Source organism: Mesorhizobium sp. Mes31, from assembly GCF_024519675.1.
GTDB lineage: Bacteria > Pseudomonadota > Alphaproteobacteria > Rhizobiales > Rhizobiaceae > Mesorhizobium.
The window spans coordinates 115,344-173,014 of record NZ_JALJRL010000010.1 but is presented as its reverse complement, the minus strand read 5'-3'; the positions used below and the strand labels follow the sequence as shown (position 1 = coordinate 173,014).

The 57,671-nt window shown below is 63.4% G+C and carries 51 protein-coding genes (2 of these 51 cut by a window edge); 22 read left to right on the top strand and 29 right to left on the bottom strand.

From position 1 onward, the window contains the following. Positions 1-693, bottom strand: the 5' portion of a protein-coding gene (locus tag NR193_RS18650) for a gamma-glutamylcyclotransferase (RefSeq protein ID WP_256752246.1). It extends 36 nt beyond the left edge of the window; 693 of the gene's 729 nt are visible here — the first part of the coding sequence; its start codon is at positions 691-693; the stop codon falls past the left edge of the window. Between the two features lie 152 nt (positions 694-845). Next, the gene (locus NR193_RS18645) at positions 846-1,754 is read right to left on the bottom strand and encodes a LysR family transcriptional regulator (protein WP_256752245.1); all 909 of its coding nucleotides are present in this window, start codon (positions 1,752-1,754) and stop codon (positions 846-848) included. Positions 1,755-1,852: 98 nt separating this feature from the next. On the opposite strand from NR193_RS18645, the gene NR193_RS18640 reads away from it, so the two are divergent. The 3 genes from NR193_RS18640 (at position 1,853) to NR193_RS18630 (ending at position 6,244) form a co-directional block, all read left to right on the top strand. Next, the gene (locus tag NR193_RS18640; protein WP_256752244.1) at positions 1,853-3,070 is read left to right on the top strand and encodes an MFS transporter; all 1,218 of its coding nucleotides are present in this window, start codon (positions 1,853-1,855) and stop codon (positions 3,068-3,070) included. 70 nt (positions 3,071-3,140) lie between these two features. Beyond that, positions 3,141-3,833: a DUF2270 domain-containing protein gene (locus NR193_RS18635; RefSeq protein WP_256752243.1), complete on the top strand. Its 693-nt coding sequence runs from the start codon at positions 3,141-3,143 to the stop codon at positions 3,831-3,833. Positions 3,834-4,036: 203 nt separating this feature from the next. Beyond that, a complete protein-coding gene (locus NR193_RS18630; RefSeq protein ID WP_375162715.1) occupies positions 4,037-6,244 on the top strand; it encodes a cation:proton antiporter in 2,208 nt (735 codons plus the stop codon). 34 nt (positions 6,245-6,278) lie between these two features. Here NR193_RS18630 and NR193_RS18625 read toward each other — a convergent pair whose 3' ends face one another. Beyond that, positions 6,279-6,422 carry a hypothetical protein gene (locus NR193_RS18625; RefSeq protein ID WP_256752241.1) on the bottom strand — a complete coding sequence of 48 codons (144 nt, stop codon included), beginning with the start codon at positions 6,420-6,422 and terminating at the stop codon, positions 6,279-6,281. 383 nt (positions 6,423-6,805) lie between these two features. Between NR193_RS18625 and NR193_RS18620 the strand changes: the two genes are divergently transcribed. Then, positions 6,806-9,070, top strand: a complete 2,265-nt coding sequence (locus NR193_RS18620; protein ID WP_256752240.1) for a PAS domain S-box protein — start codon at positions 6,806-6,808, stop codon at positions 9,068-9,070. A gap of 16 nt (positions 9,071-9,086) precedes the next feature. Beyond that, entirely contained in the window at positions 9,087-9,455 is a 369-nt protein-coding gene (locus tag NR193_RS18615) for a response regulator (RefSeq protein WP_256752239.1), read from the top strand. 290 nt (positions 9,456-9,745) lie between these two features. On the opposite strand, the gene NR193_RS18610 is transcribed toward NR193_RS18615, so the two are convergent. Then, positions 9,746-10,159: a DOPA 4,5-dioxygenase family protein gene (locus NR193_RS18610; protein ID WP_256752238.1), complete on the bottom strand. Its 414-nt coding sequence runs from the start codon at positions 10,157-10,159 to the stop codon at positions 9,746-9,748. 234 nt (positions 10,160-10,393) lie between these two features. Between NR193_RS18610 and NR193_RS18605 the strand changes: the two genes are divergently transcribed. The 4 genes from NR193_RS18605 (at position 10,394) to NR193_RS18585 (ending at position 16,272) form a co-directional block, all read left to right on the top strand. Next, positions 10,394-10,624, top strand: a complete 231-nt coding sequence (locus NR193_RS18605) for a hypothetical protein (RefSeq protein ID WP_256752237.1) — start codon at positions 10,394-10,396, stop codon at positions 10,622-10,624. Between the two features lie 617 nt (positions 10,625-11,241). Continuing rightward, positions 11,242-11,625: a hypothetical protein gene (locus NR193_RS18595; protein WP_256752236.1), complete on the top strand. Its 384-nt coding sequence runs from the start codon at positions 11,242-11,244 to the stop codon at positions 11,623-11,625. Then, positions 11,622-14,435 carry a hypothetical protein gene (locus tag NR193_RS18590; protein ID WP_256752235.1) on the top strand — a complete coding sequence of 938 codons (2,814 nt, stop codon included), beginning with the start codon at positions 11,622-11,624 and terminating at the stop codon, positions 14,433-14,435. Before NR193_RS18595 ends, NR193_RS18590 begins: the two co-directional genes overlap by 4 nt. Next, on the top strand, positions 14,419-16,272 hold the full coding sequence (locus NR193_RS18585) for a hypothetical protein (protein ID WP_256752234.1): 1,854 nt from the start codon (positions 14,419-14,421) through the stop codon (positions 16,270-16,272). Before NR193_RS18590 ends, NR193_RS18585 begins: the two co-directional genes overlap by 17 nt. Positions 16,273-16,731: 459 nt before the next feature. Here the strand turns inward: NR193_RS18585 and NR193_RS18580 are convergent, their stop codons facing one another. From NR193_RS18580 to NR193_RS18560, 5 genes are all read right to left on the bottom strand, one after another. After that, complete coding sequence (locus tag NR193_RS18580; RefSeq protein ID WP_256752233.1) at positions 16,732-17,853, bottom strand: ABC transporter permease; 1,122 nt, start codon at positions 17,851-17,853, stop codon at positions 16,732-16,734. 3 nt (positions 17,854-17,856) lie between these two features. Continuing rightward, a complete protein-coding gene (locus NR193_RS18575; protein ID WP_256752232.1) occupies positions 17,857-18,570 on the bottom strand; it encodes an ABC transporter ATP-binding protein in 714 nt (237 codons plus the stop codon). A 16-nt stretch (positions 18,571-18,586) separates the two neighbouring features. After that, the gene (locus NR193_RS18570) at positions 18,587-19,201 is read right to left on the bottom strand and encodes an ABC transporter substrate-binding protein (RefSeq protein WP_256752231.1); all 615 of its coding nucleotides are present in this window, start codon (positions 19,199-19,201) and stop codon (positions 18,587-18,589) included. Between the two features lie 9 nt (positions 19,202-19,210). Continuing rightward, positions 19,211-20,431, bottom strand: coding sequence for a sulfotransferase (locus NR193_RS18565; RefSeq protein WP_256752230.1), 1,221 nt, complete (start codon positions 20,429-20,431; stop codon positions 19,211-19,213). Positions 20,432-20,494: 63 nt separating this feature from the next. Then, complete coding sequence (locus tag NR193_RS18560) at positions 20,495-21,565, bottom strand: type III polyketide synthase (protein ID WP_256752229.1); 1,071 nt, start codon at positions 21,563-21,565, stop codon at positions 20,495-20,497. A 290-nt stretch (positions 21,566-21,855) separates the two neighbouring features. Between NR193_RS18560 and NR193_RS18555 the strand changes: the two genes are divergently transcribed. Beyond that, on the top strand, positions 21,856-22,560 hold the full coding sequence (locus NR193_RS18555) for a class I SAM-dependent methyltransferase (protein WP_256752228.1): 705 nt from the start codon (positions 21,856-21,858) through the stop codon (positions 22,558-22,560). Further along, positions 22,560-23,729: an NAD(P)/FAD-dependent oxidoreductase gene (locus NR193_RS18550; RefSeq protein WP_256752227.1), complete on the top strand. Its 1,170-nt coding sequence runs from the start codon at positions 22,560-22,562 to the stop codon at positions 23,727-23,729. Before NR193_RS18555 ends, NR193_RS18550 begins: the two co-directional genes overlap by 1 nt. 123 nt (positions 23,730-23,852) lie before the next feature. Here the strand turns inward: NR193_RS18550 and greA are convergent, their stop codons facing one another. Next, positions 23,853-24,335 (bottom strand): transcription elongation factor GreA, encoded by a 483-nt coding sequence (gene greA, locus NR193_RS18545; RefSeq protein ID WP_256752226.1) that lies wholly within the window; start codon positions 24,333-24,335, stop codon positions 23,853-23,855. A 366-nt stretch (positions 24,336-24,701) separates the two neighbouring features. On the opposite strand from greA, the gene NR193_RS18540 reads away from it, so the two are divergent. Genes NR193_RS18540 through NR193_RS18530 form a run of 3 tightly spaced genes read left to right on the top strand, consistent with a single transcriptional unit; the run spans position 24,702 to position 29,235 of the window. After that, positions 24,702-27,608 carry a hypothetical protein gene (locus NR193_RS18540; RefSeq protein WP_256752225.1) on the top strand — a complete coding sequence of 969 codons (2,907 nt, stop codon included), beginning with the start codon at positions 24,702-24,704 and terminating at the stop codon, positions 27,606-27,608. Between the two features lie 5 nt (positions 27,609-27,613). Beyond that, on the top strand, positions 27,614-28,063 hold the full coding sequence (locus NR193_RS18535; protein WP_256752224.1) for a hypothetical protein: 450 nt from the start codon (positions 27,614-27,616) through the stop codon (positions 28,061-28,063). After that, complete coding sequence (locus tag NR193_RS18530) at positions 28,060-29,235, top strand: hypothetical protein (protein WP_256752223.1); 1,176 nt, start codon at positions 28,060-28,062, stop codon at positions 29,233-29,235. Before NR193_RS18535 ends, NR193_RS18530 begins: the two co-directional genes overlap by 4 nt. 74 nt (positions 29,236-29,309) lie before the next feature. Here the strand turns inward: NR193_RS18530 and NR193_RS18525 are convergent, their stop codons facing one another. The 4 genes from NR193_RS18525 to NR193_RS18510 form a co-directional block, all read right to left on the bottom strand. Continuing rightward, entirely contained in the window at positions 29,310-29,555 is a 246-nt protein-coding gene (locus NR193_RS18525; RefSeq protein WP_256752222.1) for a MoaD/ThiS family protein, read from the bottom strand. A 131-nt stretch (positions 29,556-29,686) separates the two neighbouring features. Next, the gene (locus tag NR193_RS18520; RefSeq protein ID WP_256752221.1) at positions 29,687-31,951 is read right to left on the bottom strand and encodes a xanthine dehydrogenase family protein molybdopterin-binding subunit; all 2,265 of its coding nucleotides are present in this window, start codon (positions 31,949-31,951) and stop codon (positions 29,687-29,689) included. A 1-nt stretch (position 31,952) separates the two neighbouring features. Continuing rightward, the gene (locus tag NR193_RS18515) at positions 31,953-32,429 is read right to left on the bottom strand and encodes a (2Fe-2S)-binding protein (protein WP_256752220.1); all 477 of its coding nucleotides are present in this window, start codon (positions 32,427-32,429) and stop codon (positions 31,953-31,955) included. Further along, positions 32,429-33,289 (bottom strand): xanthine dehydrogenase family protein subunit M, encoded by an 861-nt coding sequence (locus tag NR193_RS18510; RefSeq protein ID WP_256752219.1) that lies wholly within the window; start codon positions 33,287-33,289, stop codon positions 32,429-32,431. Before NR193_RS18510 ends, NR193_RS18515 begins: the two co-directional genes overlap by 1 nt. Positions 33,290-33,536: 247 nt before the next feature. Here NR193_RS18510 and NR193_RS18505 point away from each other — a divergent pair, with 247 nt between their 5' ends. From NR193_RS18505 to NR193_RS18495, 3 genes are all read left to right on the top strand, one after another. After that, entirely contained in the window at positions 33,537-33,980 is a 444-nt protein-coding gene (locus NR193_RS18505; protein ID WP_256752218.1) for an SRPBCC family protein, read from the top strand. A 99-nt stretch (positions 33,981-34,079) separates the two neighbouring features. Then, complete coding sequence (locus NR193_RS18500; protein ID WP_256752217.1) at positions 34,080-34,262, top strand: hypothetical protein; 183 nt, start codon at positions 34,080-34,082, stop codon at positions 34,260-34,262. Positions 34,263-34,310: 48 nt separating this feature from the next. Beyond that, positions 34,311-35,459 (top strand): amidohydrolase, encoded by a 1,149-nt coding sequence (locus NR193_RS18495; RefSeq protein ID WP_256752216.1) that lies wholly within the window; start codon positions 34,311-34,313, stop codon positions 35,457-35,459. A 160-nt stretch (positions 35,460-35,619) separates the two neighbouring features. On the opposite strand, the gene NR193_RS18490 is transcribed toward NR193_RS18495, so the two are convergent. Next, positions 35,620-35,817 carry a hypothetical protein gene (locus tag NR193_RS18490; protein WP_256752215.1) on the bottom strand — a complete coding sequence of 66 codons (198 nt, stop codon included), beginning with the start codon at positions 35,815-35,817 and terminating at the stop codon, positions 35,620-35,622. 182 nt (positions 35,818-35,999) lie between these two features. Further along, positions 36,000-36,230, bottom strand: a complete 231-nt coding sequence (locus NR193_RS18485; protein WP_256752214.1) for a hypothetical protein — start codon at positions 36,228-36,230, stop codon at positions 36,000-36,002. A gap of 100 nt (positions 36,231-36,330) precedes the next feature. Between NR193_RS18485 and NR193_RS18480 the strand changes: the two genes are divergently transcribed. The 4 genes from NR193_RS18480 to NR193_RS18465 all read left to right on the top strand — a co-directional run bounded on the left by NR193_RS18480 (position 36,331) and on the right by NR193_RS18465 (position 40,244). Beyond that, entirely contained in the window at positions 36,331-37,335 is a 1,005-nt protein-coding gene (locus NR193_RS18480) for a substrate-binding domain-containing protein (protein WP_256752213.1), read from the top strand. Beyond that, positions 37,332-38,333, top strand: coding sequence for an ABC transporter permease (locus NR193_RS18475; protein WP_256752212.1), 1,002 nt, complete (start codon positions 37,332-37,334; stop codon positions 38,331-38,333). Before NR193_RS18480 ends, NR193_RS18475 begins: the two co-directional genes overlap by 4 nt. Then, the gene (locus NR193_RS18470) at positions 38,330-39,082 is read left to right on the top strand and encodes an ATP-binding cassette domain-containing protein (RefSeq protein WP_256752211.1); all 753 of its coding nucleotides are present in this window, start codon (positions 38,330-38,332) and stop codon (positions 39,080-39,082) included. Before NR193_RS18475 ends, NR193_RS18470 begins: the two co-directional genes overlap by 4 nt. 76 nt (positions 39,083-39,158) lie before the next feature. Further along, positions 39,159-40,244 carry a Gfo/Idh/MocA family protein gene (locus NR193_RS18465; RefSeq protein WP_256752210.1) on the top strand — a complete coding sequence of 362 codons (1,086 nt, stop codon included), beginning with the start codon at positions 39,159-39,161 and terminating at the stop codon, positions 40,242-40,244. Between the two features lie 43 nt (positions 40,245-40,287). Here NR193_RS18465 and NR193_RS18460 read toward each other — a convergent pair whose 3' ends face one another. Next, positions 40,288-40,563 carry a hypothetical protein gene (locus NR193_RS18460; protein WP_256752347.1) on the bottom strand — a complete coding sequence of 92 codons (276 nt, stop codon included), beginning with the start codon at positions 40,561-40,563 and terminating at the stop codon, positions 40,288-40,290. 212 nt (positions 40,564-40,775) lie between these two features. Here NR193_RS18460 and NR193_RS18455 point away from each other — a divergent pair, with 212 nt between their 5' ends. Beyond that, on the top strand, positions 40,776-42,800 hold the full coding sequence (locus tag NR193_RS18455) for an amidase (protein ID WP_256752209.1): 2,025 nt from the start codon (positions 40,776-40,778) through the stop codon (positions 42,798-42,800). A 21-nt stretch (positions 42,801-42,821) separates the two neighbouring features. On the opposite strand, the gene NR193_RS18450 is transcribed toward NR193_RS18455, so the two are convergent. The 12 genes from NR193_RS18450 to NR193_RS18395 all read right to left on the bottom strand — a co-directional run. After that, positions 42,822-43,469, bottom strand: a complete 648-nt coding sequence (locus NR193_RS18450; RefSeq protein ID WP_256752208.1) for a ThuA domain-containing protein — start codon at positions 43,467-43,469, stop codon at positions 42,822-42,824. A 47-nt stretch (positions 43,470-43,516) separates the two neighbouring features. Beyond that, a complete protein-coding gene (locus tag NR193_RS18445; protein WP_256752207.1) occupies positions 43,517-44,539 on the bottom strand; it encodes an LLM class flavin-dependent oxidoreductase in 1,023 nt (340 codons plus the stop codon). Positions 44,540-44,669: 130 nt separating this feature from the next. Further along, the gene (locus NR193_RS18440; RefSeq protein WP_256752206.1) at positions 44,670-47,360 is read right to left on the bottom strand and encodes a nitrate reductase; all 2,691 of its coding nucleotides are present in this window, start codon (positions 47,358-47,360) and stop codon (positions 44,670-44,672) included. Between the two features lie 4 nt (positions 47,361-47,364). Further along, positions 47,365-47,694, bottom strand: coding sequence for a nitrite reductase small subunit NirD (nirD, locus tag NR193_RS18435; protein WP_256752205.1), 330 nt, complete (start codon positions 47,692-47,694; stop codon positions 47,365-47,367). Positions 47,695-47,699: 5 nt separating this feature from the next. Beyond that, positions 47,700-50,186: a nitrite reductase large subunit NirB gene (gene nirB, locus NR193_RS18430; protein ID WP_256752204.1), complete on the bottom strand. Its 2,487-nt coding sequence runs from the start codon at positions 50,184-50,186 to the stop codon at positions 47,700-47,702. Positions 50,187-50,195: 9 nt separating this feature from the next. Then, a complete protein-coding gene (locus NR193_RS18425) occupies positions 50,196-51,947 on the bottom strand; it encodes an ABC transporter ATP-binding protein (protein WP_256752203.1) in 1,752 nt (583 codons plus the stop codon). A 6-nt stretch (positions 51,948-51,953) separates the two neighbouring features. Beyond that, positions 51,954-53,039, bottom strand: coding sequence for an ABC transporter permease (locus NR193_RS18420; protein WP_256752202.1), 1,086 nt, complete (start codon positions 53,037-53,039; stop codon positions 51,954-51,956). Positions 53,040-53,111: 72 nt separating this feature from the next. After that, positions 53,112-54,467, bottom strand: a complete 1,356-nt coding sequence (locus NR193_RS18415) for a CmpA/NrtA family ABC transporter substrate-binding protein (protein ID WP_375162714.1) — start codon at positions 54,465-54,467, stop codon at positions 53,112-53,114. 410 nt (positions 54,468-54,877) lie between these two features. After that, entirely contained in the window at positions 54,878-56,116 is a 1,239-nt protein-coding gene (locus NR193_RS18410) for a CmpA/NrtA family ABC transporter substrate-binding protein (protein ID WP_256752345.1), read from the bottom strand. A gap of 2 nt (positions 56,117-56,118) precedes the next feature. Then, positions 56,119-56,721: an ANTAR domain-containing response regulator gene (locus NR193_RS18405; protein ID WP_256752201.1), complete on the bottom strand. Its 603-nt coding sequence runs from the start codon at positions 56,719-56,721 to the stop codon at positions 56,119-56,121. A 108-nt stretch (positions 56,722-56,829) separates the two neighbouring features. Further along, positions 56,830-57,621, bottom strand: a complete 792-nt coding sequence (locus NR193_RS18400) for an ABC transporter ATP-binding protein (RefSeq protein ID WP_256752200.1) — start codon at positions 57,619-57,621, stop codon at positions 56,830-56,832. Positions 57,622-57,631: 10 nt separating this feature from the next. Then, positions 57,632-57,671 carry the final stretch of an ABC transporter permease gene (locus NR193_RS18395; RefSeq protein WP_256752199.1) on the bottom strand. 824 nt of this gene lie beyond the right edge of the window, so the window shows 40 of its 864 coding nt (coding positions 825-864); its start codon lies beyond the right edge, outside the window; it ends in the stop codon at positions 57,632-57,634.

Genomic DNA, 57,671 nt, shown 5'->3' with positions numbered 1-57,671 from the left:
TTGCTGCAAGTGCCACAGATTGCGGTCGCGGATGCCGCAGGCGTCGAGGTGGCGGATCGTCTCGAACAGATATTCCGCGCCCGAACCCCAATGGCCGGCCGCCCTGGCCAGCGTCGCCGCGATCGCCCGCTTGTCGAGCTTGCCGGCATAGCGTGGATTGCCGGGATCGACGACGAAGCCGAGCGCCCGCGAAGCACTGTCGCCTGTCTTGACTTGCAGCCAGCGCGGTACGTTGACGGCGGGCAGGACGGTCATCTCGCGGCGCAGCAGCGCTTCGAGATTGGCCGCCACCGGCTCGGCGATCTCGAACACCATGCCGTGGCATTGGCCGCCACGGTCGAGCGCCATCATCAGGCCCGGCTGTTCGATGGTGCCCCTGAAGCGCTGCACGGTGAAGCAGAACGACCGATGCCAGCCGGTCGCCACCGCCCGCTCGCCGCCCCTAACCTCGCCGGCCGGCTTCCACAGCAGCGAGCCATAGGCGAACAGTTTCAGCGGCCCGGCCGGAGCCGTTGCCAGCACCTCGTCGCGGAAACGCGCATAATCCGCGTCGGTCATGGTGACCATGCCCGGCACCGGCCCGGCATCCTCGACCGCGCGCAGCGTGCGCGCGACCAAGTCCTCGGTCAGCGCCATCGGCGTCTTGCGAGTGGTGGGTTTTCGGGCCGGCTTGCCGGACATGGCTTTGTTCATTCTCGCGTCCTCAGCCTTACCGTCATCTTGCTGAAAGCAGTTCAGATCTCAAGTGTCAGGGTCGTCCAGACATGGAATCAGAATCTGAGCAACCAAGCCCAACAGCTTGGCCGGATTCAACAAATGCTCGCGACGGCCGGCTGGTCGCCAACTCAAGACACCAGCGGCATCGGCACCTGAAGCCCTTCGATCAGCGCGTCGCGGAACAACGCGATCGGGCGGCTGAGCCGGCCGGCGGGCGGGCGGTGCAGCAGCCAGGCGCGCACCTGCGGCTTGAAGTCCGGGCAGTCGATGACTTCGACGGCATCGCGCCACCGGCTGTCGGCGAAGGCGCCCGGCGTGACGATGCCGATGCCGTGGCCGCGCGCCACCAGCGACATTCTGAGATCGACGCTGAGCGCCTCCACCCCGACCTGGAACGGCAGCCGCGCGGCCTCGAAACTCTGACGGATGAAGGCGCGAAAGCCGCAGCCATTCTCGTTCATCACCCAGGGGAAGCGCGACAGCGAGGCAAGGTCGGCCGGCTTGGGCACGCCAAGGCCGGGGGACCCGACCAGCAGCACCGACTGCAGACCGAGATCGTCGCGCACCAGTTCGTCCGGCGGAGTGACGCCCTCGGCGAGGCACACCGCCACGGCGTCGAGTTCGCTGCGCGCCACCTGCTCGACCAGCCTTGGCGACCAGCCGGAAGAGATGCGCAGCGTCAATTGCGGAAACGCGGCGCGCAAAGTGTCGAGCGGCAGCGCCAGCGCGGCATCCGAGAGATAGGGCATGATACCCAGCCGGAACTCGCCCTTGACCTCGCCTTGTGGCGACACGCCGGCCTTCAAATCCTCGAGCGAGCGCAGCACGCGGCGGCCATGCTCATAGGCCTCGCGCCCCGTGGCGGTCGGCTTCAGCGGCTTCGACTGGCGGTCGAGCAGCGCCGTCGCCAGCCCATCCTCGAGGTTCTGGATGCGGCGCGTCACGCCCGGCTGGGTGAGGTTGAGCCTGGCCGAGGCGCCGACGATGGAGCCGGTTTCCACAACGGCGATGAAGGCTTCGAGGTCATGAATATTCATGCGTATCTCGCATAATCATTATCGAATTGATTGAATTGTAGCATGATAACACCTCGGCATAAAGTCCTCGCACGATATGCAGTTTCATTGAGGACCACATGCTCGACACCAATGACGGCCAACTGGCCGCGCCGGCCGTGACCATCACCGGCCCGCAGACGCTGCTGTTTGCCACCGCCGTCGGCATCATCGTCACCAACCTGTTCGCGCCGCAGACGCTGGTTGGCCTGATCGGGCCATCGCTGGGGGCGAATGCGGCGAGCGTCGGCCTCGTCGCCATGGCGACCTTGCTTGGCTATGCCGCCGGCCTGTTCTTCCTGGTGCCGCTTGCCGATCTTGCCGAGAACCGCGTCCTGATCCTGCGCATGCTGATCGCGGCGGCCCTTGCGGCCGGCAGCGCCGCACTGGCGCCCACCGCCGCCGCGCTGCTGATTGTCCTGTTCATCCTTGGAGCGGCCTGCTCGGCGATCCAGATCCTGGTGCCGATCGCCGCCTCGATGGCGCCGCCCGGACAGGATGGCCGCGTCATCGGCGATGTCATGAGCGGGCTGATGGTCGGCATCCTGCTGGCGCGCCCGCTGGCCAGCCTCATCGCCGATGCCTGGGGCTGGCGCGCCTTTTACGGCCTCAGCGCCGCCGCCCTCGTCCTGCTCGCCTGCGTGCTTGCCTTGGCCTTGCCGCGACGGCGGCCGGCGGCGAGATCGTCCTATGGCGCGCTGATCGCCTCGCTGTTCGACCTGCTGCGCGACGAGCCGGTGCTGAGGCGCCGCGCGCTGACGGCGGCGCTGGTGATGGCGGCCTTCAGCCTGTTCTGGACGGCGGTGGCGCTGCGCCTGGCGCAGCCGCCCTTCGACCTCGGCCAGCGCGGCATTGCGCTGTTCGCGCTGGTCGGCGCCGGCGGCGCGGTGGTGACGCCGCTGTTCGGCCGCGCCGGCGACCGCGGCTGGACGCGCTCGGCTACCATCGCCTGCCATCTCGTTCTGATCGGCGCGATGGCCCTCGCCGGCTGGGCCGGCTCTACCAATCTCTCGGCCTCGTGGTGGCCGCTGGCGCTGATGGGCGTAAGCGCCGTGCTGCTCGACATCGGCGTCACCGGCGACCAGACGCTCGGCCGCCGCGCCATCAACCTGCTGCAGCCGAAGGCGCGCGGCCGCCTCAATGGCCTGTTTGTCGGCATCTTCTTCATCGGCGGCGCCATCGGCTCGATGCTGGCGGGCATCGCATGGATAGCGGGCGGCTGGCCCGCTGTCTGTGCCATCGGTGCCGCCTTTGGCCTCATCGCACTTCTGGTCGACTGGATCGGCGGGCCGGAGTGAACAGACGCCGCGACCTGCGGCAGGGAACAATGTTGCCGGCAAACTGTTTTAGTCTTGGCCGGAGGATGCCATGAACGATGCGTCGGCAAAGCCCGCGGGCCCCGTACTTTCATCGACGGAGCGCGTCAACACGCTGTCGCATTTCCACCGCGCCGAGATCGCGCGCATGGCCGGATGGCGCGATCGGCTCGACAGGACGACGAACTGGGCGATCACCGTGGTGGCGGCGATGCTTTCGGTGTCGCTGTCCACGGCCAGTGCGCATCATGGCGTGCTGCTGTTCGCCATGCTGCTGATCCTGTTGCTGCTGTGGATCGAGGCGCGCCGCTATCGGTTCTTCGACTTCTACCGGGCCCGCGTGCGCCAGTTCGAGCGTCATTATTTCGCGCAGATCTTCTCCCCGCAACCCGACTTCGCCTCGGATTGGCTGCTCATCGTCGGCGAAGGCCTGCGCGCGCCGAAGTTTCTGCTGTCGCAACGTGCCGCGTTGGCGCGTCGCCTGCGCCGCAACTACATCTACCTCTTCCTGATCCTGCTGCTGGCCTGGGGCCTGAAGATCTCGACACCCAGCCTTCAAGCCGCGGGCGTCCGAACCGGGTTCGCCGGCTCGCTTCGCGAGGCCGTCGAGAGCGCCGCCCTTGGTCCCATTCCCGGTGTTGTGATCGTGGTCATTGTGGTGGCATTCTATGCTAGCCTGCTTGCCATCGTCTTTTTCGCGGCGCGCGATGACGGCGAGCTGTCCTTCGGCGACGTCCATGTCTGAGGCTGGCGCCTGACGAGGGTTGCAACGCAAACGGTGGCCGGCGCGTTGTCACCGTCAGTCCACCGCGGTGTTTGAGGGAACCCATGAACTGTCAGTCGGCAACGACGCCACGCATTGTTGCGGCCACTGTCCTGCTGGCCGTTCTCGCCCTGGCGCCGGCAGGCCATGCCTTTGCCGCGCAGCCGGTCGGTCACGCCTCCGGCATGGGCGGTTCGGCGGAGGGCTTGTTCGTCGCCGAGATCGTGCTTCTGCTTCTGGTCGGCCGCGGCCTGGGCGAGATCTTCCAGCGCCATGGCCAGCCCGCGATCATGGGCCAGCTCATCGGCGGCATACTGCTCGGGCCGTCGCTGTTCGGCTGGCTTTGGCCTGACGCGCAGCACCTGATCTTCTCGACCGACCCGGCGCAGAAAAGCATGATCGACGCCGTCTCGCAGCTCGGCATTCTCCTGCTCCTGCTACTGACCGGCATGGAAACGGACCTGCGCCTCGTGCGCCGGGTGGGGGCTGCCTGTTTCTCGATCTCGATCACCGGCATCATCGTGCCCTTTGCCTGCGGCTTCGCGCTGGCGCAATTCCTGCCCGCCTCGCTGTTGCCCGAGCCGACGCAGCGCATCGTCGCCGGGCTTTTCCTCGGCACGGCGCTGTCGATCTCCTCGGTCAAGATCGTCGCCATGGTCGTGCGCGAAATGAACTTCATGCGCCGCAATCTCGGCCAGGTCATCATCTCCTCCGCGATCATCGAGGACACGATCGGCTGGCTGATCATCGCCATCACCTTCGGCATCGCCACCAATGGCAGCCTGCAGGTGCTGCCGCTGATCACCACCGTGGCCGAGGTGGCGCTGTTCATGGTGTTCTCCTTCACCCTCGGACGCCGCCTGGTGTTCACGCTGATCCGCTGGAGCAACGATTCCTTCCGCAGCGAATACGCCGTCATCACCGTCATCCTCATCATCATGGGCGTGATGGCCCTGATCACCAATCTGATCGGCGTCCACACCGTGCTCGGCGCTTTCGTCGCCGGCATCCTGGTCGGTGAATCGCCGATCCTGTCCGACCACATCGAGGGTCAGCTGCGCGGCGTCATCACCGCTCTGTTCATGCCGATCTTCTTCGGCATGGCCGGCCTTTCGGCCGACCTCACCGTGCTCACCGATCCGACGCTGGCGCTCTTGACGCTGGCGCTGGTGGCCATCGCCAGCATCGGCAAGTTCGGCGGCGCCTTCATCGGCGGCAGGCTGGCCGGCATGTCGCTGAAGGAGGCCATCGCCGTCGGCAGCGCGATGAACGCGCGCGGCTCGACCGAGGTCATCGTCGCCAGCATCGGCCTGTCGATGAACATCCTCTCGCACAACCTGTTCACCATGATCGTCACCATGGCCGTCATCACCACGCTCGCCATGCCGCCAATGCTGCGCTGGGCGCTCGGCCGGCTGCCGGTCGGACATGCGGAGAAGCAGCGCGTCGAACGCGAGCTGCTCGACGAGCGCGGCTTCGTCTCGAAGCTGGAGCGGCTCCTGCTGCTGGTCGATGACAGCCCCGTCGGCAAGTTCACCGCCTATCTGGCGGGGCTGATCGGCGGCGGCAGCGGCATGCCGACCACGCTTCTCCACCTCAAGGACGGCAGGATCGCCGGCCCGGCCGGCGACAAGGGCCCTGAACTGGCGCGCAACGAGGTCAGGAAGGGTGCCGCGAGAAGCGCCAGGGCCGTCAGCAAGGCCGAGGACACATCGGTCGAGAAGGTGCATCTGACCACCCGCACGGAGTCCGAAGCCACCGCCGACACGATCGCCCAGGAAGCCCGCAAGGGATACGGCCTGCTGCTGGTCGGGCTGGAGACCACGGTGACGGCCAAGGGATCTTTCACCGGCGCGCTCAACGACATCACCGGCGGCTTCGACGGTCCGCTATGCCTGGTGCTGAACGGCGCCAGATCCGCGGCCAAGATGCCGGTTCTGAGAGCCGGCACCACCATACTGGTCCCTGTCAACGGCACGGAAGTCTCGCGCCGCGCCGCCGATTTCGCCCTGGCGCTGGCGCGGCCGCACCGGGCGCGGGTCAAGGTTCTCTATGTGTCGCAGGCGGCACGACAAGGGGCCACCTCCGTCTCGCACCGGCGCGAGGAAGCCATGCTGAAGGATATCGCCGATCTGGCCGCTCGCTACGGCGTGCAGGTCGACACCGCGCTGCGCACCCGTGCCACGCCCGACAGGGCGATCGCCAGGGAGGTCGCCAAGGGGGCGGCGATGGTGGTGATGGGCGTCACGCAAAGGCCGGGCGAAGAGCTGTTCTTCGGCGACACCGCCACGGCGGTGCTTGCCGCCGTCGCCTGCCCTGTCGTGCTTCTGGCCAGCGAGCGTATCCGCCCCGCGGAAGCCAGGGCGGAGGTGGGTGGCGGGCTCGAAGCGTAGGCGCGCGACTAGAACGAGCGACCGCGCATGTGGGCTACAGGCCGAAGAACTGCCGGCCGATCACATAGCCCAGCGCCACCACGACCAGTGGAAACAGCGCCGGCGCGGCCTTGCTGAAGAAGGAACCTTTTGTGTCCCTTGGCGCCACATAACGTGCATTGCCGAGATTCTTGGTCATTGCGACCCCCCGCATGACGACTCATTAGTAGTCGCTTAATAAGAACATGCCCGGATTAACGGCTTGCAAAGAAACCGGATTAACGGCTGGCAAAGAAAATAGATCGAATAGCAGACCATCGCGTCGCCAGGCCTGTGGCATTCGAAGGAAAATACCCATCCATCGGGAACCGATCGGGCCTGTCCCGGGTTTTGGCCGTCGGGGGGATGCGCATGATCACGATTTCATCGAATGCGAGAAAGTCCGGCAGCGCGCGCTCGTGGCGCCAGGCTTCATGGGCTGTGACGGCTGAGGTGGGACAATGGTGAGCGGCTTCCGGTACCTGACACGTTAGCGACGACCAATCGAAATTCGAACAAACGCCGACCGATCCGCGAGACGCCATGCCACCAACCAGCAAAACAGCTATAGAAGATCGCGGCCATGCCTTCCTCGCCGGCGGTGGCCAGCTCGGCTGCCTGATCGCCGCGTTCGACTGGGCATCGACCTCGATCGGACCGATCGAGGTCTGGCCGCAGAGCCTGAAGACGGCTGTGTCGCTCATCCTGCGCTCGAACGTGCCGATCGTCATGCTGTGGGGCGAGGATGGCGTCATGATCTACAATGACGCCTATTCGGAATTTGCCGGTGGCCGTCACCCGCGACTGCTCGGCTCCAAGGTGCGTGAAGGCTGGCCCGAAGTGGCCGACTTCAACGACAACATCATGAAGGTGTGCCTGGCCGGCGGCACGCTCGCCTATCGTGAGCAGGAGCTGACGCTCAACCGAACCGGAAACCCGGAACAGGTGTGGCTCGATCTCGATTATTCACCGGTCCTCGACGAAAGCGGCGAACCAGCCGGCGTCATTGCCATCGTCATCGAGGTGACCGGGAAAGTTGCCGCCGAGCGCTGGCGGGCGAGCGAGCGCGACCGGCAGCGCCAGATGTTCGAACAGGCACCGGGCTTCATGGCCATGATGTCAGGCCCCCGACATGTGTTCGAGCTGACCAACGCGGCCTACATGCAGCTGGTCGGGCACCGCGACGTGATCGGCAAGCCGGTTCGCGAGGCCCTGCCCGAGGTCGAGGGCCAGGGGTTTTTCGAACTGCTCGACCAGGTCTTCGCCTCTGGCGAGGCCTTCATCGGCTACGCGCTGAAGGCCGAGCTGCAGCGCACACCTGGTGCCGCGAGCGAAGAGCGCTTCATCGACCTCGTCTATCAGCCGGTGCGCAACCCCGCGGGCGAGGTGTTCGGCATCTTCGTGCAAGGTGTCGACGTCACCGACCGGCTGATCGCCGAACAGGCGCTGCGCCAGAGCGAGACCCAGTTCCGCACTTTCGCCGAGGCGATGCCGAACCACGTCTGGACGGCAACGCCGGAGGGGCTGCTCGACTGGTTCAACCCGCGCGTCTACGATTATTCGGGTGCGAAGGCGGGCGAGCTCGACGGTCATGGCTGGGCCGATATCGTGCATCCCGACGACATCGTCGCGGCCGCGGAAAAGTGGCAACAGGTGCTGGCCGCCGGCACATTCTACGAAACCGAGTTCCGGCTGCGTCGGCATGACGGCATCTATCGCTGGTTCATTGCGCGCGCCGTCCCGATCCGCGATGCCGGCGGCGCCATCCTGCGCTGGATCGGCACCAACACCGATATCGACGATCAGAAGCAGGTGGCACAGGCCCTGCTGCAAAGCGAGCGCCGCCTGCAGCTGTCGCAAAATGCAGCCGGCATAGCGGCACTCGAACTCGACATCGCCACCGGAACCGTGGTCGGCTCCGAGGGCTTCTGGGGTCTCTGGGGGCTGTCGCCGCGCGAAAGCGTACCCATCTCCGTGCTGGAAAACATCGTCATTCCGGAGGACAAGGACGTCCGCTCCAACCGCGAGACACGCGAGCAAGGCACCGCCGTGCCGGCCGTGGAATACCGCATCCGGCGGCCCGACACTGGCGAGTTGCGCTGGCTGTCGCGCCACATCGATTTCGTCCATGACGAGACCGGCAAGCCGGTCAAGATGTTCGGCGTCATGCAGGATATCACCGACCGGCGCGAGGCGCAGGCGCGACAGGAGCTGCTGACCCACGAGCTCGAACACCGCATCAAGAACATCCTGGCGATGGTCGCCGCCATCGCCTCGCAGACCTTGCGGAACACCGATATCGCCACGGCGAGCGCCACCTTCAACGAGCGCCTGCGCGCGCTCGCCAATGCCCATGACATCCTGAACAAGACCCGCTGGACCAGCGCCTCCATCCGCGAGGTGGTGGACAACACCATCGCCGCCTTCCCGCTCGAACAGATCTCGATTTCGGGCCCGGCGCTGCCGATCAACCCGAAGATGGCGCTGACGCTCGCGCTCGCCGTCAACGAACTGGCCACCAACGCGCTGAAATACGGCGCGCTGTCGACACCGGACGGCAAGGTGGCGATCGAATGGTCGCTGCAGCCGTCGCATGACAGGCCCGGCGACATCAGGCTGACCTGGCGCTGGCGCGAAAGCGGCGGCCCGCCGGTGACGCCGCCCAGCCGGCGCGGCTTCGGCCGCTTCCTGATCGAGCGCGTCTTCGGCACCGACTTCGGCGGAGCGGTCCGGATCGACTACCACCCCGACGGCGTCGAATGCGTGCTGGATGCGCCGGCACCCCAGTTGCCGACAGCACCTTACTGACTACATAGGGCATGCCATGACCACTCAAAGCCTCGTCACCGTCCTTGTCGTCGAAGACGAAGCCTTCCTGCTGTTCGCCATCGCCGATGATCTGCGCGAGGCGGGCTTCGACGTGCTGGAGGCGAGCAACGCCGACCAGGCGATCCGCATACTGGAGAGCCGGCAGGACATCGCCATCCTGTTCACCGATATCGACATGCCGGGTTCGATGGACGGCCTGCGCCTGTCGGCCGCCGTGCGCGACCGCTGGCCGCCAGTCAAGATCATCATCACCTCGGGCAAGCAACGGCCGGCCCGGGACGCTATGCCGAGCGGCGGCGTGTTCCTGCCCAAGCCCTATGCGCCGGCGGCTGTTACAGCCACAATTCACGGCCTGCTCGCCTAGCAGAGAGCGAACCGGAAAAGACTGTTGGCGAACAGCAAGTTGACGTCAAAGCTCGATTCAACGGATGAATACCTATCCCCGAGACAGAGCCGGTGCGGTTCGTCCGCCGACTTGAGGAAGAGCTGCTGTCGCCGGCGCGAGCCCCAGCCTTGATCTCGGAAATCGCCGGCGCCTTGCGGGTTCAATTCCAGCGCGAATTTCTCGGGGGCGTTCAAGTAGGATGGCGCGCGCGTTGATGCATCAGGGGCGAAAACGGCGCCCATTGGAGGTCGCGGTCGCGCCGGGAACCGTTATGCCGTGAGCGAAGGCACGGTATTGGGCTCCAGCGCCTCTTCCGCCTCATGATCCTCCGGAAGGATATCGCCGTGCACGGCCAGCGGCCGGCCGATCCAGATCGGGTCGACCAGATGGTCGCGCCGGGGGTTGGTCGTGTTCGGATGGATGAGGATGCTGAGCTCCCCATGGTTCAGCATCAGCCACGGAACGAGCGAGCCGAAAATCTCGTTGGCGAACGAGACCTGGTACATGGCCTGGTCATGCGGACCGACCTTCTGGTCGTGCCAGGCGCCCAGCCGTACGCGGAAGCGTTCCCCGATGCGAAGGCGCAGCCATTCGGCATGTTGCCGCTCGGTTTGCCCGTCGTAGTAGATGTGGGCATGATAGCTGGCAATCTCAGAGAGCGGCCTTGGACCGGCTTCGTTCACCTCGATATCCTCCCTCGATGAGTGTCGCTCCCGGCGCAACTGTATCCGAAGCACGGACGCCTTGTCTGCAGTCGGTGCGGCATCGCGAATTGGCTGACATCTACCCGTGCAAGTTCGAAGCGACACTCTTGTCGCTTACCAAAACCCGGGCGCTGTGCACCGACGTCTCATCGGTATCGGCGGAGCGCCGAATCTGTGCTAAGCCGCCGCCCAACCAACCAAAGGACGACACCTATGAACGAACTGACCGTGGCCGAGGCGACTGAAAATATCTATGCCTCGCTGCGGGCGGACAATGCCGACATCGACGCACATATAGCGACGCTCAAGGCAGCGCTGGCGCGAGAGGGGATAAAACAGGCGGTGTTCGATCCGGCCAAGTTGGCGCAGAGCAACCGCTCGGGCCGCAAGTTGATGCAGGCTTATTTTCGGCAGCGCGGCGTGAGCGTGAGGTTTTCGGACTAGCCGGTAGAACCGCGTGCGGGCGATCCCAAGCGCGCCGTTGCTCGGCCGGCCCGACGGTTTGCCGACAGGAAGTCGGGACTGCGCCGCAAGTTGGACGTCTATAATGATTCCAGCGACCGCCAAAGGCGGCCATCGCTCTGAATCATAGCGCTGCCGAGTGACTCCTTCAGTGACTACAGTCAGACTGCGCGCGTGCGCCAGATGAGCCGAAGCAGCAAGAGATTGAACGGCTGATAGCGAAACTGAAGGCGGAGCGAGATGTCCTAAAAAAGGGTCGCCACATCGCGAAGGAACGACATGTGGTTCGCTTTCGTCGCGACACCAGGGCATCTGGCTGATGGTATGGGCGACGCTCTGCTTATCTCCTGCTCGGGCTTCTATGGCTGCTCAACCGCAACCCCCAGCCCTCGCTCCCCGCCACGACGGCATCGACCACGTGGGGCGAACCTCCGAGAAACATGAAACGGTTCACATTCAGAATCGAACGTTCCAGTTAGGAAGATAAGACAGTACTCTAGTTCGGAAATATTGAGATTTGGACTGGGCAAGCCAGCGCGCTCGGTACGTGCCCGAGCACCTCGGGTTGCTGGTATGATCTCGACTGGTTGGGGGTGCGTATGAAACGTACATACAGCCAGGCCAGCCTGGCGAAGGCCTTGGCAATTTTGCGGCTGTACATCGAAATTGCGGTCACCATCATGATGATGGCGACTGAAGCAACCGCCGGACCGATCGTTTCAGTTTGCCCGGCGTCACTTGCGCCGCGAAGAGCGCTGCCTTCCGACACTGTGTGTGTGGATGACACCAGCCGAAGACGCGTCGCTGCGGAAAACGCTCGGGCACCGCTTCTTTGGGTACCCGGTCCATTTGGCCCAAAGACCTGCGCCAATGGCTACGTCTGGCGTGAGGCGACGCCGCAGGATCTTGTCTGCGTCACGCCCGACATCCGTAGCTTCGTCGCGAGTGAGCAGGCAAACCCGATGCTGGCGGCCGGGCAATGACGCGGTCCCTTGCCGCGATTTTGCTGTTCCTGGCAGCGGCGCTGCCTGCCGCGGCGCAAACCGCGGTTGACCTCGGCCCGGCTGCGACCAACGGCCAGGCGGCGCATGACGGTTTCGCGGAACGTGCGCAGCGCCTCCACCTCGTCATGGCCTGTGGCAACGAGTATGAGTTCGTTCAGGGGTTCGTGCTCGCTAGTCGGTTCGGCAAGAAGGGGTTTCCGGACGATCCGGCGACGGGGGCAAAGGAACCGGACCTCGCCGCGTGGCCGCTGACCCTTGTCTTGGGTAAGGCGGCGGTGCTGGCAGACGCGTCGATCGACCCGACCTCGACTGCCGTAGGCCGGCCGGTCTGCCACGGCGCGCTTGCCGAACCCGCAGCGGTCATCGATGCCTGGCGCCCGCTCGCGCGCTGCCGCTCGCCCGATGATCCGGCGTCCTATCTTGGCCAGCCCGACAGCCGCGGGCGCTGCCCGGAGGCGCGGGCGCTGCCCCGAAACGCCCCGGCGCAGGACGTCGTCAACCGCGTCTATGAAGACTGGTTCGGGTTTCGCGCCGAGGATGATCAGGGGCCATGCTCGAGCGTCGCATATGTGTTCTTTCCGCCGGGCGATAGCCGCGTTCAAGTGAGCTTAACTCGCGCCTGCCTCGCCCGACAGATACGCGCTGTGCTCCTGGATGATCGTCACGGACCATGGACGGAAGAAGGCGGCACCGTAACGCCCGAAGTGGCTGGTACGGATGGTCTGCCCTGTCTTTCCGAGTTTTCCGGCGCAGACGTGAAGGGCGACTGGGACATGGGTGTGCTTGAGTACACTCGAATAGCCCATGTCCTCTACCGCGTCGCCGAACGCGGCCATGGTGTGGGCTTCGACGTCGATAAGGCGCTCGAACGTCTCAACACCCGTTTCTTGTCTTTGCGATCCTCGCCGGGGGATGCGACGGCGCGTGAAACCTTCAATCTCGTCTTCGACTGCGGCAACGAGCAGAACCAATATGGCAGTGCCGTCGATACGGTCGACGGGACCGGCAGCGATCCCGGTGTCGGGCGCTACAACGAGGATGGCTCCGAGGAACTCGACCCATCGTTCTGGGACAGTTTTTGGCGTTTTCTTGCATCGCTGCTCATAGTCGTAGCGGCCGCCGCGGTTGCTTGGGCGATCGGCGCGGCATTGGCGACCATTGCACTGGCGGGAGGCGCGACCGCCGCGGCCGCCGCGGTAGCGGCTGTGGTCGCGATTGTGGTGATCCTGGGCTCGGTGCTCCTGGTGAGCCTGGACGAGACCGAGAACCACCTCCTCATGCAAAACACCTCGCGCTATCTCAAGAACAAGTTGATGATGGCCGAGCTTGCCCGCGCCGGAAACCGCGAGGCTTTCGACACCGTCGCCGACCTCAACGACGACGTGCGCGAGTGGCTGCTGGAACGCATGCAACGGATCGCGGAGGAAGATTTCCTCGAATACAACGCGAAACCCTATGCGCGGCTCAGCCACTTTTCCCTGCTGAACCTCATCGACTACGCCTGCGACGTGCGTTGGAACTACGACCTCGCTGGGCTCCAGCGCGGCGCCGACGCTCCGTGCGACGACAAAGACAAGGCCGTCGTGACGGCCGCGGCGGCGCTGTTCGACCTCTCGGCGGCCAAGGCCGCGGTCGGCTCGCTCGAAGGCCGACGGCTGATCCCGTTTCGACGCCGCAGCGAGGTCAATCAGCAATTCTACGATGGCCGCCCGCTGACTGAGCTCGTCGCCGGCGCCGACACGATGATCGCGGCGCTTCAGATGTGGACAGGAAACGACATTTTTGCACCTGGCGGCAAGGCTCAGCCCGCAACCTTCGGCCAACTGTCATTCTACTCAACTTCGCGCTATCGGCCCGATCCGATGATCCTCGACATCGCGATCGACAAGTCCACACCGCGCGCGCAGCAGTATCGGCATTTCGGGCGCGAAGCCTATGTGAGCGGCAACGGCTGGCTTCTGACTGCGGGCGGCGATGACGAGGGGCGGCCGGCTGGAGCCAATCTACCTCTCGGCATCAAGATCTATATCGGTGCGCCGGCAACCGACTATGGTGTCGGCGTTCCGACCACATTGATGACGCGCGCGCCCATCGTCATCGAGAACGGGCAGCCACGGCCCCGCAACCGCGTCCGGGATTTTTTGCGTTTCGACGGCAAGGACGTCGACTTCGGCTTCGACGATGGCAAGCCGCTCAAATCCTTCTCTAACAACAACTGCATCGCCGGTGCCTTTGTATGCGGCCTGCGCCCTCGCCTGCCAGACGATTTCAGTCCGTCTTGCTGGAAATCGATCGACACACATTTTTACGCTATCGACTCCATCCGCTGCTTCGCCCTCGATAATCCCGACGATCGCGCCGACATTTTCGTGGCGCTTTATGACCACGACGGCATCGATGTCGACGGCTCGAGCTGGGGCTTCCTGGAGGTGGCGCAGCAGGATCGCTTCGGGCGCTCGCTCGACGCTTTCATTGATGCGGTTAGAGCCAAGAATGCCGGGCGCGTTGCCGATTGGGAAAAGGCATCCGCTGACGACGATGTCACCTATACGACCACTGACGATCGCACGCTCGAGTTCGAGCCGGAGGACGAGGATTTCGGCGCGGACCGGCGCGCGTGCGGCGTGGTCAACCATGAAGGCGACTCGCGCTTCACGATCAGTGCCGTGCCGGCGGCGGAGGCTGCGAACTGCCGGTCGGTCGGCCGGCGCATCTACATCGACCTCGACGACGAGGAGAAACCGGTTCGCAAGGCCGAGGAAGGGGGGGCGCTTGATGATCTGTTCTAGACGCCTGGCAGCGCTTGCAATGGGGTTCATGCTCTTCGCCGGCAGCGCGGTTGCGCAGGAACAGGTCGTCACCGTGTGCGGCCGCGATGACGCGGCGGGCGGGCTCAACCTCGCCACCGCGCTCGGCCAACCCGGCTCGATCGTGATCCGGTGCCCGTCCGGCGAGGATCACATCGCGATCACCGCAACGCGCAACATACCGTCGTCACGCACGATCCGCGCCGAACAGACTGTAACGCTGTCCGGCCCCGGTAACGGCCCGATGTTTACGACGGCGTTGTCGCTGTATCTGACTGGGCTAACGCTCACCAACCACGCGGCGGTCGCAGGTTCGATCGTCGCCGGCGACCATGCCACCGTCGTGCTCGACAATGTGACCGTTGAGGAAAGTCCGTCCGCCTTCTTGGTGCGCACGCTGCGCGCCAGCAATAGCCACTTTAACCGCAACGGCGACGTGCAGGCGGAAGCGACTGGCAGCGCCGTGGTCGACGCCGAAACCGTGGCGATCGCGGACTGCGAATTCACCGGCAACGGGGATCACCCGATCGCCGGCGGTGCGTGGCCAACCCCGGATCGGGTAGCGTTGTCGCGGCAGGTCACAATTGACCGATCGACCTTCGCCGGCAACCGTGCGAGCCTCTTGTTCACGGACGCGCGCGTAAGGATACGCTCCAGCCGCTTCGTAGAGAACGGAATGCGTCCTGAAGCGGCGCGCGGCGCGTTCGGATCGACTGGCGGCGCGCTGACCATTGTACGGTCCGATGTCGAAATCACTGACAGCGACTTCGTCGGAAACGGCTCGACCGGCCTTGGGGGCGCGATCCTTGCGATCGGCGCCCGCCTCTCTGTAACTAAGTCAACGTTCGAGGCCAACGCGGCGCGTGTCGGCGGTGCCATTGCGAGCTATGGCCGGCCGCCGCGCGAGAACATCTGGAGTGCCGACGAATGGATCGATCTGCCGCGCCTGATGATTGCGCGCGCGACTTTCGACGGCAATACGGCCGACGACGAAGGCGGCGCCTTGGTATTTGCCGGACAAGTTGCGGCTGACGGCGTGGTGCTCCGCAAGAACACCGCCGGCCACGTCGGCGGCGCCATCGCTGCTTGGAACGCTGCGCCGCTCCCAGAACCCTGGCAGGGCGTCTTTCCGGGTCTTGCAAATGCGACCGAGCCCCGACCTGGCGACCAGCTAAGAATGACGCGGTCGATTGTCGTCGACAATCGCGCTGCAGACGACGGCGGTGCATTGGCGTTGGCAGGCGCCGACTCGGCGGTCGGCAACACAATTCTTGCGCGCAATACCAGTTCGGGCAGCACCGTTTCGGGTTCACGCCTTCGCCTCGTCAACTCCGTCGTGGCAAACAATGCGGCTGCCGGCCTGGCCGGCCCCAGCGGGGCAACTTTGGAGCTCGGAAACGTCGCTATTTTTTCAAACAGCGGCGGTAACTGCGCCGCGGGGAGTACGCCTGCAGCGATCGGCCCCAACCTGCAAAGTCCAGACAGTACATGCGGCGCGGCAGCCCAGGTGAAGGACCCCGGCCTCGACAGCAGCTACGCCCCTGGCGTTTATAGTGCTGTGCGTGGCGCTGGCGGCTGGAAGCTTTGCATCACCGATCCGGTCGTCGGCGGCATCGATTTACTTGGCCACACGCGGGCAGACGGCGGTGGGAGATGTGCGATCGGCGCTATCGAGCGCGATTTCACCGAAATAGTTATCGCCGGGATAAGCTTTGGGGGGATTCACGTGCTGCCTCCGTGCCTGTGGTGGTGCCTCGCGATCTTCTTCATTGTCATATTCCTGTTCAGCTTGTTACGACGGCGCAAGCGCACCTCATGATGTCTGCCTTTATGGCGCGAGCAAAGCAGTGGGAATGGGCCAACTAGCCACGATCTGCTCGGTCGCTTCCGAAAGAACACGCCGAGAGCGCACTGGCGGCTTCTGACACCCAAAAACTGATAGCGGACATTTAACCCAGTCCGGCCCCAAGGCAGCCTTGTCGGTCCAAATCGTGCGGCCTCGCCAGGGGTACTCCAGCAGGATAGGCGCTCCGCCATCCCCGATCCTGCTGTAACGGCTGGCTTCGGTTAACCAAGAGGAGGGGCGTGACTGCGTTGCCTCCTGGATCGAGCACCAAAGGGCGTTGCGCATTACCAATGGCTGTTCGCAATGCGCCGCATGTCGGACGTTGAGAACCGCTTTGCCGTTTCTTGAGGGCAGACATCGCCCGTCACCACGCTCCGGCTCCTCCAAGCCCCGCATGATCCGCTGAGTCAACAGATACTCGACCCGCCGGCGTCAGATCCTGCGGAGCGCCTCGGCGGGGAGAAGGCGCGTGGCGCGCCAGGCCGGATAGAGCGCGCCGAGGGGCCCAGCGATGAAGACGAAGATCAGCGCCTGCGCGATCGACCAGCCCGACAGGTAAGGCACGATCAGACCAGCCGCGAACTTCGTCTTCGCCGCCATTTCCATGGTAAGGGCGCCGAGAATGATCCCGATAACCCCGCCGGCCGCGCTCATGATCACGCCCTCGATGAGAATGAGCCGAAGAATCCGCCGCGGAGACCAGCCCAGCGCTGCGAGGACTCCAATCTCGAACGTCCGTTCGTTCACGGCCATCAGAAGTGTATTGGCAATGGCGACACAGGCCATCGCCATGACAACCAGTGAAATCGTCCGCGCAATCGCCTGAAGCAGATCGAAGACGCGGATGCTGCTGGCGAACTGCTCGGTGTCGCCTACCGCGAACCCCGGCGCGGCTGCGGCGAGCCCGGTTCGGGCAACAGCGATGGCGTTCTTGTCGAGCGGGCGCTTCAACCTCACCTCGAACAAGGTGAACACGTCCTCCCGCGACAGGAGTTGCTGCAGCCCTTCGAGCGGAACGATCGCGCTGTTCTGGTTGAGTATGGACGAGAACGACGCGATGCCGACAATCCGATAGGGCTGGAACTGGAGCTCGACAGTATCACCGACCCGTTTGTCCAACGCGCTGGCGATCGACTCGCCGAGGATCACGGACCACTGGTCCCCCGGTGCGGGGATTTGCCCCGCCAGGAGGTGTATGTCTTTCCACAGGAAGCTGCCGCTCGGCCAGCCGGCCATGACAATGTTTGCAGCGTCGTCGGCAGTGGTGATGTTGAGCAGAACCCCCGATACGGCCTCGACGTTTGGCACCGCGGAAAGCCCGGAGCCCAGGGACTTGGGTACGGTGCTGCTCACCAGGTTGAACGCGCTGCGCTGGCTTACCACCAGGTCCGCGCCGTTCTCGTCGATTCCCGACGCAAACGAGTGCTGCACGCCAGCGGTCAGGCCGGTCAGTGCCACAAACCCCGCCACCGCCAAGGCGATGCCGAGAACCGTGAGGAGGGTGCGAAGCGGACGCGCAATGAGACCGCGCAGGGGAAGGGTCAGCTCTGTCATGGGTCAGCGCATCCGCGACGCCGGCGCGGGCGTCGACATCGCCGCCATTGCGCTGTCCGAACGGATGCGGCCGTCGGAGATCTCGACTCGCCGGGCGCACAGTGCGGCCACGTCCTCGTCATGCGTCACCACGATCACCGCGGTACCGAACTCGCGATGCACGTTGCCAATGATGCTCATCACGGATTGGCTCGTCTGCACGTCGAGGCTTCCTGTCGGCTCGTCCGCAACGAGAAGCTTCGGACGGTTTGCAAGCGCCCGCGCAATGGCAAGCCGCTGGCGTTCGCCGCCCGAAAGCTCGGCCGGCCGAAGTGTAGCGCGCTCGGCAAGACCGAAATGTGCCAGAAGTTCGAGCGCGCGAGCGCGACGCTGCCGCACTCCGCCGAGGTTTCCCAGCAAAGCCACCTCGATGTTCTCGCGCGCCGACAAGGAGTGGAGCAGGGAGAAATTCTGGAACACGATCCCGATCTTGCTGGCCCGGACGGCGGCCCATGCAGCCCTGCCGTTGACAGCCCGACCTTCGAACCGAACTTCGCCGCGCGTCGGCCGGTCAAGCCCACAGACCAGGTTCAGGATCGTGGACTTGCCGCTCCCGCTGCGGCCGACAATGGCGACGGTCTCGTCATTCCCGATCACCAGCGACACGTCGTCAACGGCGACAATGCGGCCGCCGTCGAAGTCGCGGCCCACATTGCTCAATTCGACGAGGGGGGACATGAGCACGAGCGAGACGTCATACCCGGCCTTTCCTGAGATCGACGACGAGCGCGGGGATCGAGCCGCCATTGCCGGCGAGCAACTGGGCGATGCGGTCCCGCTGCTGCACGGTCACGGAGCCGCCGTCGACAAAGACATCGCCGACGCAGAGTTGTCCGCGGCAGTGGCGGACACGCCAGTCCACGGACGTTGGGCGGTGGAGCGGCCGGCGGAATTCGCTGCGCACCAGGATGTCGCCGTTAGCCAGGGCCTTTGTGCCGAGCACGGTGAAGGTCTTGTCCTGTGTCCGCTCCAGCCTGTCGGCCAGCCTGTGTGCAATCGCATAAAGAAGCGCATCGGTCACCGCGGCGCGGTCTTCCGCACTCGCCCGGCGCCAATACGTCCCGAGCACGGCTTGCGCGATCCCCCTACCATCGAACGCCGCGGAGATGGAGCGGAGCTGCCCCTCGGCGGATCCACCGTGCCCAAGCACGATCGCCGCCTGGCGCACGGTCTCAACCAACTTGACCGCGTCACTCTGCTCGTCGGCGGCGGCCGAAAGCGATGGGGCGCAGATCGCGAGTAACACGGGGACAAGCAACAGCCGGGCCAAAGCTGCCCAGCTTGCGTGCGACCATCGGCCTGCTGTCATGATCTTATGTCATCCAATGCGCTGTTGGCTGTCAACATCGAGCGTCTCGGCAACCTGCGCAGGCGCATGCCCAAAAGCGGCAGCCAGCGGTTCGAGGCGAGCCACGTGCGCTCTCTGCCTTTCCGTCAGGTCGGGATGGCGGTTACGCACCTGTTTGACGAACGTCGCGGCGACCTGCAGCATCCGCTCCTCGCTGCCGCGGGGAAATGGCAGGCCCAATTCACGGTAGATGCGTTTCATCTCGCCCACGGGGTCGGCGGTGAGATCCTGCAGCCGCACTTCCGCGAGGTCGGCCGCGGGAATCCGGGCTCTATCCGCCAGATAGTGCATCTCTGTCGCGAGATATTCGCGGGTGATGATCTCCTCCTGCTCGTCATCGGGCAATGGCGGCTGCAGGGCGAATGCACGTTGCAATTCGCGCGCCAGAAGCAGGTTGGACCGGAACACGACTTCCGGCGAACGGGAGATGTGGACAAACTTGGCGCCCGGAAACAGTTCCAGGAGGTAGCGGACGCGCGCCGTATGGCTCGGCGACTTGAGCAGAAGTCGCCGCCCGCCCGCAACGAGAGCAAGCCTCTGGACGAAAGCGAACTGATGTGAGCGCCAGCGGCCAAACTCATCCGCCGAAAGCGCGTCGAGATCGTGAAATCGATTGAAGAAGGCCTGCCGGCGAGGAAGCACGGCGCGTCCCGCCAGGACGGACATCCCACCCATATTGTTCAACGCGAAGTCGTCCTCCGCTGGCAGCCTGGCGCCCACCGGCACGACCGCGTTGAGGCGCGTCAACGGCAGCAGGGGTACGAAAAGATAGCGCAGGACCGACCAACCGACGACGAACGTCTGGGGGGCAAGGACCTGCGGCCAGCTCGGCGATCTCAGGTTCGGATCGGCTGCCAGCAGGTTCTGCAAAAACGTCGTCCCGGACCGGAAGTAGCCGAGGACAAACACAGGGGCGTTGTCCCGCTCCATTCGGGGAGGCCGCAGCCGCAGCCATGCCCCAACGATCACGCGCTCCGGCAGGGAGGCGACCGTGCTGATCCCGGAAAGCAGGAGCAGGAGCACCAGGCGCGGCCAGTAAGCGGGAGGGATCTGGCCTTCCGCGCGCCGCAGGATCCGCAGCACGGCGTCAAGAGGTGCCACGCACATGAAGTGCGGATACGGCAAATAGGGCACCAGCCAACGGGCTGCGAAAGCTCGGATGCGGTGTCGGACATTGTTCGATGGCATCATCAAGGAAACTTATGATCCATAGGTTCAGATGTTCAAACCGGCCAGGTCACCGTGAAGACCTCGTCAGGCAGTCCGGAACATCATGGTCTCGGTGGTCAATCCCGGTCCGAACGCCATGCCGCAGCCGAGCAAGCCCGACGGCTCCTTCAGCATTTCGGCCATCACGAACATCACGGTTACCGATGACATGTTGCCGTATTTCCGCAGCACTTCGCGCGACAGCACGAGCGCGGCCGGCTCCAGTTTGAGGGCGCGCTCGACCGCGTCGAGCACCGAGCGGCCGCCGGGATGCACCGCCCACAAATCGATCTCCCTGGCGGGCCTGCCGCCGAGGATGGCCGGATGCTCGTTGCGCAGCGTCTCACGGACCGCGCCGGGGACCTGGCCGGACAGCACCATGTCAAAGCCGTCGTCGCGGATGCGCCAGCTCATCAGCTCCTTGCGCTCCACTGCCACGATGGCGTGGAAGCTTTCGAGCAGGATGCCGTGCGGCTCGGCCGTTACCAGCGCGGCCGCGCACCCGTCACCCCACAGGCAGAACGAGATCAGCTTCTCGAGCTCGGTGGCTTCCTTGAAATGCAGCGTGCACAATTCGATGTTGACGATCAGCACGCGGGCTTTCGGGTCGGAGCGCACGATGTGGCGTGACAGCTTCAAGGCGTTGATGGCGGCATAGCATCCCATGAAACCGACGATGGTGCGCTCGACCGACGTCGGCAGGCCGCATCGCTGCACCAGCTCGAGGTCGATGCCAGGCGCCGAAAAGCCGGTGCAGCTCGTCACGATCAAATGCGTGATCAGCGAGCGGTCGTCGTCGGCCAGAAGCTTGTCGACCGCCCGCTGCGCAAGCTCCGGCGCGGCGGCTTCGTACATCTGCATACGGATTGCGGTGCTGGCGAACGAGCCCCTGACCGAGGTGCCGTCGCGGTCGATTGCCCCGCCGCGCGGATCGTCGGCGGGCGCAAAGCAGGAATAGCGATGTTCGATGCCGGCGAGAGCGACCATGCGCTCGAAGAGCGTAAGGCGCTGGGCATCGTTTTCAAGCAGCGAAGCTCCGTAACGAAGGTAGAATTCATGTACGTCGTGTTCGGGGACACACGTGGCAATGCGGTTCAGATGCGCTTGAGCGGACAAAATTGCTCCAACAATGAGCCCAATCGGGTCTCACAAGAGGTCTGGGAATTGGGGAAGCGTTTCCTAAGGCAAACGTCGGCATAAGGTATTTTATTGCGCCGTGCCGATATTTCTCATTGGCAAACTGTGATACCAGCCTCCGATCTTGTATGAAAGGGGCCGACCTTCGGCTTCGCCGTGCGGATTGAGTTCACATGCGAGTTCCGCCACGAACAGCGCGCGGCCATAAGGTACGACCGAATTCTATTTGCCGGATTGCCGGCTGAAGCCTTGGACTTCCGATCCAGCGCATGACCGACATAAACATCAGGTATCTGGAGCCAGAGCTCCTCGACGGCCTCCCGGCCGACGATCCTGGTGCGATTGCATCCCGTCGTGATCTCGTTCGCATCAATGCATTGATGTTCCAGGCCAGGATCATGGCATCGCTGTTGCGAACGAACGTGCCGACGCCGCCGCGGCGCATCCTCGAACTGGGCGCCGGTGACGGAAAGTTCATGCTGACAGTGGCGCGGCTGATGGCGCGGCGTTGGCCCAACGTGGAGATCGTCATGGTCGACAGGATCGACCTGATCGGCAAGGATGTGTGCGACGCTTTCGCTGAACTTGGTTGGCGGGCGCAACCCGTAACCGCCGATATATTCGATTGGACAGCGGACAGGCCCTTCGATCTTGTTTGCGCCAACCTCATCCTCCATCACTTCGACGACACGCGCCTCCTGGAGCTGTTTTCCCGCATCATGACGATGGCCCCGATGCTCGTCGCGACGGAGCCGCTCAGGGCCAAGGTGCCACTTGTCGCGACGCGGTTCCTGCGACTGATCGGCGCCTGCGCGGTTACACTGAATGACGCGGCGCAAAGTGTCCGCGCCGGTTTTCGCGGCACGGAACTTTCACAATTGTGGCAACTGGCAGGTGGAACGCCGGTGATGGAGGCCCGCAAAGGCCTGTTCACTCAAGGTTTTGTCGGTGCCACCATGCCCGGCGCCAAGTGATGCACGACGCAATAGTCATCGGTGCTGGCCCCGCCGGCAGTTCCACCGCCATTGCGCTGGCCCAGCATGGTTGGTCGGTGGCAATGGTGGAGAAGGCCGCGTTTCCTCGCCGAAAGGTCTGCGGCGAATTCATGTCGGGCACCAGCCTTGTCTTGCTCGACCGGTTGGGCGTCGGCGAGACCTGGCGCGCGGAAGCCGGCCCCGAAATACGTCGCGTCGGGTTCTTTTCGGGCGATGTCTCGGCCGAGGCGCGAATGCCGCGCGCCAGGACGGGTCTCGGCCGCGCGCTCGGCCGCGATCGTCTGGACTACGTCCTGTTGCAGGCCGCCGAACGTGCGGGTGTCGAGATTCTCCAGCCTTGCAAGGCCGTCGCCATTCGTCGGCGCGATGATTTGCAGTTTGTGACCGTGGAGGCGGGACAGCAAGAAAAGGTTTTGAGCGCACCTGTAATCATTGCCGCGCATGGATCCTGGGAACCTGGAAAACTCCCAAGCCAGATTGAAAGAACAAGCCGACCTTCCGACCTTTTCGGGTTCAAGGCCCATTTTACCGGCGCCGCGCTGGCGCCCGACCTAATGCCGCTGCTGGTATTCCCGGGCGGCTATGGTGGAATGGTAACGGCGGACCATGGCCGGGTTTCAATTTCCTGCTGTATCCGCCGGGATGTTCTGTCCGGGCTGCGCCAGCGCTATGGAAACATCGCGGCGGCGGATGCCGTATGGCGCCACGTCGTGGCCTCGTGCCGGGGCGTGGGAACTGTGCTGGCCGGTGCCGAATTGAATGGCCCATGGCTCGCCGCGGGACCGATCCATCCCGGTATTCGAGCTGGCTATGATCAGGGCATCTTCCGCGTCGGCAACATCGCGGGTGAGTCACATCCCGTAATCGCGGAAGGGATTTCGATGGCGCTGCAATCCGGCTGGCTCCTTGCGCGGGAACTGGTCGCGCTGGGCAAAGGTCACGAGGGCCACGACGAGGCCGGACATCGCTACGAAAGGCAATGGCGTCGGCAATTCTCGACCCGTTTGCGTGCCGCGGCCTTGATTGCCCGAATAGCGCTTGGGCCAGGCGGCGCGGCGGCCATGCGCGCCGTGATCAAGAATTTTCCGGCGGCTTTGACACTCGGCGCTCGACTGAGTGGAAAGACCCAACCCGTTCCGGGCTTTTGACGTCAAGCAGCACTGCTCGCTGGGCGTCAGCCGACGGTGTACCAAACGTCACGATGGCGGTTGACCGTGAAGAGGTCACAGACCATGCCGCAATTCGATCGTACGTTCTACCCCGATCTCCAACTAGGAAATGGACAGGATCTCGAGTTGGCGCTGCCCCAGCTGGACAATTTCGCCAACGGTTTTGCCAATCAGTGCGATGGCAACCGGCGAACCATGCGATATGGAAGCCTGGGACGGGTTGGCCTCATCCTCACCGACGATGCGGAAGGTCTGGGTGCGGCCATCATCACGCGCGAAGGTGACGGTGTGACCGAAGGCGATCACGTCATTGGACGCCGGCACCGGCATAAGCTGAGCCGTGCGGACGCGTTCGGCGTAATAGGTGACATCGCGAACCGGAACCGCCGACTGCCGTCGCCTCTCGTTGACATCTTCCAGCACGCTGGCGGTCTCGAGAGCCAGCTGAGCGCGCGCCAATTCATCCCTTAGCATCTTGAGGCCCGCCTCGGTGACGAGGTTGATCCGATCGGAGATAGGGCGAGCCGGCAGGATGGTTTCCGATGCTGCCTCGGCGCTTTCCTCCTTGGCAAAGGCTACGCTCAATTGGTCGCACTCCGTGTCGAACAGTGTTGGTTAGGGGATAACCCATAGGCGACAACAAAGCTTCAACAATTCGACGGCTGGCTTTGGCGGTCGGGGCTTGTGAGCCTGCAAATTCCGCACTTGAGCCGCACGTGACCTGCAACGTGTATACGATGCAACCAACCGACGGGAATTTGAGCCCTTAGTGAGCAGAAAGTGCTCTTATCGAGCCATCATTCTGAAAGGGTTCATATTCATCGTGGGCTGCGCGGCGATTGAATACAGATCGGCGAAGGTTTCGACGAGCAGGGTCGAATGAGAGGTTTGCCAGCAAAGACGCGCCGTGCGAAAAGTGCCTTTGCGAGAATCGGGTAGGCGTTCCAAGTAATGCAAAAATTGATGGAAATGAGTTCCACCGAGGCGAGAAATCTCGTTCGCGGGATCATAGCATCTCGTGACGAAGCGGTATCAGCAGACGTTATAGATCGCCTATACTCGGTTTGTACCGCAGGTGACTTACAAATAGCGCTGGCTGTGATTGCGGAATCGCAGACCGAAGGCCGCGTTATCGTTTCGCTGCCATTTCCGACAAGACCCCCTCGCATGGGGTATCTGACACCGCTCGACCATCTGAGCCAGTCCGCACTTACTTCGCTACTAGTGCGGCGCATGATTCGGCACACGCAAAAACTCAAGACATATCTGGCAGCCGTAGCTGACCTAAATCGATCCGTTGAGGAGATGGATACAAACTTACTTCAAAGTGTAACAAGTATTTTTGCGAATGAAATTGGTTTTTCATTTCATATAAACAGAAAATACCTATGCCTTTCGAGGCGATTCGCTAATAACAGCACCATAATTTCGGCAATACGGCCTTATACAGAGATCATAAGAGACAGTCGTGACGCTCTTCATCGAGCGGTGGACGAATCATACGCGTTAGACAGAGATTACATTGATTCTCGAAGAATGTTCCTTAGGCTGGCAAATGACAAGAGACTTTCGTTAATTTCAAGACGGATACTTCATTACCACTTCTCTCCATTTGGTGGAGGTGACGAAGGATGGGTTCAGCATCTGAGAGCACTTTCTTCCTATTCCTTACCCGATGCCCTAATGTTTATTCTTGAAAGTCGCATCCTTGGGAGCGCACTTGCTCCGATAAATGAAACCGCAGAAAGGTTCAATCTACCCGTAGAATTGAGTGACTCTTACCTCAAAGCACGAACAAAAGGAGCATTCGACGCCCTCACTCTTGAAACAACTCACGGGCCTCTCGATGGCCAAGGCACTTTCTGCATGGCAAATGCATGGCTTTCGGATGAGCGGTTAGCGAAGTTCTACGCCCCAATCGAAAGGTATGCCGGTCCTCGATTTGACGGCATCTTTGGAATAGAGCGGCCGTTTTTTGAAAGCACTGACCACAACTCCCTAGTGCGCTCCGTAATGACGCTGAGAGATATGCAACCATCGGGCGTAGCTGATCCGACAATAGTCCCTGACGATGAGTTCCAACGGACACTGCGGCTCGCCCATCTCGTTGAACATGGATATTCGTTGGGCGACTGCAATGGCCTTGATCTTGTGGCCCTGATGAACGCCACCCAGAACGTTCCACACCTCTTGAGCGAAGCCGAACTTGACGCAGCATTGCCGCCAAAATCAGAAGACAACCTCTATGAGTTCATCAGAGCAAGCCTCAAATTTGAAGCCTCACCAAAAATAAGTTCCGAATTTAATATGCGAAGCGCAACAGAGAAAATAGTAATTGATGATTTTGACAGATCAATACTTAGTCTTCTAAAATTTATTCACAAGTTGGCACCTGAAGTTGCGAAGTTTTATATGGCAATGTGGAATGAATCTTTTCTTATACAATGCTATAAACTGTACAAGTCTGCCTACGAGGTGAATGAAGCCTCTACGATGATATTAGAATGGTATGGGCATCAAACCGACAATAACGTATTGCTAGAGAGAGCTAGGTCGTTAGCGTTAGAAAATAAACTAGCGCTAATTCGTCATGATATTGACTCGCAACGACTTTATGTCGATTCGGTTCGCTTTAAGCAATGGATGTTTGAAAAGCTGGCTGGCCCCCTTCGACAGATCGACCTTACCGCTGTAGATCAAGGTATTCCTGATCAGGAAATTAAGATTGATGATCAGATAGAGATTCTTATAGACCCGTCACTCCAAGTAGCTAGCTTGGTAGACGCCGCGTACAATGAATTCTGTTGCAATAAGGCATATGGCGTTGATTCATACATAGGGCGGCGCATTAGACACGGAACTTTTCATGGAACTTTGATAAAAAGTGCGTCCGATTTAGTCGAAGAACTATTAAATCAGTGCGGATCTGACAGGGTGAATTACGAATATGGGTTGCGGTCATGGTTGTCTAAGTTCGGCGATGAAGTAAAACTCTTTCCTAGGGAGAGACTTCAAGTCCGGTCTGAAAAGAAACCTAGGGGATTACTTGTGCCACACGTGCGTATTAGTGAGTATAATCTACTTGAATTCGCAGTGCGGCAAGTCTGCGAATCGATGTTGAGCAAAGGCTCGATACCTGAAGCGATTGATATAATTTTCCAATCCTGCTGGTTGCTGTTGCAACCGAACCTAACCGAAATTCAGCGAGAGTTAGAGAGATGGCGCGGTGAAAAGCTTTTGCTAAGGAAGGAGGACCTTCGAAGGACTCCAGAGCCTGGCGCTGACGATGACCAAGCAAGAGCAATTGTGCGAAGAGTGAATGAGAAAGTTGCCGAGACACTTCAGCAAATTAGTGCCTGGTTTGCCGCTCCAAAGGAAACGACGCCCTCTGCCACGCTGCAGGAGCTATTTCAGGTAGTGAGAATGGAAGTGGCCGAGCAGGTTGCAGGATTTGCTCCCGAGGTGTCTGAGCCAGAGGAGTCCGGCACCCGGATAGTTGGCCACCGATATCAATACGTGTACGATGCTCTCTACATTCTGGTGCATAATGCTGCCCGGTATGGGCTGAAGGGCGGATCTCTCGAACTCAGCGTCAGCGAGAAGGTCGATGGAACCGTCACGACTATCTATGTGACTGTGGCGTCGCAATTTGAAGTAGGGCGTGAGAGCTATTCACGAGCGAGAATTGAGCATGAGATGGCCGCCCCTATGGATGACGCGCTTGTGACGGAGGGATCAACCGGTATTCGCAAACTGAGGGCGTTAACATCTGCGAAAACTGACATCTCAGATGTTGCAGTGTCGTTCTCCCAGACGGGCGTTGCCTTTACATTCCGACTAACTCTAACAACGCTTTGAAGCGAATGAACGTTCTATTGGTTGAGGACGACCCTTTCAAAGAAGAGGCAATTGGCATTGCGCTCAACGAAATCGTTGTGGTTGAGCGTATCGTGTGTGCGCGAGCTGTTCAAACGGCTGTTGAGAGCGTCTGCGCCGCCTCGTATGACCTGATCATCCTAGACATTGCGTTACCGAGTCACGATCGTACGTTGGGCGTAGGGAACCCAAAGTCAATGCCGTCGGGTGGCGTTGAGGTGTTGTTAGAGTTGAATCGTTTGGGGCGCAATGATGCTGTTTTGATTGTAACCCAGTACCCGGAGGTTGAGATCTGGGGCGAGTTGGTGAGGTTGCCTGAGGTGATCAGTCGCCTGTCTGAGGAAGTCAGTGTAAATCTGATTGGAATCATTCACTTCGATCAATCGAACACGAACTGGCGAGTCAATTTTGATCGGTTCATCGGAGGAGTTTCATGACGAAAGTACTTTTGCTTGAAGATGAAAATGATAAAGCTAACGCTATCACCGACGTAATAAATAGATATATGAACGGTGAGGTAAAAATAGATCGAGTTATTAGTTACTCAAAGTTTGCAGCCATATTGTCATCTTCGAGATTTGATTTCGTCATACTTGATCTTATGGTACCCATGAGAGATGACGACGATCCATTTGACATCACAGATCAAGTTATAGAGCTTATACGGGCGAGTAGCTTGAATGCGAAGGCAGCCTACGTCGCGATAACGCAACATGACGATTTAGCATTAGCACGTAGTAGAGAGTTTGCCGGGCTCGGAATCGCGACCGTTGAGTACTCTGATGGGGCGCATTGGATTCCGGCTCTCGAAGTGAGTTTGCAGCGCGCCTATCGATTTCAAGAGCATGACTTTGTCATCATTTGCGGGTTGCAGCTCGAACGCCAAGTGCTACAAAGCACGAAAGCGAAGATTGGAAAGCTCTTTTCAAGAAACGGCCTGAATTGCCTCGAAGTCGACATTGATGAACACACAGGGATTGCAGTAGTTTTACCCCGGATGGGACTGGTTGAGGCAAGCATTGCTACAGATAAGGCCATAGAAACTTTCCGCCCCAAACTCGTTTTGATTGTCGGAATCTGTGCAGCGTTTGAGGGGCGCGCGAAACTTGGCGATATTCTCATCGGCAGTCCAGTTTGGGAGCACCAAGCCGGCAAATGGTTCGGTAACGAATTCACATTGGAGATGTACCAAGAGGCGATTCCAGATCGCTTGGATACCATCATCCAGCAAGAAATCGAGAGAAGCAACCACTTTAAAGATCTTAAAGAGGATCTAAAGGCACTCAACGACCCTGAGTTCTTTGAAAGCAAAGCCATTGTTGCCCCAATGGTTAGTGGCTCTGCTGTAATCGCATCAAAGGACATGGCGGCAATGATCGCTGAGGAGCACAAGCGGGTACTTGGACTGGATATGGAAATGTTTGGCGTTTACCGTGCAGCAAAGCGTTCGGTTGATCACGTCGATTTCTTTGGCGTCAAAGTAGCCGTGGATTACGCGAACGAGCACAAAGAGGATAGGTATCAGCGCCATGGAGCCATCGTTGCCGGCCGCGTAGCGGTACAACTTATTCCGCTTATCTTGGCTCAAAACGGTCAACCGCTCAAATAACGCGTTCATGGGCACAGCCCAAAAGCTGCCATTTTAGACGCGAGCGGCTTGTCCGGCCCGATATCGTAGTAACCTCACCCCCCAGCCAACCGCGGCATCAGGAAAATCTCGGCCCCTTTTGGCAATTCCTTCGACCACGTATCGCGATAGATCGTCCCGTCGATCGCCACCGCGATGCCACGGTCGATCAGCGGCTCGAAGGCGGGATACTGTTCAGCCAGCTTCCTGAACAGCTCCCTGATGTCCTTGGCCTCGACCTCGACCTTGCTCTGGCCACCGGCGAGTTGGCCGAGCGCGCCCCAGAGCGTGACTTCGACCATTCGCTCGACCCCTATTCGTGATGGAGCATGATGTTATCCGAAAACCGCTTCGCACTTTTCGGCATCATGCTCTCTCTTTGTTTTACGCAATTCCCGACGGAAAACCGCTGACACTTTTCCTGGAATTGCTCCTAGCCTCCCCGTTCCGCCTCGATGGCCGCCAGGATGCGTGGCGGCGACATCGGGATGTGGGTCATGCGCACGCCGGCGGCGTTCGACACCGCATTGGCGATCGCCGCCAGCGGCGGCACGATCGAGGTCTCGCCGACGCCGCGCACCCCATAGGGGTGGTTGGGGTTGGGGATCTCGAGGATCTGCGTGTCGATCATCGGCAGGTCCGAGCAGACCGGGATGCGGTAGTCGAGGAAGCCGGGGTTCTGCAGCCGCCCGTCCTTGCCGTAGATATACTCCTCGTTGAGCGCCCAGCCGATGCCTTGCGCGGCGCCACCCTGGTACTGGCCCTCGACATAGGTCGGGTGCACGGCCTTGCCGGCATCCTGCACCACCGTGTAGCGGATGACCCGGGTGGAGCCGGTCTCGGGATCGACCTCGATATCGCAGATATGGGTGGCGAAGGAGACGCCAGCGCCGTCGGCGACGAGCTCGCTGTGGCCGGCGATCGGTCCGCCGGTCTTGCCGGAAGCTGCGGCGATCTCCTTCAGCGACAGCTTGCCGAGATTGCCGTGGTTCTCGCCCCTGGCGACCGCGTGGCCTTTTTCCCAGACCACGTCGTCGACGGAGATGTCCCACATCTGCGCGGCGCGTTCGCGCAGGATCTTGATCGCGTTGCGGGCGGCCGAGATCGTCGCCATGGACGACGAGAAGGTGCCCCGGCTGCCGTCGGTCATGTCGTTGTAGCCGAGGCTGGAGGTGTCGGCGACGATCGCCTTGACCTGGCTATAGTCGATGCCGAGTTCCTCCGCCGCCACCAGCGACAGCGAGGCGCGGGAACCACCCACATCGACCGTGCCGACGGCAAGCGACACCGAACCGTCCATGCCGATGTTGAGGTCGGTGCAGGTCTGGCCGCCGAAGTTGAACCAGAAGCCGCAGGCCATGCCCCGGCCCTGGTTCTTGCCGAGCTTGGCCTTCATGTGCGGATGGTTCTTCACCGCCTCCAGCGTCGGGCCGATGCCGATCGGGCCGTAGACCGGGCCGTAGGACGACCTGGTGCCTTCCTGCGCGGCGTTCTTGATGCGGAAGTCGACCGGGTCCATACCGATCTCCTTGGCCAGTTCGTCGACGGCACTTTCGACCGCGAAGGCCGCCATCGGCGCCGACGGCGCGCGATAGGCCGCCGTCTTCGGCCGGTTGACCAGCACTTCGTAGCCGACCGTCTTGACGTTATCGAGCTTGTAGCAGGCAAACGCGGTCATGGCACCGATCTCGGCCCAGGAGCCGGCATAGGGGCCGCAGGAATAGCGCAGCGTCGCCTCGGCCGCGGTGATGGTGCCGTCCTTGCGGGCGCCGATCTTGACGTCGATCGAGGTGGCGCTGGTCGGACCCGAGGCGCGGAACACCTCGTCGCGGGTCATCACCAGCTTGACCGGACGGCCCGCCTTGCGCGACAGCGCCAGCGCAACCGGTTCGGCCCAGACATGGGTCTTGCCGCCGAAACCGCCGCCGATCTCCGACGAGGTGACGCGCAGCTTCGAGGCTTCCATGCCAAGCAGTTGCGCGCAGTGCTGACGGTAGACGAAATGGCCCTGCGTGCAGACCCACAAGTCGGCAGTGCCGTCGGACGAGACGCTCGCCACGCAGGCATGCGGCTCGATGTAGCCCTGGTGCGTCTGCTCGGTCTTGAAGGAGCGCTCGACGATGAAATCGGCGTGCCCGAAACCCTGGTGGACATCGCCATGGCCAAACTGGCTGCGCTTGGTGACGTTGGACGGTTTTACCGGCTTTTCCTCGAGGCCTTCGGTGAAGATGGCATCGTTGATCAGGGGTGCGTGGTGGTTCATCGCCTCGTCGACATCGGTGACATGCGGCAGCACCTCGTAGTCGACCACGATCAGCTTCAGCGCCTGCCTTGCCGTGCGGGCATCGACGGCCGCGACCGCGGCCACCGCATGGCCGTCATAGAGCGCCTTGGTGCGCGCCATGCAATTGTCGAGGATGTCGTACATGGCGGCATCGCCATCGGTGAGGTCGGGCAGATCGGCCGCGGTGATCACCGCTTTCACGCCGGGAAGCTTCTCCGCCTTCGAGGTGTCGATCTTGTGGATTTTCGCATGCGCGTGCGGGCTGCGCAGAACGCGCCCGACCAGCTGGCCGGCCATGTTGAAGTCGGCGCCGTAGCGGGCGCGGCCGGTCACCTTGTCGACGCCGTCGGGACGGATGGGGCGTGTGCCGACGGATGTGAATTTACGCCCCGAAAAACGCGGATCGAAATTCATCTCAGGCTCCCTTCATCACGGTGGCCGCGTCCTGGACGGCGCGCACGATCTTGTCATAGCCGGTGCAGCGGCACAGGTTCCCGGCGAGGCCGAAGCGGATTTCCTCCTCGGTCGGATCGGGGTTCTTGGCCAAGAGGTCCTTGGCCGCGATCAGGAAGCCCGGGGTGCAGATGCCGCATTGCAGTGCCGCGTGCTCGAGGAACTTCTGCTGCAGCGGATGCAGCTGGTCGCCATGCGCCATGCCCTCGATGGTCTCGACGCGCCGGCCTTCAGCCTCGGCGCCAAGCACCAGGCACGAGCACACCAGCCGGTCGTCGAGGATGACGCTGCAGGCGCCGCAGTCGCCGGTGCCGCAGCCTTCCTTGGCGCCCGTCAGCCCGAGCCGATCGCGCAGCACGTCGAGCAGCGTCTCGTCCGGCTGGCAAAGGTATTCGACGCTGTCGCCGTTGATTGTCGTTGAGACTGCTACACCAGCCATCATTTGCCTCCTGCACGTGCGTAGGCGGTCGTGGCGGCCCGCCTGGCCAGCACACCCGCAACCTTGCGTCTGAATTCGATGGTACCGCGCTTGTCGTCGATGGGCCGGCAGGCCCCGAAGCAGACCTTGGCCAGACGCTCGAGCGCTGCTTCGTCGAGCTTCCTGCCGATGAGGGCCTCGGCCGCCTCTTCCACCAGCAGCACCGTCGGCGCCGCGGCGCCCAGCGCCACGCGGGCCGCCTTGATGACGCCGTGTTCGTCGAGCGTCAGGTTCACGCCGGCGCTGACCACCGCGATATCCATCTCGGTGCGGGGAATGAACCGCAGATACGCATCGCCCGAGCGCGGTGCGCGCTTGTCGAGCAGGATCGCCTCGATGATCTCGCCCTTGGCCAGCGACGTCTTGCCGGGCCCGGTCGGCACGCTCACGACAGGAATCGTGCGTTTGCCTGCGGGCCCGACGATCGATGCCCTGGCGCCGGCCGCGACCAGCGCCGGCACGCTGTCGGCCGCCGGCGAGGCGTTGCAGAGATTGCCGACGATGGTGCAGCGTCCCTGCACCTGCTTGGAGCCGATCAGCTTGGCGGCTTCGACGACGCCGGGCCATGCCTTCTTCAGGGCCGCGCTCTCTCCGAGCACCGCGCAGGGCACCGCGGCACCGATGCTGAAGCCGTCGGCCGTCTCCGTGATCGCGCTCAGGCCGGCGATCGCCTTGATGTCGACGATCAGGTCGGGTTCGACAAAACCACCCTTCATTCTCACCAAAAGGTCGCTGCCCCCGGCGAGAATGGCCGCCGTGCCAGCCGATCCGGCCAATTGGCCAACGGCATCTTCGATTGAAAGCGGACGTATGTAGCGCATCGTCTCCCCTTGGATATTGCGATCTCAGCGACCGTTATAAACACTCTCCTCATAATGGCTATCCGGTTCGTCATTTGCGACGATTGGGCCAGCCGTCGCAAAATCGAGTCCCAAAGCAGCCTGAACCGGTGTACGCCAACCAGACAGGCTTGCGGCCGGGCCCTCAAAAAATCTGAGCGCCTCTGTCGGACTGGTCAAGCCTCGTTCGTCCTTGGGGCATCGAACAGGCATCATGAAAGGACAGGATATGCCCGGCACCGTACGTTTGCACCGCGTTCTGACGACCACCCCGCAGAAGGTCTATCGCGCCTTCGTCGAAGCCGACGCGCTGGCGAAGTGGCTTCCGCCGAACGGTTTCACCTGCACGGTCGATCACCTCGAGGCCAAGGTCGGCGGCACGTTCAAGATGTCCTTCCGCAACTTCACGACAGGCGGCAGCCATGCCTTCGGCGGCGAGTATCTCGAACTCGTTCCCAATGAGCGCCTGCGCTACACCGACAGGTTCGACGATCCCAACCTGCCCGGCGAGATCCAGGTGACCGTGATCCTGAAAAAAGTCTCGGTCGGCACCGAAGTCGACATCACCCAGGCCGGCATTCCGGACGTCATCCCGGTCGAGGCCTGTTATCTGGGCTGGCAGGAATCGCTCCGGAACCTGGCAAAGCTGGTCGAGCCCGAGATCAATCAATAAGCAATCCAGACACGGCTCGCAGCGGCGTCGGCCGCTGCGAGCCGCCTTGACCGGGTGATTGCGCACGTGAAATCCTCCCGGCGAAAGGGAGGACTTTCCATGCGACATCTGTTGGTAGTGCTGTCCGCCTTGTTCCAGGGCCGCAACAAGGGCACGGATGTGACCACCGACTACCTGATTTCAGATACGCATGAGAACGTCTTGCTCGATGGCTCCGGTGCCTCGTCATGCGATGTCACGCTGGACCAGTTCAAAGCGCTCTGCCCCAATCGCGTACGCTAGAAGCGTTTGCGACACTGTGCCGATCGGAGCAAACGGAGGCGGAAACGCGTGACTCTCACCAACCGCGATATCGTCGAGCTGACCGAGTGGCGGCGCAAGCTGCACCGGCAGCCGGAAATCTCCAACGAGGAGGAGAAGACGGCGAAAGAGGTCGTCTCCTTCCTCGCCGACACCGGGCCGGACAAGGTCCTGACCGGCCTGGGCGGGCATGGCGTGGCGGCCGTCTACGACAGCGGCAAGGCCGGGCTGACCGTGCTGTTCCGTTCGGAACTCGATGCGTTGCCGATCGAGGAGCTTTCAGGCGTGCCGCATGCCTCGCAAGTGCCGGGCAAATCGCATATGTGCGGCCATGACGGGCACACCGCGATCCTCGCCGCCCTCGGCCGCCAGTTGGGGCGCGAGCGGCCAGCAAGCGGCCGCGTCGTGCTGATGTTCCAGCCGGCGGAAGAAACCGGCAATGGCGCTGCCGGCGTCGTCGCCGATCCCCGCTTCGGCGAAATCGCGCCGGATTTCGCTTTCTCGCTGCACAACCTGCCCGGCGTGCCGTTCGGCGAGGTGCGGCTCAAACCCGGCGTGGTCAACTGCGCCTCGCGCGGCATGCGCATGGTGCTGGAGGGCAAGACCGCGCATTCGTCCATGCCCGAGACCGGCACATCGCCGATGATGGCGATCAGTCAGCTGATGCCGGCCCTGCCCGCTCTCGGGCGCGCAACCTTCGCCGACGACGAGTTCTCCATGGTGACCGTCACCCACGCCGAGATGGGCGAAGCCGTGTTCGGCATCGCGCCCGCTCACGCCGAGGTCTGGGCGACGCTGCGCACCCGTCGCGACGACCGCATGGCGGATTTGTGCGCCGCCGCCGAGGCGCTGGTCACGGAGATCGCCGGCCAGCATCGCCTTTCCGCCCGCTGGGACTACCACGAGATCTTCGTCGCCAGCGTCAACGCGCCGGATGCGGTGGAGCATCTGCGGCAAGCGCTCCACGAAGAGGGCGTCGTGCATGGTGAAGAAGCCCTGCCGATGCGCGCCTCGGAAGATTTCGGCCTGTTCGGCCACGGTGCCAGGTCGGCGATGTTCTTCCTCGGCGCAGGCGAGCGGCACCCCGCGTTGCACAACCCTGACTATGACTTTCCGGACGACCTGATCCCGATCGGGTCGAAGATCTTCATGCGTACGGCGCGCAATTTGCTGGGGTGACTCCCGGCCGAGGCGCGGCGCTTGGGCTGCCCCCGCGACTGCCTAACCGGAGCGCCTCGTGCGAGAGTGCCACCATCGCCCGCGCGCCTCGGCCTCGGAAATAGCCTTCGTCCGCACCTTCTATTCGGGTGCGCATTTCTCACGTGAATGTCGATCGGTCCTAAAGGTCGAGAGCGACCGTCATGCCGCGAACCTCGGCCATTTCCAGCAGCAGGTCTTGCAGGCTTTCGTCCAGCACGGCACCGGTCCGCGCCAGAAGCTCCGTGACAATCTCTCTCATCGATATGACCGCGACGCCGGTTTTCTCGGCAAGCAGCCGTCCGATGGCCGCACGGATCAGGTCGTCATGACCAGACATGTCTCACCTCCCAACGCTCCACGTCCTCCCCTGCTCTCCTCCAGGACATGCAAACCACCCTGAACGCCGATCTTCGCCAGGAGGTTCCCCCGGCGAGGCATTTTTTTCGCGCCGTGGTTGTAGCGCATGGCGCTGCGTCCGTCATAACCGTCGAGCCAGCCATGCCGCGACGAACGACTAAATCACTGCGCACCAGTCCGGATATTGATGCATGTCAAATTTTTCCAAAACATGTGGGAATGCTGGCAGGGGCAGAGGAGATGCCTGATATCCGCTTGGCCGGGTTGGTTCGGCATCGCCAGTAAAATCACTGCGCACCATTTTAAATCTTGACGCATGTCAATTTTTTCTAAAACATGCGCAAACGCTGGCAAGGCATCCGCCAGCGCTCTGGGAGGAGCAATGCCTGACATGAAAAAGCGCCCGGACCGGGAGCTGCGACCCGCACCATCGGCGGCAGGCATTCGCCGGAAAACTGATGCAACACATCAAACAATCAGGAGGAGGAACAACATGCGCGTGTTCAATTGCCTAAAGCTCGGCACAAGTCTGCTTGGCGCAGGCATGCTTGCAGCGATCGTTTCGGTACCGGCCCACGCAGAGGACGCGGCGAAAATCGCGGCCATCGTCAAGGGTCTCGACAACCCGTTCTTCCAGACCATGCAGAAAGGCATCGAGGAACAGGGCAAGGCCAATGGCGTCAATGTCAGCGTCCAGGCCGCCGCCAACATGGGCGATGCCACCGGACAGGCCGACCGGCTGACCGCCATGGCCATGCAGGATTTCGATTGCTACCTGGTCAACCCGATCAGCGTCTCCAACCTCGTCCAGGCGCTGGTGCCGGTCGCCCAGAAGAAGAAGCCGATCGTCAACATCGACTCGACCATCGACGCCGAGCAGGCCAAGGCCGCCGGCTTCGCCGTCTCGACCTATATCGGCACCGACAACGTCGCTGCCGGCGCGCTGGCCGGTGAGGAAATGCTGAAGCTGGTGCCGAAGGGCGCCAAGGTCGCACTGGTCGCCGGCATCGTCGGCGATGTCGGCTCCAACGCCCGCATCAAGGGCTTCAAGCAGGCCGTCGAAGGCAAGCTCGAAGTCGTGGTGATGGTCAGCGCCGACTGGGACCGCGAGAAGGCGTTGACCGCCGCCACCGACATCCTCGCCGCGCATCCTGATCTCGCGGGATTCTTCGCCGCCAACGACATCATGGCGCTCGGCGTCGAACGCGCCGTGCAGACCTCGGGCAAGGACGTCAAGGTGATCGGCCTCGACGGCATCGTCGACGCGCTGAAGTCGATCGCGGCAGGCGAACTCACGGCCACCGTGGCGCAATATCCCTATGTCGTCGGCGCCATGGGCGTCGAAGCCTGTGCGTTGGCCGCCAAGGGCAAGGAACTGCCCGCCAACGTGCCGGCGCCGGTGCTCCTGATCAACAAGGACAATGCCGAAGCCTCGCTGAAGAACTTCCCGCGTCCGGGCGGCGACTATCCCGATCCCTTCCGCGAGATGCTGAAGTGAGCAATTCCGTGAACAACGCGCCCGCCGCCCATTCGGCGGGTGCGGAGGAGAGCCGTCCCTCCCTGGCGGCTCTCCTCCTCGATCCCTCGTTCTGGGCCGACTGGGCATCCGTCGTCGGCCTGGTCGGCCTCGTCATCGTCTTCGGCATCGCCCAGCCGGTCTTTCTCAGCGTCGCCAATCTGCAGGCGCTGTTGCTGGCGGCGGCGATCCTGGTCGTGCTGTCGATCGGCCAGACTTTCGTCGTCGCGACCTCGGGCATCGACCTGTCGCTGGCGGCCGCCGTCATGCTCGGCGCCATAATCCTGGGCCTCGTCAACGCGGCCGGCTATGGCATCTTCATCGCCTGCGTGCTCGCGGTCCTGGCCACCAGCGCCATCGGCTTCCTCAACGGCCTCATCATCACCGCCGGCAAGATCCCCGACTTCGTGGTGACGCTCGGCACACTGTCGGGCATCACCGGCCTCGGCCTCATCCTGTCGGGCGGCGAACCGACCATGGTCGGCTCGACCTTCCTGCTCAGGCTCGCCTCAGGCTCCTTCGGGCCGTTCGGCTATCCGGTCTGGGTGGCGATCGCGGCCGTCATCGTGGCGCATATCGCGCTCTACCACACACGCTTCGGCGTGCATCTGCTGGCGACCGGCGGCCAGGTCGAAAGTGCCGGCGCGCTCGGCATCCGCACCAACCGGGTCAAGATCGCCGCCTACACCATCTCGGGCTTCTGCGCCGGCATCGCGGCAATCCTTCTGGTAGCGCGCATCGGTTCGGCCGAACCGCAGATCAACACCAGCCTGCTGCTCAATTCGGTGGCGGCGGTCGTTCTGGGCGGCGTCAGCCTGTTCGGCGGCCGCGCCAGCATCCTGGGTCCGGCCATCGGCGCCTTGATGCTCACCGCCCTCGTCAACGGCCTGACGCTGCTCAACGTATCGGCCTTCTATCAACCGCTCGCCGTGGGCGCCATCGTGGTGCTGGCGGCGCTGATCATGCGGTACCAGAAATGAGCGCCGCCTCCTCCGACGCGATCATCGCCTGCGAAGGCCTGAGCAAGCATTTCGGCGGGGTCCGCGCCTTCACCGACGTCGCCTTCCAGGCGCGCCGCGGCGAGGTCACCGCCGTCATCGGCGACAACGGCGCCGGCAAGTCGACGCTGATCCGCTGCCTGGTCGGCGTGCATGTGCCGGATACCGGTTCCATCGTCTTCGACGGCCGCCAGCATCCCTTCTCCAACCCCGACGGCGCACGCAAGGCCGGCATCGAGACCGTGCACCAGAACCTGGCGCTGATCGACGAACTGACGGTGGCGCAGAACCTGTTCCTCAACCGCGAGCTCGTGCGCCGCATCGGCCCCTTCGCTTTCCTCGACCGCAAGGCGATGAGACGCGAGGCGCGCGCCATGCTGTCGCGCCTGTCGATCAACGTGCCGTCGATCAACCAGCGGGTGCGGCGCCTGTCGGGCGGCCAGCGGCAGGCGATCTCGATCTGCCGCGCCGTCGGCTCCGGCGCCAAGCTGGTGGTGATGGACGAACCGACCGCCGCGCTCGGCGTGCAGGAGACGGCCAATGTCGAGGCGCTGATCCGGCGCCTGCGCGAACAGTCGGTCTCGGTCATCCTGGTCAGCCACAATTTCGATCAGGTGCGGCGCCTGTCCGACCAGATCTGGGTGATGCGGGCGGGCAAGATGGCGGCGACGGTGCGCGCTTCCGAAACCACGGGCAACGAGCTCGTCGCGCTGGTCACCGGCGCTGCGTGACCGGCCGACCGTGAAATCAGTGCTGGCCGCCATCTCGGCCAGCATCAGGCTTTGAAATCATCAAAGGGAGTTGAGAGTGGCACCACTTCGTGTCGGACTTGTGGGTCTTGGAGAGGTCGCGCAGTCGATCCATCTGCCTGTTCTGGGCGACCAGCGCGACCGCTGGCGGATCGCGGGCGTGTACGACGTCTCGCCAAGCCTGGTGTCGCTCGTCACCTCGGAATATGCGACGGCAAAAGCCTTCGACACGGCCGAGGCTCTGATCAATTCGCCCGACATCGACGTGGTGTTCGTGCTGTCGTCCGACGACACCCACAGCCGCTTCGTGCGCGCGGCCATGAAGGCCAACAAGCATATCCTGCTCGAAAAGCCCGCTTGCCTCACGGTGCGCGAGATCGACGAATTGCTGGCGCTGATGCCGGCCTACGACAAGACCCTTTTCGTCGGCTACATGCGCCGTTATGCCCCGGCCTATCTGGCGGCCAGGGATGAACTGCCTGATCACGCCGACATCACCCATGTCCGCATCTTCGACCTCATCTCGGAAGGCCGGCATTTCCTCAAGAAGAGCCAGAACGTCCTCTATCCCACCGACATCGACCCTGCCCTTTTGGCGCGCGGCGCCAAGGAGCGGGACGCGCTGATCCGCGAGGTGGTTGGCGCCGACGCCCCCGCCGATCTGGTGCGTGCCTATCGCGGGCTGACGGCGCTGTCCTCGCATCATATTTCGGCGATGCGCGGGCTGATCGGCGAGCCAGTGGGTGTGGTCGCCGCGCACCGCACCAATGGCGGCGCCAACACCAGCATCACCTTCGACTACGGCCATTTCGCCTGTCTGTATGACGCGGTGGTCGATGATCTCGGCCTGTTCGACGCCATGATCGAGGTGCGCTCAAACACCAGGCGGGTGCGCATCATCTACGACACGCCTTATATCCGCAGCCTGCCGACCCGCCTGGAGGTGACCGACGCCGGCCCGCTCGGCCCGGTGACGAAAACCTTCGGGCCGCTCTATGGCGACGCCTTCTCCAATGAGCTGGAGACCTTCCACCGCCACATCACCGAAGGCACGAAGCCGGTGACCGACCTTGCCGATTCCCGCCGCGACCTGGCCCTGATGGCTGACATCATCGAGCGCATGAAGGAAAGCGGCCGGCGCTGAGCGCCGGCTTGGAAAGCCGTTGTAGCGAGCCCGAGGCCGCGGTCTACTTCCCGCAATGGTGGTCGTTGATCTTGTTCAACGCATTCGCGTCAGGGCCGACGCGATGATACGAGCACGCGCCAGCCGCGGTCGTGACCAGCTGCTGATCATAGTAGCGCGGGCCGCCGAACAGGAAGTCGATGAGATCGTCATCGGCGGGAACATAGCGTTCGGATTGGACCCGGTGGCCGTGATGCCGCTCGCCGGCGAGCGCCGAGGCGCAAAGGCTTGAGCCCATTGCGAAAGCGAGAGCTAGGATTGCAAAGCGTTTTGTCGTCATCTGGAACCCCTTCTGGCCATCCGGAATCACACCATACATCCAAAATCGCCAGCCCGACAAAGGTTCCCGATGGGGCAGTTTCGTGCGCCGCGCCAGGCGCGGCCGCAAGAACACCAAGTTGCAACGAGACCGCCGACAAATCGCGATTGGCTCTTGCCGCCGGCGGCGGCCTCGCTCATCCATGACGTGCAAACGACAGCCTGGGACCAGCGATGACCAATGCCAGCCTTCACCTCGTCGAAGCGACGATCGAACAATTGCGCCGCGCGCTCGACGGGGGCATCGTCACCAGCGCCGAGCTGGTCGGTGCATATCTGCGGCGCATCGCGCATTTCGACCGCCACGGCATCAGCCTCAACGCTGTCCCCGTGCTCAACCCTGGCATGTTCGAGGAGGCGGCCGCCTCCGACCAGCGGCGCCGCGATGGCGCTGTGCTCGGGCCGCTCGATGGCATTCCCTACACCGCCAAGGACAGCTACAAGGTCGCCGGCCTGACGGTGGCCGCCGGCTCGCCGGCCTTCGAACATCTCGTCGCCAATGAGGACGCCTTCACCATCGCCCGGCTGCGGGCCGGCGGCGCCGTGCTGATCGGCCTCACCAACATGCCGCCGATGGCCAATGGCGGCATGCAGCGCGGTGTCTATGGCCGCGCCGAAAGCCCCTACAATGGCGACTACCTGACCGCCGCCTTCGCGTCGGGCTCCTCCAATGGCTCCGGCACCGCAACAGCCGCCAGCTTCTGCGCCTTCGGGCTCGGCGAGGAAACCTGGTCGTCCGGCCGCGCGCCAGCCACCAACAACGCGCTGGTCGCCTACACGCCGTCGCGCGGCGTCATCTCAGTGCGCGGCAACTGGCCGCTGGTGCCGACCATGGATGTCGTGGTGCCGCATACGCGGACCATGCCCGACATGCTCGAACTGCTCGACGTGATCGTCGCCGACGACCCGGAAACGCGAGGCGATTTCTGGCGCGCGCAGCCCTGGGTCGAGCTGCCGAAAAGTTCTGACATGCGGCCGCCGCGCTACACCGATCTCGCGCTGGCGGGATCGCTCAGAGGTCTGCGGCTCGGCGTGCCCAGGATGTATGTCGGCCGCGACGCCGAGGCCGGTCAGCCGATCGAAACCCGTGCCTCGGTGCTTGCCCTGTGGGAGCGGGCGGCGGCGGACCTCGAGCGGCTTGGCGCCGAGATGGTGGAAGTCGATTTCCCCGTCGTCTCCAACTATGAGCGCGACCGCCCCGGCGCGCGCACCATGGTCGAGCGCGGGCTGGTGCCGCAGGAGTTCGCCGACCACGAAATCTGGGATCTCTGCATCTGGGGCTGGGACGATTTCCTGCGCGCCAATGCCGATCCGGCGCTGCCCGACCTCGCCTCGGTCGACGGCCCAAAGATTTTCCCGCAGCCGCCGGGCACGCTGCCCGACCGCTATGATGGCGGCTTCGACCTGGCCGAGTATGTCGAGCGGGCCAAATCCGCCGTCACCCCCGTCACGGAGATCCCGACCATGGAGGATGGCCTGAAGGGGCTGGAAGCGGCAAGGCGGATCGATTTCGAGGACTGGCTGGATGCGCGGGGCATCGACGCCGTGGTGCTGCCGGCCGCCGCCGATGTCGGGCCGGCCGATGCCGACGTCAACGAGGCGTCGGCCGCACTCGCCTGGCGCAACGGCACCTGGGTCGCCAACGGCAATCTGGTCTGGCGCCATTTCGGCATCCCGACCGTCACCGTGCCGATGGGAACCATGGCCGACATCGGCATGCCGGTCGGCCTGACCTTCGCCGGCAAGGCTTATGACGACGAAAGGCTGCTGCGCATGGCCGGCGACTACGAGCGCGCCACGCAGCGCCGCACGAGCCCGCCACGCACGCCTGAACTGGCTGATGACGTGTTTTCAGGTCGTCCCGGCCAAACCGGCAATGGCAAGGCGCCACCGCTCGCGATCGCGCTTGCCGCCGAGACGCGCACCTTGGGCGACCAGGACGAGATCACCATCGTGCTAGACCTGCCTGTCGAGGCAGAAGCGGAAAACGTCAGCGTCAAGGCGCATGTCAATGGAGAGGCAGTGGCGATGCAGCGGAGCGGTGCACGCTTCAGCGGACGGGCGCTGATTCCGGCCAGTGAGCACAAGCGGCTCCACAGCGTCTGGCGCGATCCTTATGGCTCGATCGTGACGGCGGTGGTGCGGCTGGATGATGGGCGCAGCGCTGGCGCCTATGTGGTTACCGGCGGGATCGGGTGAGGGTTGCGGCCGCCCTCGCTGCTACCCCCGCGCCGCCCACACCAACCCGCGCTCGACGATCAGCGCCATTTCCGGCACCGCGAACTCATCCGCTGTGTGTCCAAGGGAACTGTAAAACACCTTCCCCAAACCATAACGCCGCTTCCAGACCACCGGCATCACCACGCCGCCTATCCCCGGGAAATGCGCGTCGGAGAAGGTGGTCGTCGCGAGCACCTCGTTGCTCGGATCGACATGCATGTAATATTGCTCCGACCGGTAGGCGAAATCACTGACGCCCCTTGTGATCGGGTCGTCCGGTCTGGTGATCACCACCTGATAGTCGATGATGTTACCGGGATGCGCGACCCATTGGCCGCCGGTCATGAACTGATAGTCGGGCTCGTTGCGGAAGCTGTCGCCCATGGTGCCGTGAAAACCGCCGAGCCCGGTTCCCTGGCGAACCGCAAGCGTCAGGTTCTGAAGTTCGGCCTTCTCGATCGTCGACATCGTGATCACGGGTACGATGAGATCGAAGGAAGCAAGCTCCGGGTCGGCGAACATCGCCGTGCCCTGGCCCAGCGTGACGTCGAATCCATTGCGTTCAAGCAGCGTGCGGATGACGTTGGCACTGCGCTCGGGCGTATGGCCTTCCCAGCCGCCCCAGGCGATCAAGGCTTTCTTCGGCATGGTGTCCCTCCCTGGAGCTGTCCGCGGTGATCGATCCGGCGCTTGCCTCAGCGCCAGCCCAGCGCCGGCGCGACATGGGTCAGGATCGCCTCGATGACATGCGCGTTGTAGTCGACGCCGAGCTGGTTGGGCACGGTGAGCAGCAGCGTGTCGGCCTCGGCGATCGCCTCGTCCTGCGCCAATTCCTTGATCAGCACATCCGGTTCGGCGGCATAGCTGCGCCCGAAGATCGCCCGCGTATTCTCCTCGATGAAGCCGATCTGGTCGCGGCTCTCGTTGCCGCGCCCGAAATAGGCACGGTCGCGGTCGTCGACCAGCGCGAAGATGCTGCGGCTGACCGAGACGCGCGGCTCGTGGCTGTGGCCTGCCGCCTTCCAGGCTTCGCGATAGATCCGGATCTGCTCGGCCTGCTGGATGTGGAACGGCTTGCCGCTCTCGTCGAATTTTAGCGTCGAGCTCTGCAGGTTCATACCGAGTTTCGCCGCCCATTCCGAAGTGGCGTTGGTGGCGGCACCCCACCAGATCCGCTCGCGCAGGCCCTCCGAATGCGGCTCGAGCCGCAGCAGGCCTGGCGGATTGGGAAACATCGGCCGTGGATTGGGCTGTGCGAACCCCTCGCCCCGCAGCGTGTCGAGGAAGACCTCGGCGTGATGCCGCGCCATGTCGGCGTCGCTCTGCCCTTCCTGTGGCGCGTAGCCGAAGTAGCGCCACCCGTCGATCACCTGCTCGGGCGAGCCGCGGCTGATGCCAAGCTGCAGGCGACCGCCGGCGATGATGTCGGCCGCGCCCGCGTCCTCGGCCATGTAGAGCGGATTCTCGTAGCGCATATCGATGACGGCGGTGCCGATCTCGATGCGGCTGGTCTTCGCGCCGACGGCCGCCAGCAGCGGGAATGGCGAAGCGAGTTGGCGGGCGAAGTGATGGACGCGGAAATACGCGCCATCCGCACCCAGCTGCTCGGCGGCGACGGCGAGGTCGATGGACTGCAGCAGCGCGTCCGATGCCGACCGCGTCTGCGACTGTGACGAGGGCGTCCAGTGCCCGAATGAGAGGAAGCCGATTTTCTTCATGGAAATGCGATATAAGGATGCGGGCCAGGCTTCAATGCAAAAGCGATGGCGGGACCTGAAGAGACCTCGTCATATCCGCGTTACCAGGCAACGAAATCCGGCCCCCGGATCGGGCTCTTGATCGGGCGCGTCACTCTGCCGCCTGAACTCGACTTGCCTGGATGATTGCCCGGATTTCGGCGCGGCAGGAACCGCAATTGGTGCCGGCCTTCAGCGTACTGCCGATGGCTTCGACGCTCGTGCAGCCTCCCGCCACGGCCGCCGCGATCTGGTTGGCGCCGACGTTGAAGCAGGAGCACACGATCGCGCCGGCATCCGGCCGATCGGCGCCGGCGCGGCCGGCGACGATCCGGAAGCGTTCGCGCTGTCCGGCGTGGATTTCGTCGAGTTGTTCCGCCGCCCAGCCGCGCGACACGGCGACCGGTCCGGGCGCGACGAACAAGGCGCCGGACAATTGGGCGCCGTCGAAAGCGGCGATGCGATGCTGGCCGGCGTCGCGGTCATGATAGGCGAGCATGTCGCCCCCCGGCGGCGCGCCGAACAGGGACCCGGCGAAGCCGGCCCAGTCGATGTCGTCATCGGCAAAGGCGAGTTCGACCCGCCAGCCACCCCTGCATTTCGCCACGGCCCAGTAGGGCGCGGCAATCGACGCCGGCTTCCGGCGCATCACGGCAAAGCCGAAGGCTTTCGCGGCAAACGGCTCGACGCGGGCGGCGACATGTTTCAGCGCCGGCTGGCCCGAAACCGGATCGGTCAGCGGCGCGGTCAGCGTGTCGAGCCGGCCCCTTGCGGCAAACTGATCGGTCCAGTGCATCGGCGCAAACAGGCTGCCCTGGCGCTGGCGAGGCGTGACCAGCGCGCGCACCAGCACCTCGCCGCGCAGGCTGGCAACGCGCACGATGTCGGCGTCGCCGATGCCGTGGTGCTGTGCATCCGCCGGGTGGATTTCGACGAACGGCTCGGCGATATGCTGGGACAGCCGCGGACTTTTGCCGGTCCGCGTCATGGTGTGCCAGTGGTCGCGGACGCGGCCGGTGTTGAGGATCAGCGGGAAGTCCGGACTGGTGCGGATTTCCGTGGCGGGACGGATGGCAATGAAGCGCGCCTTGCGGTCGTGTGTGTAGAAATCGCCGTCGGCGAAGAAGCGTGAGCTGGATGAGCCACCTGCGGCCTGAGCGCCCTCCGCTGGGCTCGATGCCGGCCATTGGAAGGGCGCCAGCGCGTCGTAATCTTCTCCATCGATTCCGGCATAGGCACCGATATCGAAATCCCGCGCGCCATCATTTTCGAATCCGGACAGGGCGGCGTGTTCGGCGAAGACCTCCGCCGGCGTCTCATGCGCGAACGCAGCGCCAAAACCCATCCGCTTGCCGACTTCGGCGATAATCCGCCAGTCCGGCCGCGCCTCGCCGGGCGCGGGCAGAAATGCACGCTGGCGCGAAATGCGGCGCTCGGAATTGGTGACGGTGCCGTCCTTCTCGCCCCAGGCGGCGGCGGGCAGCCGGACATGGGCATGGCGGACGGTGTCGGTGTTGGCCAGCACGTCCGAGACCACGACGAATGGGCAGGCCTTGATCGCCGCTTCGACGGCATCGGCGTCCGGCATCGAATCGACCGGATTGGTGGCCATGATCCACAGCGCCTTGATGCGCCCGTCGGCCACCGCTTGGAACATCTCGACCGCCTTCAGGCCGGGCTTGCGCGCAACGGCTGGCGCATTCCAGAAGCGCCGCACGCGGTCGCGATGGTCGGGATTTTCGATCTCCATATGGCCGGCCAGCATATTGGCCATGCCGCCGACCTCGCGCCCACCCATGGCGTTGGGCTGGCCGGTCACCGAGAACGGCCCTGCCCCCGGTCTGCCGATTCGGCCGGTGGCGAGATGGCAGTTGATGATGGCGTTGACCTTGTCGGTGCCCGACGACGACTGGTTCACGCCCTGGCTGTAGACGGTCACCGTTTTCGCTGTGGCCGCGAACAGGCTGTAGAAGCGGCCAAGTTCGTCTTCGCTCAGCCCCGTGGCGGCGGCAACACCGGCAAGATCGAGCGCCGAGGCAGCGAAAAGCGCTTGCCCGAAGCCGGTCGTGTGCGCCGTGATGTAGGCGCGATCGAGCGCGTTGTGCTGGCCGAGCCAGGCGAAGAGCCCGGTGAACAGAGCGACGTCGCCATCCGGCGCGATCGCCAGATGCATGTCGGCGATATCGGCGGTCATGGTGCGGCGCGGATCGACCAGAACGATCTTCATCTCCGGCCGCTTTTCGCGGGCCGCCGCGATGCGCTGGTAGAGCACGGGATGGCACCAGGCGAGGTTGGAGCCGACCAGCACGATGAGATCGGCGAGCTCGAGATCCTCATAGGTGCCCGGCACCGTGTCGGAGCCGAAGGCGCGGCGGTGGCCAGCCACCGACGAGGCCATGCACAGCCGCGAATTGGTGTCGATGTTGGCCGAGCCGACAAACCCCTTCATCAGCTTGTTGGCGATATAGTAATCCTCGGTCAGCAACTGGCCCGACACATAGAAGGCGACCGCGTCCGGCCCATGCTCGGCGATGGTTTGCGAGAAGGTCGAAGCGACGAGGTTGAGCGTCTCGTCCCAGCCGGCACGGCGCCCGTGGATTTCGGGATAGAGCAGCCTGCCGTCGAGGTCGATGGTCTCGGCCAGCGCCGAACCCTTGGAGCAGAGCCGGCCGAAATTGGCCGGATGGTCGGGGTCGCCGCGGACGGACACTTGCCCGTCCGCGGCGACCTTCGCCAGCACGCCGCAGCCCACCCCGCAATAGGGGCAGGTGGTCCTCACCTCGCGCGCTTCTTCGGTCTCCATGTGTTCAGGCCGCGCGGCTGGCCAGCGCTTCCAGCGCGATGAACAGACGCTCGCCTTCGATCCTGACAGGAATGGTGCGCACCGCGCCCTCGTCGGCGCCGAGCGCCTTGCCCGTCTCCAGCGAGATCACCCAACTGTGCAAGGGACAGGTCACCGCCGTGCCGTGCACGATGCCCTGGCTGAGCGGGCCGCCCTTGTGCGGGCAATGGTCGTCGATGGCATAGACCTGATCGTCCTGGGTGCGGAAGACCGCGACCTTGCCTTCCGGCGTGTCGACGCAGCGCGCGCCGCGGCGCGGAATGTCCGAGAGGGAGCCTATCGATACCCAGTTCATCTCCATCACTCCGCCGCCTGTGCAAACCCGACCGAAGCCATCGGCCGGAATTCGTGCTTGTCCTTGCCGGAAACGCGTTCCGACCACGGGTCGACCTGTGCGAATTTCTGGCTGAAGACGAAGCGGTCGTAATAGGCCTTGCGCTTGCTCGCATCGTCCATGATCTGGCGCTTGATCTCCGGGATGCCGATGCGCTTGGCCCATTTGTAGATGCGCTCGAGATAGCGGCCCTGCTCGCGGTACATCTGCGTCAGCGCCACGATATGCTCCAGCGCCTCGTCTTCCGTCTTCACAAGGCCGAGCACTTCGGTGCCCTTGATGTCGAGGCCGGCGGCGCCGGCGAAGTGGATCTCGTAGCCGCTATCGACGCAGATGACGCCGACATCCTTGCAGGTCGCCTCGGCGCAGTTGCGTGGGCACCCCGACACCGCCATCTTGACCTTGGCCGGCGTCCACGAGCCCCACATGAACTTCTCGATGCGGATGCCCAGGCCCGTCGAATCCTGCGTGCCGAAGCGGCACCAGTCGGAGCCGACGCAGGTCTTTACCGTGCGCAGGCCCTTGGCATAGGCATGGCCGGAGACGAAGCCAGCCTGGCCAAGATCGGCCCACACCGCCGGCAGGTCTTCCTTGCGGATGCCGAGCATGTCGATGCGCTGGCCGCCGGTGACCTTGACCATCGGGATCTCGAACTTGTCGACGACGTCGGCGATGGCGCGCAATTCGGCGGCGTTGGTCACGCCGCCCCACATGCGCGGCACCACCGAATAGGTGCCGTCCTTCTGGATGTTGGCGTGGACGCGCTCATTGATGAAGCGCGACTGGTAATCGTCGGCATAGTCGTCCGGCCAGTCGCAGACGAGATAGTAGTTGAGCGCCGGCCGGCATTTGGCGCAGCCGCAGGAGGTCGTCCACTCCAGTTCCTGCATCACGGCGGGAATGGTCTTCAGGCTTTTGGCGATGATCAGCCGGCGGACTTCGTCATGGCCGAGTGTCGTGCAGCCGCACATCGGCTGCACGGCGGCCGGATTGTATTTGTCGCCGATGGTCAGCACCATCAGCTTCTCGACCAGTCCGGTGCAGGAACCGCAGGAGGCCGAGGCCTTGGTGTGGGCGCGCACGTCGTCGAGCGAAGTCAGGCCCTTGGCCGTGATCGCACCGGTGATCTTTCCCTTGCAAACGCCGTTGCAGCCGCAGATTTCCGCATCATCCGGCAAGGCTGCAACGGCCGCCATAGGGTCCAGCGGGGCACCCCCCTGGTAGGACTGGCCGAAGATGAGCGTGTCGCGCATTTCGGATATGTCGGTCTGCTTCTTCTTGAGGTCATTGAACCAGGCACCATCCGCCGTCTCGCCATAGAGCACGGTGCCGATGATGCGGTCGTCCTTGAGCACCAGGCGCTTGTAGACGCCGGCGGCGGCATCGCGCAGCACGATCTCCTGGCGGTCCTCGCCCTCGGCGAAGTCGCCGAGCGAGAACAGGTCGATGCCGGTGACCTTGAGCTTGGTCGGCGTGTCCATATGGACGAAGGCCGCCGCTTCGTTGCCGGCAAGCTGGCTTGCCGCGACACGCGCCATCTCGTAGAGCGGCGCGACCAGCCCATAGACCTGGCCGTTGACCTCGGCGCATTCGCCCAGCGCGTAGATGTCGGGATCGTTGCTGCGCATGCCGGCATCGACGACGATGCCTCTGTTAACGGCGATGCCCGCTTGCTTGGCCAGCGCTGAATTCGGCCGGATGCCGACCGCCATCACCACCAGCGTCGCCGGGATGATGGTGCCGTCGGCAAGTTCCACCTGGCTGACCTTGCCGTTGCCGGTGATCGCCTGCGTGTTGGCCTTGGTGATGACCTTGATGCCGCGCTGTTCGACGGCGCGCTGCAGGAGATAGCCCGCGGCCGGATCGAGCTGGCGCTCCATCAGCGTCGGCATGACATGCAGCACGGTGACGTCCATGCCCTGCGCGTTCAGTCCCGCCGCCGCCTCGAGCCCGAGCAGGCCGCCGCCGATGACCACGGCCTTGGCGCGCGACTGGGCGGCGAGCATCATCGCCTGCACATCGTCGAGATCGCGATAGGTGAGCACGCCCGGCAGATCATGGCCGGGCACCGGAATGATGAACGGCACCGAGCCGGTGGCGATGACGAGCTTGTCGTAGGGCTCGGTGACGCCGTGATCGGAGGCGACGGTCTTGGCCTCCCGGTCGATGGCGATGATCTTGTGGCCCTTGTAGAGGGTGATGTTGTTGGCGATGTACCAGCCATCGCCGTGGATGATGATCTCCTCATAGGCCTTTTCGCCCGACAGCACCGGCGACAGCATGATGCGGTCGTAATTGACGCGCGGCTCGGCGTTGAAGATGGTGACGGTGTAGCGGCCCGGCGCCTGCTCCAGCAGGTGCTCCAGCATGCGCCCTGGAGCCATGCCGTTGCCGATGATGACGAGTTTCTGTTTGTCCGTCGATTGAACGACCTCGGTCTCGGTGGGGGTCATCCTGGCCTCCTATTCCGCGGCCGCGACGCGGGGCGCGCTGCCGCCCTCGCGCATGCGGTCCGCGCGGTTTTGCTTGATCTGTTCCAACAGCGCCGGATCCGGATTGGCGCCGCCTTCAAAGGCTTCGAGAAACCCGAGCAGTTCTTCCCGGTAGGCGTAGTAGTGCGGATGGGCGAGCAGCGCCTTGCGTGAGCGCGGCCTGGGCAAGTCCACCTCCATGATGTTGCCGATCCGGGCATTGGGACCGTTCGACATCATCACCACGCGGTCCGCCAGCAGGATCGCCTCATCGACGTCATGGGTGACGCAGATGGCCGTCACCTGGGTCCGCTTCCATACGTCCATGAGAACGTCCTGCAGTTCCCAGCGGGTCAGCGAATCCAGCATGCCGAACGGCTCGTCGAGCAGCAGCAGCTTGGGTGACAGCGAAAAGGCGCGGGCGATGCCGACGCGCTGCTTCATGCCGTTGGAGAGCTCGGCGGCAAGCCTGTGCATGGAATCGCCGAGCCCGACGCGGTGCAGGTAATATTCGATGACGTCCTTGCGCTCGGCCGGCGTCGCGTCTGGATAAACCCGGTCGACGCCAAGCGCGACATTCTCGCGCGCGGTGAGCCATGGCATCAGCGACGGCGCCTGGAAGACCACCGCGCGCTCCGGACCGGCGCCCGTCACCTCCTTGCCATCAAGCACGATACCGCCGCTGGAAATACCGTTCAGGCCGGCCGCCATCGACAACACCGTCGACTTGCCGCAGCCGGAATGGCCGATCAGCGTGATGAATTCGCCCTTCTTCATCTTGAGGTCGAACCCGTCGACGACCGTGACCGGGCCTTTCGGCGTCGGATAGACCTTGCACACCTCATAGAACTCGACATAGCGGTCCTCGACCGGCGAGGCCGACGCGTCGCGATAAGCTTTTGGCGGTGCGCTCTTTTGCGTGATCGGCACGACGTTCGGCAGTTGGATGCCGCTTTCGAGGTCGCCGCCTTCGGCGCCGGCGTCGATCAGATACTGGGTCACCGCGGCGCGAAGGCGGATAAACTCCTCGTCATGGTTCATTGCCGCGCGGTTGCGCGGCCGTTCGATGTTGACACGGAACGATGGCCCAAGCGTCGCCTTCGGCCCTGGCTTCAATGGGATAATCCGGTCGGCGAGCAGGATCGCCTCGTCGACGTCGTTGGTGATGAGGATGATGGTCTTCTTCTCCTTGCCGCAGATGTCGGCCAGCTCGTCCTGCAGCTTCGAGCGGGTGAGCGCATCGAGCGCCGACAAGGGCTCGTCGAGAAGGAGGATGTCCGGCCGTGTGGCAAGAGCGCGGGCGACCGACACGCGCTGGCGCATGCCGCCGGAAAGCTCGGCCGGCTTGCGGTCGATGGCGTGCGAGAGGCCGACCAGATCGATGTATCGCCGGGTGATCGCCTGCCGCTCGGCCTTCGGCTCGGCCTTAAGGACGGCATCAACCGCCAGCGCGACATTGCCGTAGACCGAAAGCCACGGCATCAGCGAATAGGACTGGAAGACCACGCCGCGATCGGGTCCGGGCCCGTCGATTTCCTTGCCGCGCACCAGCACGCCGCCGCTGTCTGGCCGAACGAGGCCAGCGATCGCCGAAATCAGCGTCGTCTTGCCGGAGCCGGAAAACCCGACAATGGCTATGAACTCGCCTTCCTCGACCTTGAGGTTGATATCGGACAGGATCTCGGTGCGTCTAGTCCCCTCCCCATAGGCTTTCGACAGGCCGGTCACTTCAAGAATAACCATCGCGCTCTACCTGTTGGCCGAGAAGGTCAGCGCCGACTGCAGCGCGAACATGATGCGGTCCAGCACGAAGCCGATGATGCCGATGGTGAGCACGGCGACCATGATGCGGGCGAGCGACGTGGACGACCCGTTCTGGAATTCGTCCCAGACGAATTTGCCCAGGCCCGGATTCTGGGCCAGCATTTCGGCTGCGATGAGCACCATCCAGCCCACGCCAAGCGACAGCCGCAGCCCGGTGAAGATCAGCGGCAGCGCCGAAGGCAGGACCAGCTTGCGGATCGTGGTGGCTGTCGAAAGCTGCAGCACCTTGCCGACATTGACGAGATCCTTATCGATCGAAGCGACGCCTAGCGCGGTGTTGATCAGCGTCGGCCAGAGCGAGCAGAGGGTCACGGTGACGGCGGAAATGACCAGCGACTTTGGCATCGCTTCGCTCGTATCCACATAGACCGCGGAGACGATCATCGTCACGATTGGCAGCCATGCCAAAGGCGAGACCGGTTTGAAGATCTGAACCAGCGGATTGATGGCGCCGTTGAACGTCTTGGAAAGTCCGGATGCGATACCAAGCGGCACAGCGACGATTGTGGCGATCAAGAATCCCAGACCGACCGTCTCGAGAGATGTGAGTATCTGGTCGAAATAAGTCGGCTTGCCGGTATAGGCCCGCTGCTTGACCTGGTCGGCCTTACCCCCCGCCACGAGTTGCGCATTGCGCGCTTCAAGCCGCTGGTAGAATGCCGCTTCCTTTTCTCGTTCGGCCCAATGGTCGGCCCACAGGACACCGACCTGCTCCCAGACCTGGACCGGCCCTGGAATGGCGCCAAGCGACGTCTGCACGCGCGGTGCAAGCACGCCCCATGCCGTCAGGAAAACGGCGATGCCGAGCAAAGGGATGATGAGGACGCGCTTCAGTTCGCCCAGCTGCTCGGAGACATTGTCGCCGACGGCGATCCTGAGGACCGGCGCCAGCCAGGCGAGGCCAAGCACTTCAAGCCATCTCGCGGCGCTGTTGATGCGCGCGATAAGCCGCCCCTTGCGCATGGCGCGGGCGGTGTCCAGCGCGGCACTTGTTCCCGTTGCGAATGTCATCAGTGAACGGTTCCTGTCTTCATGGTCTAGCTAGGTGGCGGCCGGAGATGGCCGGCCGCCGGTGCGACTTCGTCAGCCAGCAATTTCGGTGCCCTGGACGACCTGGTTGCCCTTCAATCCGATGGGGAGGCTGTCGATGTAGGCGTTGGGCTTCTTGCCGTCGTAGGTCACGCCGTCGATAAACTCGGCCGTCGGCGCCTTGTAGCCGTCGCTGTCCCATGGGAAGTCGGCCTTGTTGGCCTTACCTTCGTCGACCAGCATTTTTGCGGCCTTGAGATAGATGTCGGGCAGGTAGACGGATTTTGCCGTGTTGGCGTACCACTGGTCGTCCTTGCCGACCGGGATCTGGCCCCAGCGCCGCATCTGGGTCAGGTACCAGACGGCATCGGAATAGTAGGGATAGGTTGCGAAATGGCGGAAGAAGACGTTGAAGTCCGGAACGTCCCGCCTATCGCCCTTTTCGTATTCGAACGTGCCGGTCATCGAATTGGCGATGACCGCCTCGTCGGCGCCGACATATTCCGGCTTGGCGAGCATCTTGACCGCCGCGAGCCGGTTGGCATTGTTGTTCTCGTCCAGCCAGATCGCCGCGCGGATCAACGCCTTGGTGATCGCAAGCGTGGTGTTGGGATATTTCTGCGTGAACTCCTTGGTCATGCCGAACACTTTTTCCGGATTGTTCTTCCATATCTCGTAGTCGGTGATGACCGGAACGCCGATGCCCTTGAATACGGCGGCCTGGTTCCACGGTTCGCCGACGCAATAGCCGACGATGGTGCCGGCCTCGAGCGTGGCCGGCATTTGTGGTGGTGGGGTGACCGAAAGCAGCGCGTCCGCCTTGATCTGGCCGGATGTGTCCTCAGGCGAATAGAAGCCAGGATTGATGCCTCCGGAGGCCAGCCAGTAACGCAGCTCGTAATTGTGCGTCGAAACCGGGAAGACCATGCCCATGTTGAACGACTTTCCCTCGGCCTTGAACTGATCGACGACAGGCTTCAGGGCGTCGGCCTTGATCGGATGGACGGGCTTGCCGTTTTCGACCGGAATGTTGGGCTTCATCATCTCCCAGACCGCATTGGAAACGGTGATGCCGTTACCGTTCAGATCCATGGAGAACGGCGTCACCAGTTCGGCCTTGGTGCCATAGCCGATAGTCGCGGCAAGCGGCTGGCCGGCCAGCATGTGGGCCCCGTCGAGCTGACCGGTGATCACCCCATCGAGCAGGACCTTCCAGTTGGCCTGCGGTTCGAGCGTCACATAGAGCCCCTCGTCCTCGAAGTAGCCAAGCTCCTTGGCGACGGCGAGCGGCGCCATGTCGGTGAGCTTGATGAAGCCGAATTTCAGTTCGTCCTTTTCGACTGCAAGCATCTCGGCATGGGCACCGACGGGAAACAGCGTATGCGCCGCCATGAACAGGCCGGCCGTCATCGCACTGCTGACAAGAAAATCGCGACGCGTCACATCTCCAAGCGATGTTCCAGTCCCGATCCATTTCTTCATGGTCTTCTTCATCGTCGTCTCCGGTTGAACGCGATTCCAAAACAAAAAAGCCGCCGGCCAGGTCTTCGCGTCCGGAAATCCGGATCGCGTCTTGACCTGAGCGGCAGCTTTGCCTGTGGCGCCCGCCATTGGACGCCTGTTCCGTGACCCGCGAGGGGCCTGGCTATTTCAAAGCATGAACCGTGCCAGTTTGAGGCGAGAGGAAAAATTCCAATGGAATCAGCAATAGGCGCCGGTCGCGGGCGCGCCGGGCAATATCGCGAACAGGCCAAAGATTGTTCATTGGAGCAATCACGCGCACAATTTTTGTGCAATGCACAAGAATGGCGCGGAAATGGTCAGGCTTCCGCGCGGGCTGATTTCTGGGCGGCGATGTAGCCGTCGATCTCGTCCGGATCGAAGATCTGGCCGTCGAAGAAACCGTCCGGACCGAGCACCAGGCCCGCCCCTGTCGCGCCGACCGCCGTGGCCGCGCTCAACGCGCCCTCGACCTTCGAATTGGCGCCGGGAAGTGCGACGCCAAGCGGCTTCAGCGCCGAGCGGTAGAGGTCTGGCCGGTAGCAGTCGCGGGCAATGGCGAGATTTTCCGGCGTGTGCGCCACATGTCCCCAGCGCACCATCTGCGTGTAGAACCACAGCGCATGGCTCTTCCAGGGAAAGTTGGCCGCCTTGTCGAAGGGCAGGAAGAAGTCGTCGATGGTGCGCTCCGCGCCGCCGCCCAACTGGAGATGGCCGGTCAGGATCGGCATCAGGACGGCCGGCGGCAGGCCGAGGAAGCCCGGCTGCGCCATCACATCAGCCAGTTCGCCGTGGTTGGCCGGATCCTGGCACCAGCGCGCCGAGTGATGCAGCGCGCGCAAGAGCGCCGCCAGCGCCTCGGGGGACTGCTCGGCCCAGGCTTTGCGCACGCCGATCACCTTCTCCGGGCTGTTGCGCCACAACAGTGCCTTGACGGTGACGATGTGGCCGGTGCCGGCGGCGACCGAGGCGCTGTTCCAGGGCTCGCCGACGCAGTAGCCGTCGATCCGCCCCGTGGCCAGCGCGTCGGCCATGAAGGGCGGCGGCACGATGACGATCTCGATCTCGCGCGCCGGATCGATGCCGCAAGCGGCAAGCCAGTAGCGCAGTTCGTAATTGTGCCCGGAATGCGGGTGCACGACAGCGAAGCGCAACGGATCGTGGCCGGCGGCAGCGCGCTCGCGAATGAGCGCGCCAAGTGCTGCACCAGCGCGCGCCGGATCGAGATCAGGCGCGGCGCCGTGCGCAGCCATGCCGTCCCAGACGGCGTTGGAGATGGTGACGCAATTGCCGCCGAGCCCCAGCGAGAACGGCACGATGGTCTCGGAAGCGAGCGGCGTCAGCCCGAGATTGCAGGCGAGCGGCATCGGCCCGAGCATGTGCGCGAGATGGAAGTGGCCGATGGCGATGCGGTCGCGGATGTTGGCCCACGACGTCTCGCGGTGCAGCGTGAGATCGATGCCTTCGCGTGCGGCGAAGCCCAACTCGCTTGCGGCGACCAGCACGGCGCTGTCGAAGAGCGGCATGAAGCCGGCGGTGATCTGGTGCTCGGCGCCCATGCTCATTCGTCCTCCGCCGGTCCCAGCAGCCCTGCGGCGGTCACCAGGCTCTGGGCGATGTCGCTGATCTTGCGGTTCTGGTTCATCGCCGTCTTGCGCAGCAGCGTGTAGGCGGCCTCTTCGCTCAGGCCGCGCGACTTCATCAGGATGCCCTTGGCGCGATCGATCACCTTGCGGCTCTCGAGCTCGCTGCGCGCCTCTTCCAGTTCGCGCGCCATGCGCGAGAAGGCGTTGAAGCGGCTGACCGCCATGTCGAGGATCGGCTTGACGCGCTCCTGCCGCAGGCCGTCGACGACATAGGCCGACACGCCGGCATCGACCGCCGCCTCGATCGAGGCCTGGTCGGAGCGGTCGACGAACATGGCGATCGGCCGCTTCACCGCGCGCGAAAGCTGGAACATGTTCTCCAGCATGTCGCGGTTGGGGTTTTCGAGATCGATGACGATGACGTCGGGCTCGATCTCGGCGATGCGCCGCGCGATGCCGGTCACGTCGTGGATGACGGTGACCCGCTCATGGCCGGCCTCGCGCAGTCCCGCCTCGATGATCGAGGCGCGGATGCGGTTTTCGTCGATGACCAGGACGGCGAGTGAACTGCGAACCATTCCTGCATTGTGCCCATGCGAAGAATTTGTGCAATGCGGCATGGCCTGCTGATCGCAATGGATGATGATCTGGATAACGGCACGGCGCCGGGGTCCGGCGCCGATGCATCACCCCGCCAACGCCATTTCGGGGCGTTTTGACCCTTCGCGGATGGCCTTGTGCACGCCGCGCTGCAGATCCATGAAAGCCGGGCTTTCCATCACCTCTTCCCGGCGCGGCCGCTCGATATCGACGTTGAAGGTCTGCGTGATGCGTCCCGGGCCGATCCCCATGACGACGATGCGGTCCGACAGGTAGACGGCCTCCTCGACGTCATGCGTGACGAACAGCACGGTGAGCCGGTGTTCTTCCCAGATCTGGGTCAGGAGTTCCTGCATCTGATGCCGGGTCAAGGCATCGAGCGCGCCGAAGGGCTCGTCCATCAACAGCATCTTGGGCCGATAGGAAAGCGCACGCGCGATGGCCACGCGCTGCTTCATGCCGCCCGAGAGTTCGGACGGGTAGCGGTCGGCGCTGTGCGACAGCTTGACGAGGTCGAGATGCTCGAGCGCGATCCTGCGGCAGGTCGCGCGATCGTAACCCGCGGCCTTGAGGGCGAACTCGATGTTCTGCCGCGCCGTCAGCCAGGGAAGCAGCGTGTAGGACTGGAAGACGACGCCACGGTCGAGACCCGGCTGCAGGATCGGCGCGCCGTCGATGCTGAGATCGCCGGCGTCGAAGTCCTGCAGTCCGGCGACGATCGACAGCAGCGTGCTCTTGCCGCAACCCGACGTGCCGACGAGCGAGACGAACTCATTGTCGGCAAGATCGAGGTTGATGTCCCGCAGCACCTCGGTGCGCCGCTCGCCCGTGCCGAAGCTCTTGTGGAGGCCGGCGATCCGCAATTTGGGAGGACTCATCGACCGTGCCTCATTGCGAGTGGCCATCCTGCCGGAACAGCACCTTTTCC

What these genes read in the sequence shown, in the direction of transcription:
- NR193_RS18645 (WP_256752245.1), bottom strand. Translation starts at nt 1,754, where the DNA reads ATGAATATTCATGACCTCGAAGCCTTCATCGCCGTTGTGGAAACCGGC.
- NR193_RS18640 (WP_256752244.1), top strand. Translation starts at nt 1,853, where the DNA reads ATGCTCGACACCAATGACGGCCAACTGGCCGCGCCGGCCGTGACCATC.
- NR193_RS18635 (WP_256752243.1), top strand. Translation starts at nt 3,141, where the DNA reads ATGAACGATGCGTCGGCAAAGCCCGCGGGCCCCGTACTTTCATCGACG.
- NR193_RS18630 (WP_375162715.1), top strand. Translation starts at nt 4,037, where the DNA reads ATGGGCGGTTCGGCGGAGGGCTTGTTCGTCGCCGAGATCGTGCTTCTG.
- NR193_RS18625 (WP_256752241.1), bottom strand. Translation starts at nt 6,422, where the DNA reads ATGACCAAGAATCTCGGCAATGCACGTTATGTGGCGCCAAGGGACACA.
- NR193_RS18620 (WP_256752240.1), top strand. Translation starts at nt 6,806, where the DNA reads ATGCCACCAACCAGCAAAACAGCTATAGAAGATCGCGGCCATGCCTTC.
- NR193_RS18615 (WP_256752239.1), top strand. Translation starts at nt 9,087, where the DNA reads ATGACCACTCAAAGCCTCGTCACCGTCCTTGTCGTCGAAGACGAAGCC.
- NR193_RS18605 (WP_256752237.1), top strand. Translation starts at nt 10,394, where the DNA reads ATGAACGAACTGACCGTGGCCGAGGCGACTGAAAATATCTATGCCTCG.
- NR193_RS18595 (WP_256752236.1), top strand. Translation starts at nt 11,242, where the DNA reads ATGAAACGTACATACAGCCAGGCCAGCCTGGCGAAGGCCTTGGCAATT.
- NR193_RS18590 (WP_256752235.1), top strand. Translation starts at nt 11,622, where the DNA reads ATGACGCGGTCCCTTGCCGCGATTTTGCTGTTCCTGGCAGCGGCGCTG.
- NR193_RS18580 (WP_256752233.1), bottom strand. Translation starts at nt 17,853, where the DNA reads ATGACAGAGCTGACCCTTCCCCTGCGCGGTCTCATTGCGCGTCCGCTT.
- NR193_RS18575 (WP_256752232.1), bottom strand. Translation starts at nt 18,570, where the DNA reads ATGTCCCCCCTCGTCGAATTGAGCAATGTGGGCCGCGACTTCGACGGC.
- NR193_RS18570 (WP_256752231.1), bottom strand. Translation starts at nt 19,201, where the DNA reads ATGACAGCAGGCCGATGGTCGCACGCAAGCTGGGCAGCTTTGGCCCGG.
- NR193_RS18565 (WP_256752230.1), bottom strand. Translation starts at nt 20,431, where the DNA reads ATGATGCCATCGAACAATGTCCGACACCGCATCCGAGCTTTCGCAGCC.
- NR193_RS18555 (WP_256752228.1), top strand. Translation starts at nt 21,856, where the DNA reads ATGACCGACATAAACATCAGGTATCTGGAGCCAGAGCTCCTCGACGGC.
- NR193_RS18550 (WP_256752227.1), top strand. Translation starts at nt 22,560, where the DNA reads ATGCACGACGCAATAGTCATCGGTGCTGGCCCCGCCGGCAGTTCCACC.
- NR193_RS18540 (WP_256752225.1), top strand. Translation starts at nt 24,702, where the DNA reads ATGCAAAAATTGATGGAAATGAGTTCCACCGAGGCGAGAAATCTCGTT.
- NR193_RS18535 (WP_256752224.1), top strand. Translation starts at nt 27,614, where the DNA reads ATGAACGTTCTATTGGTTGAGGACGACCCTTTCAAAGAAGAGGCAATT.
- NR193_RS18530 (WP_256752223.1), top strand. Translation starts at nt 28,060, where the DNA reads ATGACGAAAGTACTTTTGCTTGAAGATGAAAATGATAAAGCTAACGCT.
- NR193_RS18525 (WP_256752222.1), bottom strand. Translation starts at nt 29,555, where the DNA reads ATGGTCGAAGTCACGCTCTGGGGCGCGCTCGGCCAACTCGCCGGTGGC.
- NR193_RS18520 (WP_256752221.1), bottom strand. Translation starts at nt 31,951, where the DNA reads ATGAATTTCGATCCGCGTTTTTCGGGGCGTAAATTCACATCCGTCGGC.
- NR193_RS18515 (WP_256752220.1), bottom strand. Translation starts at nt 32,429, where the DNA reads ATGGCTGGTGTAGCAGTCTCAACGACAATCAACGGCGACAGCGTCGAA.
- NR193_RS18510 (WP_256752219.1), bottom strand. Translation starts at nt 33,289, where the DNA reads ATGCGCTACATACGTCCGCTTTCAATCGAAGATGCCGTTGGCCAATTG.
- NR193_RS18505 (WP_256752218.1), top strand. Translation starts at nt 33,537, where the DNA reads ATGCCCGGCACCGTACGTTTGCACCGCGTTCTGACGACCACCCCGCAG.
- NR193_RS18500 (WP_256752217.1), top strand. Translation starts at nt 34,080, where the DNA reads ATGCGACATCTGTTGGTAGTGCTGTCCGCCTTGTTCCAGGGCCGCAAC.
- NR193_RS18490 (WP_256752215.1), bottom strand. Translation starts at nt 35,817, where the DNA reads ATGTCTGGTCATGACGACCTGATCCGTGCGGCCATCGGACGGCTGCTT.
- NR193_RS18485 (WP_256752214.1), bottom strand. Translation starts at nt 36,230, where the DNA reads ATGTCAGGCATTGCTCCTCCCAGAGCGCTGGCGGATGCCTTGCCAGCG.
- NR193_RS18480 (WP_256752213.1), top strand. Translation starts at nt 36,331, where the DNA reads ATGCGCGTGTTCAATTGCCTAAAGCTCGGCACAAGTCTGCTTGGCGCA.
- NR193_RS18470 (WP_256752211.1), top strand. Translation starts at nt 38,330, where the DNA reads ATGAGCGCCGCCTCCTCCGACGCGATCATCGCCTGCGAAGGCCTGAGC.
- NR193_RS18460 (WP_256752347.1), bottom strand. Translation starts at nt 40,563, where the DNA reads ATGACGACAAAACGCTTTGCAATCCTAGCTCTCGCTTTCGCAATGGGC.
- NR193_RS18455 (WP_256752209.1), top strand. Translation starts at nt 40,776, where the DNA reads ATGACCAATGCCAGCCTTCACCTCGTCGAAGCGACGATCGAACAATTG.
- NR193_RS18450 (WP_256752208.1), bottom strand. Translation starts at nt 43,469, where the DNA reads ATGCCGAAGAAAGCCTTGATCGCCTGGGGCGGCTGGGAAGGCCATACG.
- NR193_RS18445 (WP_256752207.1), bottom strand. Translation starts at nt 44,539, where the DNA reads ATGAAGAAAATCGGCTTCCTCTCATTCGGGCACTGGACGCCCTCGTCA.
- NR193_RS18440 (WP_256752206.1), bottom strand. Translation starts at nt 47,360, where the DNA reads ATGGAGACCGAAGAAGCGCGCGAGGTGAGGACCACCTGCCCCTATTGC.
- nirD (WP_256752205.1), bottom strand. Translation starts at nt 47,694, where the DNA reads ATGAACTGGGTATCGATAGGCTCCCTCTCGGACATTCCGCGCCGCGGC.
- nirB (WP_256752204.1), bottom strand. Translation starts at nt 50,186, where the DNA reads ATGACCCCCACCGAGACCGAGGTCGTTCAATCGACGGACAAACAGAAA.
- NR193_RS18425 (WP_256752203.1), bottom strand. Translation starts at nt 51,947, where the DNA reads ATGGTTATTCTTGAAGTGACCGGCCTGTCGAAAGCCTATGGGGAGGGG.
- NR193_RS18420 (WP_256752202.1), bottom strand. Translation starts at nt 53,039, where the DNA reads ATGACATTCGCAACGGGAACAAGTGCCGCGCTGGACACCGCCCGCGCC.
- NR193_RS18415 (WP_375162714.1), bottom strand. Translation starts at nt 54,467, where the DNA reads ATGACGGCCGGCCTGTTCATGGCGGCGCATACGCTGTTTCCCGTCGGT.
- NR193_RS18410 (WP_256752345.1), bottom strand. Translation starts at nt 56,116, where the DNA reads ATGGGCGCCGAGCACCAGATCACCGCCGGCTTCATGCCGCTCTTCGAC.
- NR193_RS18405 (WP_256752201.1), bottom strand. Translation starts at nt 56,721, where the DNA reads ATGGTTCGCAGTTCACTCGCCGTCCTGGTCATCGACGAAAACCGCATC.
- NR193_RS18400 (WP_256752200.1), bottom strand. Translation starts at nt 57,621, where the DNA reads ATGAGTCCTCCCAAATTGCGGATCGCCGGCCTCCACAAGAGCTTCGGC.